Below are 53,978 nucleotides of genomic sequence, written 5' to 3'. Positions count from 1 at the left end.
GACGCACCGACGTTCCGGGCGGGCCGTGACCGCACCGAGCCGCACGCCAGGGCCGCCCGAACAACCATGAGGTACTGCCCGGCCCGCTGCGGGGCGGGTGATCAATCCGAGGAGCACGCCACCGCTGGTCTGCAACCGTGAGGTGCTGCTCGGCCCGCTGGCGACAGCTGATCGAACCGAGCAGCACCTCACTGCGGCCGGCACCTGGGCTCACGCCCCCCCGGTGCGAGCCGCCGGGACGGCGCTGCTCACCCCTCGGGAAGCCGCCCCCCGCCACCCGCCGCCATCGCAGTGGCGACCACGGCCCGGGCCGTGGTCGCGCCGAGCCGCACACCAGGGCCGCCCGGCAGCCGCGAGGTACTGCTCAGCCCGCTCCCGAACGGGTGATCAAGCCGAGCAACACATCGCTGCAGGAGCGCCTCCCGTGAAGTGCGCTCGGGCCGCTCCCCCCGAGTGACCGAACCGGGCAGCACCTCCGCGCGGGCGCGTCGACCGTGACGTGCTGGTCGGGCCACTCGCGATCCCGGACCGGGCCGTGACCGAACCGAGCCGAGCACCAGAGCTGCTGGAACAGCCGAGAGGTACGGCTCGGGCCACTCCCCGGGCGGCCCGGAGGACGAGCAGCACATCATCGCGGCGCGACGACCGTGACGTGCTGCTCGAGCCACCCCTGAGCGGATGATCGAACCCAGCAGCACATCATCGCGGCGCGACGACCGTGACGTGCTGCTCGAGCCGCCCCTGAGCGGATGATCGAACCGAGCAGCACATCCCTGCAGGTGCGACAGCCGTGAGGTACTGCTCGAGCCTCGCGATCCTGGACCGGCTGTGATCGCACCGACCCGCACACCAGGGCCACCCGGACAGCCGAGAGGTACTGCTCGGCCCGCTCCAGGGCCGGGTGATCAAGCCGAGCAGCACACCCCTGCAGCCGCGACGACCGTGACGTGCTGCTCGGCCGTTCCCGGCCGGCTGATCGAACCGAGCAGCACATCACTGCGAGCGCGGCGACCGTGCGGTGCTGCTCACGTGTCGCGCGGGCCCGTCCGTGGCCGGAGGACCGTCGGCCCGCTCGTCTAGGCTCGCGGCATGCCGGACACGCAGTACGAGGACGTGCTCCGCCACGTGCTCGACACGGGTGCCCGCAAGGCGGACCGCACCGGCACGGGCACCCGGTCGATCTTCGGCCACCAGCTGCGGTACCGGCTGTCCGACGGCTTCCCGCTGATCACCACGAAGAAGGTCCACTTCCGCTCGATCGCCTACGAGCTGCTGTGGTTCCTGCGCGGCGACGCGAACGTCTCGTGGCTGCAGGAGCACGGCGTCACGATCTGGGACGAGTGGGCGGGGCCCGACGGTGACCTGGGGCCGGTCTACGGCGTGCAGTGGCGGTCGTGGCCCACGCCGGACGGCGGGCACGTCGACCAGATCAGCGAGGTGCTGCGTGCGCTGCGGGAGAACCCCGACTCGCGGCGGATCGTGGTGTCGGCGTGGAACGTGGCCGACATCCCGCGGATGGCGCTGCCGCCGTGCCACGCGTTCTTCCAGTTCTACGTCGCCGACGGCAGGCTCTCCTGCCAGCTGTACCAGCGCAGCGCGGACCTGTTCCTCGGCGTGCCGTTCAACATCGCCAGCTACGCCCTCCTGACGCACATGATCGCCGCGCAGGTGGGCCTCGGGGTCGGCGACTTCGTCTGGACCGGCGGCGACTGCCACATCTACGACAACCACGAGGAGCAGGTGCGCACCCAGCTGTCGCGGGAGCCGCGGCCGTTCCCCACGCTGGGCCTGGCGCCTGCGCCGAGCCTGTTCGACTACACCTACGAGCACTTCGCGCTGCACGGCTACGACCCGCACCCGGCCATCAAGGCGCCGGTGGCGGTGTGATCGGGCTGGTCTGGGCGCAGTCGGCGGGCGGCGTGATCGGCCGTGACGGCACCCTGCCGTGGCGGCTGCCGGAGGACATGGAGCACTTCCGCACGCTGACGGCGGGGGCGACGGTGCTCATGGGTCGCCGCACGTGGGAGTCGTTGCCGCCCCGCTTCCGGCCGCTGCCGGGCAGGCGCAACATCGTGCTGTCGCACACGCCCCAGGACGGGGTCGAGACGTTCCCCGACCTGCGGCAGGCCCTCGCCGCGGCGTCCGGGGACGTGTGGGTGATCGGCGGCGCGGCGGTGTACGAGGCGGCGCTGCCGTTCGCGGACCGGATCGTGGTCACCGAGATCCGGGAGCGCTTCGACGGCGACACGCACGCGCCGGACGTGGGGCGTGCACCCGACTCCGTCGGTGAGTGGCGGGAGTCCTCCACCGGCCTGCACCACCGGCTCCTGACCTGGACCCGCCCGGCGTAAGGGGGCCCCTTACCCCGCGGGGAGAGCCAGGTCGACGTGATCTTCCGATGTGGCGGAGGGCCCCTCAGGCCGAACCTGGTGGCATGTTCATCGACTACAACCACCTGACCGCAGAGTCCGAGCTCCGCCGCGCCGCGCTGCTCGCCGACGCCGAGAACTACCGGCTCGCCCGGCTCGCCCGCCGGGCCCGCAGCGTCCGCGTGGAGCCGTCACGAGGGGATCCGCCTGCCCGCGCGACGGCCGACAATGACGAGGCAGAACGTCGGTACGCCGTGTCACGATGACCTGTGTGGCGCGGCTGGGGGTCGGGATCGAGCTGGTCGGGCGTCGGTCGGAGGTGGCCGCGCTCACCGGCGCGCTCGACCGTGCCGCGGTCGGCAGGCCCACCGGCCTGCTGATGTCGGGCGACGCCGGGGTGGGCAAGTCCCGGCTGGTCGCCGAGGCCGTCGAGCGGGCGGCGGCCGCGGGGTTCACGGTGCTGGTGGGCCGCTGCATCGACACCGCAGAGTCCGCGCTGCCGTACCTGCCGTTCACCGAGATCGTGGGAGCGCTGGAGGCCACGCGTCCCGAGCTGGTGGCCGAGCACGCCGCGCTGCGCCACCTGCTGCCGGGCGGCTTCGCGCGGGCCGCCGCCACCGGCGAGCGGCGCGAGCTGGGCCAGCTCCAGGTGTTCGACGCGGTGCTGTCGGTGCTCGACCGCCTCACGGTCGCCACGCCCGCGCTGCTGGTGGTGGAGGACATGCACTGGTCCGACCGCTCCAGCCGCGACCTGCTCTTCTTCCTGCTCTCCCGGCTCACCGGCCAGCGGCTGGTGGTGCTCGCCACCTACCGCAGCGACGACCTGCACCGGCGCCACCCGCTGCGGCCGCTGCTCTCGGAGCTGGTGCGGCTGCCCCAGGTGGAGCGGATCGACCTGGGGCCGCTCGACGCGGGCGAGTCCCTCGCGCTGGTGCGCCTGCTCGCCGACGGGCATCTCGCCGAGCCGAAGCTGCGGGGGATCGCCCGGCGCAGCGAGGGCAACGCGTTCTTCGCCGAGGAGCTGGTGTCGGCATCGTCCGACGGCCTGCCGCACGGCCTCGTCGAGGTCCTCGTGGCCCGCGTCGAGGGGCTGTCCGCCACCACGCAGCGCGTGCTGCGGATCGCGTCGGTGGCCGGGCGGAGGGTCAGCCACCGGGGGTTGTGCGCGGTGTCCGGCCTCTCCGACGACGACCTCGAGCAGGCGTTGCGCGAGGCGGTCGCCCACCACGTGCTGGTGGCGGACGACGACGACCCGGGCTCGCTCGGCGCCGACGACGGCTACCAGTTCCGGCACGCCCTGCTGCGCGAGGCGATCTACCACGAGCTGCTGCCCGGCGAGCGGAGCCGGGTGCACGCCCGCTACGCCGAGCTGCTCGCGGTGCCGGATGGCGCCGGCCCACGCGGCGTGGCCGAGCCGGGCCGGGCCGCCGAGCTGGCCCACCACGCGATGGCGGGCCACGACCTGCGGCTCGCGCTGGCCGCGTCGGTGCAGGCGGCGTTGGAGGCCGACGACCGCGAGGCCCCGGCGGAGGTCCTGCTGCACGCAGAGCGGGCCATCGAGCTGTGGCGCGCCGTGCCCGATGCCGAGGCGGTGGCCGGTGTCGACGAGTGCGAGGTCACCCGGTGGGCGGCGTGGGGCGCGAGCAGCACCGGCGATCCCGACCGGGGCATCGCGCTCGGCAGGCGGGCGCTCGAGCTCGCCGAGGAGCGCGGCGATCCGGCGATCACCGCCCGGATCGGGCAGCGGTACGCCATGCGGTTGCTCGACCTCCCCGGTCGGGAGCAGGAGGCCCTCGCGGCGGCCCGCCGCGCGCTGGAGCTGCTGGAGCGCGAGCCGCCGTCGGCCGAGCTCACCTGGATCCACACCACGCTGGCCCGCGTGCTCACCCGGATCGACCGGTTCCCCGAGGCCGTCGCCGAGGCCGAGACCGCGCTCGACGTGGCCCGGCACCTGCCGCCCGACCCCGACGGCGACCTCGACGCCGCCAAGGCCGACGCGCGGGTCTCGCTCGCGGTGTGCGCGGAGTACGGCGGCGATCCGGCGCGCGCCCGCAAGCTCCTCGGGGAGGCCAAGCCGCTGGCGCGGCGGTCCGGCAACCTGGCCGTCGAGCTGCGCGCCACCTACTCGCTGGGGATCTCCCTCCTCGACGAGGGCCGGCTGGCGGAGGCCGGTGCGGAGTTCGCCGCGGGCGAGGAGCGCGCCGCGGCCACCGGCACCACGTGGAGCGCGTACGGGCTGAACCTGCGGGTGGCCCACGTGATCACCCGGTTCATGTGTGGCGATTGGGACGCGGCGGAGGCGGCCGCCGAGATCGCGGGCGAGTCGGTGTCCGCGGTCGTCGCCGTGCGGCTCGCAGCGGCGGGCCTGCTCACCGCGGTGGGGCGAGGCCGGTTCGCGCCCACGGAGCGGCGGCTCGCGGAGCTGCACGACTCCGCCCAGGTCGACGAGCAGGTGATCCTGCTCGGGGGGCAGGCGGGCGCCGAGGCCGCCCTCTGGCAGGGCAGGCCGCAGGAGGCGGCGCGCCGTGCGGCGGAGGCCATCGCCCACCTCGCCACCACGTCCGCCGAGCACGTGCCCCACCTGGGGGGAATCCTGCTCGGGGCCCTCGGGGCGGCTGCCCACGCCGACATGGCGGCGGCGGGACTGCAACCCGTCGCGGAGGCCGCGGTCGCGGCGCGCGAGATGGTGCGCATCGCCGAGCACGCGGCCGAGCACGGCCTGCCCCGCGCGGGCACGCTCGGGCCGGAGGGCGCCGCGTGGTTGCGCCGCGCCCGTGCCGAGCTCACCCGGCTCGGCACGCCCGATCCCGCGGCGTGGCAGGAGGTCGTCGACGCCTTCTCCTACGAGTCGGGAGGCACGGACTGCGGTCCCGCCTCCGTCGGCTACCGCCAGGCGTACGCCCTCCTGCGGCAGGCCGAGGCCGTGCTCGCGAGCGGCGGTGGCCCCTCCCGGGTGGAGCCCGGCCTGCGCGCGGCGCACGCCACGGCCACCGCATTGGGAGCCACACCGCTCGCGGGCGCGGTCGGCGAGCTGGCGAGGCGGGCGGGGGTGCGGCTCGAGGCCGCCGCACCCGCACCCGCGCCCGGGCTCGGGCCCCTCACCCCGCGGGAGCAGTCGGTCCTCGCGCTCGTCGCTCAGGGGCACACCAACCGGCAGGTCGGCGCGGAGCTGTTCATCAGCGAGAAGACCGTGAGCGTGCACCTGTCGCGCGTGATGGCGAAACTCGGCGCGAGCAGCCGCACGGAGGCGGTCAGCGTCGCCTACGCCCGCGGGCTGCTGACCCCGGAACAACCGGCGGCGGCCCGATCGACCCCTTGAGTCCTACCTCCCGGTAACTAGTGTGGATGTGATCCGGTCCACAATCGGGGGGGAGATCGACATGAGCGCCAGCACCGCCACGGGCACCTGGGCCGATCGGCCGGACCTGTCCGACCTCGGGTTCTGGACGGCACCGATCGCCGGGCGCGCCGCCGCGTTCGCCGCCTTGCGGGAGCGCGAGCCGGTGCCGTTCTTCCCGGAGCCCGACATCGGGCTCCCCCGCGGCCCCGGCTTCTGGGCCCTCACCCGGCTGGACGACGTCGCCGAGGCCAGCCGCAACGCGGCGGTGTTCACCTCCGGCAGCGGCGCCACCAACGTCGTGGACCAGCCGCCGGAGTTCCGCGAGTTCTACGGGTCGATGATCAACATGGACGACCCGCGGCACGCCCGGCTGCGCCGCATCGTCTCCCGCGGCTTCACCCCGAGGCGCCTGGCCCAGCTCACCGACGAGGTGGAGCGCACCGCCCGCACCATCGTCGACGACGTGATCGACCAGGGCGAGTGCGACGCGGTCAGCGCGATCTCCGCCCGCCTGCCGCTCAAGATCGTGTGCGACATGATGGGTGTGCCGCCGAGCCAGTACGGGTTCGTGTTCGACCGCACCAACGTCATCCTCGGCCCGAACGACCCCGAGTACGTGGCGTGCACCGAGAACATCGTCACCGCGCTGCTGCAGGCGGGCCACGACCTGGCCGAGCTGATGCGGGAGCTGGGCGCCCACCGCGTCGACAACCCCACGGACGACGTCACGTCGGCCCTGGTCAACGCCGAGGTCGACGGTGAGCGGCTCACCCCCGACGAGCTGGCGAGCTTCTTCATCCTGCTGGTCGTGGCCGGCAACGAGACCACCCGCAACGCGATCAGCTGGGGCCTGCACCTGCTCACCGAGCACCCCGAGCAGCGGGCCGCGTGGCTGGCCGACGTCGACGGCGTCATGCCCACGGCCGTGGAGGAGATCGTCCGGTGGGCGTCGCCGGTGATCTACATGCGGCGCACGCTCGCCACCGACGCCGTGCTGGGCGGGCAGGAGATGCGCGAGGGCGACAAGGTCGCGCTCTTCTACTGGGCGGCCAACCGCGACCCCGCCCACTTCCACGACCCGGACGCGTTCGACGTCCGCCGCTCGCCGAACCCGCACGTCGGCTTCGGCGGCGCCGGGCCGCACTTCTGCCTCGGTGCGCACCTCGCGCGCCGGGAGATGACGGTGATGTTCCGCGAGCTCCTCACGCGTGTGCCCGACATCGCCGCCACGGCGCCGCCCCGGCGGCTGACCTCGATGTTCATCAACGGGATCAAGGAGCTCCCGGTGGCGTTCACGCCCGGCGGGGTCCGCTGATGGACTACCCGGAGGTTGCGGTCGGCGCGATCCTCTCCGGGTCGGCCCGGCGGTTCGGCCCGCAGCCCGCGCTGCACTACTACGGGCGGGAGCTCACGTTCGCGCAGCTGCACGAGCGGGCGGCGGCCTTCGCGCAGGCGCTGCTCGAGGCGGGGATCGGGCGTGGCGCCGTGGTGACGCTGCACCTGCCGAACTGCCCGCAGTACGCGATCGCCTATTACGGCACCCTCATGGCGGGCGCCACCTTCTCCCCGGCCAACCCGCTCCTCCCGCCGGCCGACCTGGCCGCACAGCTCGCCGACTGCGGCGCCGTCGCCGCCGTGACGTGGGCGCGGGCGGCCCCCGCCCTCGTGGCCGCGCTGCCGCACACCCGGATCCGGCTCGTCCTGGCCACCGACCGCGCGCAGGCGATCGACCCCGGCGCCGCGGTCACCGTGCCGGGCGCGGTGGACTTCGAGGCGTTCCACGCCGACGCCCCCGCGGTGCCGCCCGACGTCGAGCTCGACGTGCGCGCCGACCTCGCCCACCTCGCCTACACCGGCGGCACCACCGGGCGTTCGAAGGGTGTGCGGCTCCCGCACCGCAACGTCGTGGTCAACACCCTCCAGTCGGCGTGCTGGGGCAGCGGCTCGGTGCCCGAGCTCGACGGCTCGGGTGGCCTCGTGCTCCGCCAGGTGGAGCCGCCGCAGGAGCGGCCGGTGCGGCTGGGCACCGGGCGGGCCGTCACGGTCACCCCCTGGTTCCACGCCATGGGCACGATCGGCGGGATGAACGTGCCGCTGCTGAGGGGCGACACGCTGGTGCTCCACGACCGGTTCGAGCCGGGCGCCTACCTCGCCGACGCCGAACGGTTCCGCGTCACCACGATGGGCGGCGCCCCGCCGCTCTTCGCCGCGCTGCTGCGTCATCCCGACCTGGCCACGCGCGACCTCTCGTCGGTCCGGACCATCACCTCCGGGGCCGCGCCGATGCCGCTGGGGATGATCGAGGCGTTGCGCGCCCGGTTCGGGCCGGACGTCGTGATCGCGGAGGGCTACGGGCTCACCGAGGTCACGATGGTGGCCACGCAGGCCCCCATGAACCGCTCGGGTGTGCGCAAGCCGGGCACCGTCGGGCCACCCGTCGACGACACCGAGGTGCGCCTCGTCGACCCTGCGGCGACCGACCTCGAGCCGCTGCCGCCGGGCGAACCGGGCGAGGTGTGCATCCGGGGACCCCAGGTGATGGCGGGCTACGCCGACCGGCCGGAGGAGACGGCCGCGGTGCTCGTGGACGGCTGGCTGCGCACCGGCGACATCGGCGCCCTCGACGGCGACGGCTACCTGTCGATCATCGACCGCAAGAAGGACATGCTGCTCTACAAGGGCTACAACGTGTACCCGCGGGAACTGGAGGAGCTGCTGCACGCGCGTCCGGGTGTGGCGGCGGCCGCCGTGGTCGGGCGGCCCGACCCCGTGGCGGGCGAGCTGCCGGTGGCGTTCGTGGTGGCGCCGGGCCTCCACCCGCCCGACGCCACGTCGCTGATGGAGGCGGTCAACGCGCAGGTGCTCCCGTACAAGCGGTTGCGCGAGGTGCACCTGGTGGACGAGATCCCGGTCTCGGCCGCGGGCAAGGTGCTCAAACGTGCGCTCCGCGACCGGTTGACCCCGCCCGGTTAACGACCGGCGATCTCGGCGCGATACCAGGAGCATGGCCGCTCCTGCCGCGTACCCCACCACTCGCGCCACGCGTCGTCGCCGGGCCGCGCGGGTGCGCGCCGGGATCGCGTTCGTGGGCCACGCCGGCAGCTTCGTCACGCTGGCCGCCATGCTCGTGCTGGCCGCCACCGCGGGCGCACTCGCCGACGGCATACCTCCGGGCGACTCGGCCCTCACCGCCACCTACGAGCGGTGACGCGGGACCGGCGCCCGGCTACGCAGCGTCGACTTCGGCCTCAGCCGCCGGCTGCGGGATCGGCGTCTTGAGCACGTGGTCGACCAGCCGCATCACCAGCTGCTCACCACCGAGCCGGTACCCGAACTCCTCCCAGGTGAGCAGCTCGCGGGACACGAGCTCGCCGACCGGGCCGGGGTACAGCCGGGTGGCCCGGAACGCTGCGGCACGCAGGCGCATCTTCTCGTGGTGGTCCATCGGTGCGGGATCCATTCGACTCACCTTCCGCGGGGAGCATGCGGTCCGACGCGCTCGGCGTTGAGTCGCCGCCCGTGGGTGGCTCCATGGTGAACTACCCGTGTCGGGACGCAGGAGATAAGCGTACGGAAGAGTGAGCGACATCTCATTTCCTGGGGCCTCTCGGACCTGTGCACAGGAAGGGGAGTTCCCTGCAATTGCCCAGGCAAACCTCTGGTGCAATTGCCGCGGAGGAGCCGCTTCCCCCGGGCCGCGGGCCGTCGTAGCGTCGCAGGCATGGTGACCCCGGCCAGCTCCACCCTGCACACCCGAGACGTCCTGTGGGCGGACGTCGAGGACATCTACGCCGCGATCCTCGCCCACCCGTTCCTCACCGGGCTGGCGGACGGCACGCTACCGCGGGAGTCGTTCCGGCACTACATCGTTCAGGACGCGCACTACCTGCGCGGGTACGCGCGTGCGCTGGCGATCTGCGCCGCCAAGGCACCCGACGAGAGCGGCACGGTGATGTTCGCCGAACACGCCGCCCAGGCCATCGCCGCCGAACGCGACATGCACGCCGCGCTGATGGCCGAGCTGGGTTCCTCGCCGGAGGAGGCGGCGCTCGAGCCGGTGGCGCCCACCACCCAGGCCTACGTCAGCTACCTGCTGGCCACCGGGTACGGCGGGTCGTTCGCCGAGGCGCTCGGCGCGGTGCTCCCGTGCTACTGGATCTACGCCCGGGTCGGCGACGAGCTGCTGGCCCGCAGCTCACCCGACCCCCTCTACGCCCGCTGGATCGCCACGTACGGCGGCGACGAGTTCCAGGCCGTGGTCGACTCGGTGCTGGAGCTCACCGACCGCGTGGGCGAGACGCTCTCCGACACCGAGAGCGCGCTGATGCGCCAGCACTTCCGCCGGACCTCGACGTACGAGTGGATGTTCTGGGACGCCGGGTACCGCCGCGAGGTGTGGCCCGTCTAGCGCTGGTCGAGGCTGTCGGGGATCAGGACGTGGAGCAGGAAGCCGACCACGGCCACCACGATCGCCCCGAGGAAAGCCGCCCCGAAACCGCCCACCACGAACGGCAGCCCGAGCCCGCTTGCGAGCGCTCCCACGAGCATGAACAGGAGCGCGTTGACGACGAGTCCGATCAAGCCGAGCGTGAGGATGTAGAACGGGCAGCCGACCACTTTGATCAATGGCTTCAGCACCGCATTCACGAGGCCGAAGATCAATGCAACCGCTACCAGCGTGCCGATTCTGCTGGAAGTGGTGCCGGCGGTGTTGTCGATTCCCGGAACGATCAGTGTGGCCACCCAGAGGCTGACCGCCACCACGGCCACCCGGATGACGAGCGCGAGCGCGTTGGACATCGTGATCAGTCCACCAGGGCCTGGTTGACGAGCGCCCGCAGCTGCGAGCGGATCGGGTAGGCACCCGAGGGCAGCAGCTGGGTGAAGAACATCGCGGTGACCTCCGCGGCCGGGTCGACGTAGAACGCGGTGCTGGCGAGCCCGCCCCACGCGTACTCGCCCTCGTGCGTGAGCACCTTCCCCGCGGAGGCGTCGACCACCACCGACACGCCGAGCCCGAACCCGACCCCCTGGTTGTACGACTCGGACGAGATCGGCCGACCGAACTGCTCGAGGTCGGCGCCGCCGGGCAGGTGGTTGCGGGTCATGAACGCCACGGTGTGCGGGCTCAGCAGCCGGACGCCGTCGAGCTCACCGCCGCGGGCGAGCATCTGCGTGAACTGGTGGTAGTCGGCCGCCGTGGAGACCAGGCCGCCGCCGCCGGACAGGAACGTGGGCTCGCGGGTGGCGGCGTCGCCCATCGCGGTGTTGCGCAGCAGTCCGCCCTCCGGATTGCGCATGTAGAGCGCGGCGAGCCGCTCGACCTCGTCCGCGGCGACGTGGAACGCCGTGTCGTCCATGCCGAGCGGCGCGAACACCTCCTCGGCGAAGAACCTGTCCAGCCGCTGCCCGGACACCACCTCGACGATGCGGCCGAGCACGTCGGTGGCCACCGAGTAGTTCCACTCCGTGCCGGGCTCGAACAGCAGCGGGAGGCCCGCCCACGCGTCGCAGGCGGCAGCGAGGTCCATGCCGCGGGGAGCCCCGAACTCGAAGCCCTTCGCGCGGTAGACCTCGTCGACGGCGTGCGCGTGGTGCCAGCCGTACGTGAGCCCGGACGTGTGGGTGAGCAGGTGCCAGATGCGCATCGGCTCCGACGCGGGGGCCGTGCCCGGGTTGGCCGCGGAGCCGCTGCGGTAGACCCGCAGGTCGGCGAAGGCGGGGAGGTAGCGGGACACCGGGTCGGTGAGCTCGAGCAGGCCGCGCTCGTACAGCATCAGCACGGCCACCGAGGTGATCGGCTTGGTCATCGAGTAGATGCGCCAGATCGTGTCGTCACCCACCGGGCGATCGGCCTCGACGTCGGCGAGGCCGTGGTGGGCGTGCAACGCCACCCGGCCGCGCCGGGCCACGGCCACCGTCCACCCGGCGAGCTTGCCGTCGTCGACGTAGCGGCGGAAGTGCGAGACGACCCGCTCCAGCCGCTTCGGGTCGAACCCGACCTCCTCGGGCTCCACGTCCACCTTGAGCTGCGCCACGCAGCCGACCCTACCTCCGGTGATCGCCCGGAGGAGCGAACCCGCGGGCGGCGTCGTCGACCACGAGCACGAAGTCGACGCGCTCCGGGGGCGCGAACTCGATCGACGGCCCGCGCTGCGCCGGCCCCGCGTCGGTGGCCGTGCCGGTGCGCGGGTCGAACCACCAGGCGCGCAGCGCCGGGCCGGACAGCCCGGTGGTGTCCAGGGCGAACGGCTCACCGTCGACCGTGTAGGCCATGAGGTACGAACCGCCGGCGTCGCGCGTGGCGCGCACGTCCCCGGCGGCGACGATCGACTGGTCCGGCACCCGGGTGAGGTACGGGCGCGACTCCACGAGCGCCCGCACGTGGCGCATCTGCTTCCCGGCTGGGAAGTCGAGCGCCGCGGTCCACGTGCCCCGGGCGCCCAACGAGGCTTCCCGGTCCTCGGTGAGGAACTGCCAGACGGCGTGGTGGCCGTAGGTGTGGCCGGCCGCGCCGCCGAACACGCTCCAGTACGCGTTGCGGCGCACGTCCGCCTCGGTGGCGAAGCCGTCCTCGGGCTTCCAGCAGATCGGGTGGTCCTCGTAGATCGACTCGCCGTCGAGGAACGGCTTCGGCGGCGTCTGCGCCCAGTTGCCCTCGATGAGGCCGAGCAGGTTGTCCCAGCGCCGGCAGTGCCCGCCCTGCAGCATGTTGAACGACAGCCACCCGTCGCCGTGGAACCACTCGGCGGACGTCTGGTCGCCGCGGGGGTGGTAGGTCATCAGCAGCCCCGTGTAGTCCTCGCCGCCGTTCACCCCGACCGCCACGCCCTCGGCGAGCCGGCGCCACACGTCCTCCACGCCGTCGGCCCCGTGGTCGCCTCCCATGATCCACACGACGTTCCGGCCGTACCGGGCGCCGAGGAACTCGCCGTACGCCCGCGCGTTCGAGGTGGTGACGAGCTTGCCCACCTGCTTGTCCGCCCAGACCGGCAGCAGCCCGATCCGCAGCCCGCGCTGGGCCGCGGCCGCCACGACGAAGTCGACGTGGTCCCAGTAGTCGTCGTCGGGTCCCGGCGCCACCGCGGGCGTCAGCCCGTCGGCCAGGGGGTCGTGCCCGTAGCGGTTGGGTCCCGGCCCACCGGCCTGCGGGAACACCGCGACGGCCTGGATCACCGTGAAACCCTGCTGCGCTCGCGCATCGAGGTAGCGCTCGACCTCGGCGCGGTCGAGGTTGACGAAGATGCTCCACGCCGTGTCGGCGAGCCAGAAGAACGGCGTGCCGTCCTCGTGGACGAAGTAGCGCCCGTCATCGCTCACCCGCAGCGGCGGGAGCTGCTGGGGCGATGCCTGCCGGGGCGGTTCCTGCTGCGGCTCGGCCGGGCCGCCGAGGACGGCGGCGAGCAACGCGGACACCACGGCCATCCCAGCACCTCGCACCTCCCGATCCTGCGGCCGCCCGGGCCGCGGCGCCGTCCGTTTCGCGAAGATCGACCCGATCGGGGCCGTGACCGGGGCGTGGCCGAGCTCCCGCGGCGCGAGGGATGATCCGGTGTCGTGGGAGTGCCTGCAGGCGACGACGAGGTGATCCGCGCCCTGCTGCAGCGCCGAGCCGCGGGCAGCAGGGCCGACGGCAACCGCATCGCGCTCGCGGTGAGCGGCGGCGGGATGCGCGGCGCGTACGCGGGCGGGATGGTGCACGCGCTGTCCGACGCCGGGCTGGCCCCGTACTTCGACGTGGTCTACGGCAGCTCGGCGGGCGCCTTCGTCGGTGCCGGGCTGCTGCTGGGCAGCGGCCGCGGCTCCGCGGCGATCTTCTACGAGGACATGGCGCGCCGGGAGTTCATCGATCCCCGCCGGTTCCCCCGCAGACCACTGGTGTCGCTGGACCACCTGCTCGACGACGTCCTCGTGCGTTCGAAGCCGCTGGACTGGGACCGGCTGCGCGATTCCCCCGTGCCGCTGCGCGTGGTCGCCACCGCGCTCGACGACCTGTCGGCCCACGTGCTGGAGCCGGCCACCTCCCCGGAGTGGAAGCTCGCGCTGCGGGCCACCGCGTCGATCCCGCTCCTCGCAGGCCCCGCGGTCGAGCTGCACGGGCGGCGGTGGATCGACGGGTCCGTCGGCGAGCCGCTGCCGGTGCTGCGGGCGCTCACCGACGGCGCCACCCACGTGCTCGCGCTGTTCACCCGGGCCGCCTCCGAGCTGCGCCGCACCGAGGGCGGCGGGCCCGCCGGGTGGGCGCGGGCCCTCGACCGGCTCGCTCCGGGGCTGGGCCGGATGGCGCAGGAGAGCCGCAGGCACGCACCCGTGCTCGCCGTGCTCGACGACGCGGCGCACCCGTCCCGCGACGGCGCCCACCTGCTCGCGCTGCTCCCCGAACGCGACGAGGGCGTCCGCGGGCTCACCACCGACGCCGCGCGCGTCGAACGGGCGGCGCGGGCCGGGTACGCGGCGGTCGTCGCGGCGCTCGCCCGGGTGCAGCGCGCTGCATAGGGTGATCGGATGGACGCCGACGTCATCGTCGTGGGAGCCGGTCTCGCCGGGCTGGTGGCCACCGCCGAGCTCGCCGGCGCGGGCAAGAAGGTGCTGCTGCTCGACCAGGAACCGGAGGCGAGCCTCGGCGGCCAGGCGTTCTGGTCGTTCGGTGGCCTGTTCCTCGTCGACAGCCCCGAGCAGCGGCGGATGGGCGTGCGCGACTCCGTCGACCTCGCGCTGCAGGACTGGCTCGGCACCGCGGGCTTCGACCGGGACGTCGACGCCCCCGCGGGCGAGGACTTCTGGGCCCGCCAGTGGGCCACCGCCTACGTCGACTTCGCCCACTCCGAGAAGCGCGCGTGGCTGCACGGGCTGGGCGTGCGCTGGTTCCCGGTGGTCGGCTGGGCCGAACGCGGCGGGGGCCTCGCCCACGGCCACGGCAACTCGGTGCCGCGGTTCCACATCGTCTGGGGCACCGGGCCGGGGCTGCTGGCGCCTTTCGTCCGCCAGGTGCGCGACGCAGCGGAGCGCGGGCTCGTGGACCTGCGGTTACGGCACCGCGTCGACGGCCTCAGGGTCACCGACGGCGCGGTCGACGGCGTGCGCGGGGTGGTGCTCGAGCCCAGCTCCGCGGCGCGCGGCACGGCGAGCTCACGCACCGAGGTCGGCGAGTTCGACCTGCGCGCACAAGCCGTGATCGTGACGTCCGGCGGGATCGGCGGCGACCACGACCTCGTCCGCGCGCACTGGCCGTCGCGGCTCGGCCCGGCGCCCCGCGAGATGATCTCCGGCGTGCCCGAGCACGTGGACGGGCGGATGCTCGGCATCACCGAGCAGGCAGGCGCCCGCGTCGTCAACCGCGACCGCATGTGGCACTACACCGAGGGCATCCGCAACTGGGACCCGATCTGGGCCCGGCACGGCATCCGGATCCTGGCCGGCCCGTCGTCGCTGTGGTTCGACGCGCGGGGCCGCCGGTTGCCCGCGCCGTGCTTCCCCGGGTTCGACACCCTCTCCACGCTCGCCGCGATCACCGCGAGCGGGCACGACCACTCCTGGTTCGTGCTCACCCAACGGATCATCGAGAAGGAGTTCGCCCTCTCGGGCTCCGAGCAGAACCCCGACCTCACGGGCAAGGACCTGCGCAAGGTGCTCTCCCGCGTCCGGCCGGGCGCACCGGCCCCCGTCGAGGCCTTCAAGGAGCACGGCGCCGACTTCGTCGTGGCCGACACCCTGCCCGAGCTCGTGGCGGGGATGAACGCGCTCACCGACGAACCGCTGATCGACCTCGCCGTGCTCGAGGGGCAGATCGCCGCCCGCGACCGCGAGATCGACAACCCCTTCACCAAGGACGCCCAGGTCACCGCCCTGCACGGGGCCAGGCGCTACCGCGGCGACCGGCTGATCCGCACCGCCTCCCCGCACAAGATCCTCGACCCGGCGGCCGGGCCGTTGATCGCCGTGCAGCTGCACGTGCTCACCCGCAAGACCCTCGGCGGCCTGCAGACCGACCTGTCCGGACGCGTCCTGCGCCCCGACACCACCCCCTTCCCCGGCCTCTACGCCGCGGGCGAGGTGGCCGGGTTCGGCGGCGGTGGCGTGCACGGCTACGCGTCGCTGGAGGGCACGTTCCTGGGCGGCTGCCTGTTCTCGGGCCGGCAGGCGGGCCGAGCGGTCGCGCTCGGTCTCTGAGGCGGGCTGCCCAGGCTCCGGAAGTTCAGGAAAGCCACATTCAGGGCCGCTCCGGCCTTGAATGTGGCTTTCCTGAACCACGGGGGGAGGCGAGCTCACCCAGGTGGGCCTCGATCCGGGACAGGACGCCCGCGAGCACGTCGAGCGTGCCCTTCAGGTCGCCGGGGCGCTCGAGGGAGTGGTCGGCACCCGGCACCTCGTGCACCGCGGCACCGGTGGCGGCGGCCGCGGCGCCGTCCCAGTACGGGTCGGCGGTGCCCCCCCGATCAGCAGCGTGGCCCCGGGTGCGCGGGCCGCGGCGCGGCGCACCGCCTCCACCCCGAGGAGGGGGGTGAGCCAGATGCCCGGCAGGCCGCGCTCGGCGGCCGCGGGCAGCGCGAGCGAGCCGAGCGACTTGCCGACGACGAGGTCGCGCGCCGGGTCGGCGCCGTCGAGCAGTTCCTCCGCGACGGCGGCCACCGCCACCGGGTCGGCCGGGTCGAGACCGGGGACGCGCTCCCAGTGCACGGTGCGCACCGTCCAGCCGCGCCCCTGCAGCAGCATGCGCGTGTAGTAGAGCAGCGGGGCTTGCGGGCCGTAGCCGCGTCCCGGCAGCAGCGTGGCCACGGGCGCACCCGGCGCGGCCCGCTCCGTCTCGACGCCTGCCATGTGCCGAGAGTGGCACAGCTGCGGCACGCCGGCCGCTACAACGCCAGCTTCATCCCCTCGTGCGACGCGACGAACCCGAGGCGCTCGTAGAACCGGTGCGCGTCGGCGCGCTGCTTGTCGGTGGTGAGCTGGACGAGCGCGCAGCCCCGCCGCCGGGCCTCGTCGACCGCCCACCGCATCATCTGCGCGCCGATGCCGCGGCTGCGGACGTCCGCGTGCACCCGGACGCCCTCGATCTGCGCCCGCCACGCCCCGCGGCGCGCGAGGCCGGGGATGAAGCTCAGCTGCATCGTGCCGATCACCCGGCCGTCGTCCACGGCCACGACGAGCAGGTGTGCCGGGTCGGCCGCGATCGCGTCGAACGCCGCGCGGTAGGGCTCGGGGTCGTCCACGGCCTCGCGGTGCACCCCCAGCTGGTCGGCGGCGAGCAGCGCCACGACGGCGGGCAGGTCGGCGGGCACCGCCTCCCGCAACACGATGCCGCCGGCGAGCGGGGCGAGATCCTCCATGCACCGATCTTCTCCCGGGGTCACGTCAGGGCGCGACTGCATACCATTGCAGGACACACGTCGGAGAGGACGGGAGCCGATGAGCCTCCGCCAGTTCGAGTACGCCCTGGCCGTCGCCGCCGAGGGCTCGGTCACGGCGGCGGCGGAGCGGCTGCACGTGGCCCAGCCGTCCATGTCCCAGCAGATCCGCAACCTGGAGCGGGACCTCGGCGTGGAGCTGTTCGCGCGCACGCCCACCGGGCTGGTGCCCACCGTGGCCGGGCGGGCGTTCCTGCGGGAGGCGGAGGTCGCGGTGCGCGCGGCGCGCCGGGCCCGGGCCACGGCTCGCGCCGGCGCCGACGACCTGGTGGGCGAGCTGGTGCTGGCCGCGCAGATGGGTTTCGGCACGCGGCAGCTGCCGGGCGCGCTCGAGGCGTTGCGCCGCCGTTACCCGCGCGTGGAGGTCACCGTCTTCGAGGAGCCGGGTTCCGAAGAGATGGACCGGCTGTGCCGGCGGGGTGTGGTGGACCTCGCCCTGATGGCGAAGTGCGACCGGACCCCGGCCGACGCCCACCGCCTCGGCGACGAGGAGTTCGTCGTGGTGCTGGGTGCGGGCCACCCGCAGCTGGCCGCGGACCGGGTCGACCTGGGCGCGCTGGCGGGCGAGGCGTGGGTCCGGTTCGACCGCGGGAGCGGGCTGGACGCCGTGCTGCTGAACGCGCTGCGCGACGTCGAGCCGGTCCCCACCACGGCCGCCCGCGTCTCCCAGACCGCGACGGCCGTGCGCTGGGCCGCCGACGGGCTGGGCGTGACGCTCGTGCCGGCCTCGTCGGTGCCCCGCGGCTACGAGCACCTCGCGCGGCCGGTCGGCCCGGCCGTGTCCCAGCCGGTCATCGCCGTGGTGCGCCAGCACGCGGGCCCGGCGGAGACGGCCCTGCTCGAGCTCCTGCGCCGGGAGAGCTGGTACCACGCCACGGCCCCGATCTCCCTGGTCTCCTGACCAACCTCCGCTACCGGTCGGCGAGCCGCACCACGACGTTGCCGCGGTGCACGCCGGCCAGGAGCTCGTCCTGAGCGGTGACGGCGCGCTCGAGGGTGCCGTCGAGCAGCGTGTGCGCGAACGTGATCCGGCCTTCGGCGTACCACTCGGCGTAGTGGGTGTTCCAGGCCTGCACCTGCTCCGGGGTGTGCCTGGTGCTGAAGGGCCGGATCTGCACCTCGTGGACGAGCGCGGTCATGATGTCGAGGCGCGGGTGCCCGCCGTCGCCGCCGCCGACCTGGCCGGCGAGGACGCCGCACAGCGCGAAGCGGGCGCCGTGCGCCGTGTGCCGCAGCGCCGCCTCGAACTGGGAGCCGCCGACGGTGTCGAAGAAGGCGGTGATCCCGTCGGGGGCGAGCTCGGTGAGCCGGTCGTCGAGATCCTCGCCTCGGTGGTCGATGGCGGCGTCGAGCCCGAGCTCCTCCACGAGGTAGCGGGTCTTCTCTGGTCCGCCCGCGATGCCGATCACGCGCGCGGCGCCCCGCGCCTTGGCGATCTGGGCCGCCATCGACCCGACACCGCCTGCGGCGCCGCTGACGAGGACGACGTCGCCCTCGCCCACCTCGGCGACGTCCACGATGCCGTGGTAGGCGGGGACACCCTGATTGAGCAGGTACTCGGGACCGGGGAAGACGCCCTCGGGCACCGGGAACGCATCGCCCGGCGCCAGGATGCTCTCCTCCCGCCAGCCGGACATGTGCAGCACGACGGTGCCCACCGGCAGATCGGTGGCCCGGGACTCGACGACCCTGCCGACGGCCGGCCCGTAGATCGGCTCGCCGGGGCGGAAGACGGGCACCGGGATCTGGCTGGTGGCGAACATGAGGTCCCCGCCGGCGGCGATGACCTGCTGGAACAGGTTGCGCACCCGGACCTGGCCGGGACCCGGCTCCTCCGGGGGAAGCGTGACCACCTCGAGCACCGCGCTCGGCGGCTGCGCCACGTCCGTGCGGTGAGCGCGCAGGACGACGGCTTCGGGCCCCCGGACTGTCATGGCGAACCTCTCAGAGCTGGGTGCGGCCGCCGTCGAGGGCGAATTCCGAACCGGTGGTGTACGTGGCGTCGAAGGCGAGGAATGCGGCCGAACGCGCGAACTCGTCGACGGTGCCGAACCGCTGCATGGGGTTGTCCGCCACCACCTGAGCCTTGAACTGCGCGGCGGCCTCCTCCGGCATCGTCTTCTCCAGGATCCCGGTGTCGATGGGGCCCGGGCTGATCGCGTTGACCCGGATGCCGCGCGGAAGGAGTTCGCGGGAGAAGCTGCGGGCCATCGAGCGCAGCGCCGCCTTGCCTGCCGCGTACACACTGGTGTCCATCATCCCGAGGACGTTCGCGGCCGAGGTGGTGAGCACGACTCCCGCACCCGCGCTGAGCAGCGGGGCGAGCTTCTGCACGGTGAAGAAGGCGCCCTTGACGTTGATCGCGAACATCTCGTCGAACACCTGCTCGGTGGTCGACTCGAAGGGCGTGGTGCCCGCGATGCCCGCGTTCACGAACAGGGCCTCGACCGTGCCGAGTTCGCCCTTCACCCGGTCGGCCAGCGCCTCCAGGTCCGACGCCGACGAGACGTCGCCCAGCACGGCCAGCGCGTTGTCGCCGAGCTGCCGCGCGGCGACGAGCGTGGCCTCGGACCTCCCGGTGATCACCACCCTGGCCCCGCCGTCCACCAGCAGCTTCGCCAGCGCGAAACCCATGCCCGCGCCGCCGCCGGTGATCACCGCGTTCTTGCCGCTGTAGGTACCCGGCTCACCCACGGGGGAACTCACCGCCATCGACGCCGAGGCACTGCCCGGTGATCCAGCTCGCGCGGTCGGACACGAGGAACGCCACCGCGTCCGCGATGTCCTCCGGCCTGCCCTCGCGGCCCAGCGGAGGGGTGGCGACCGCCTCGATCCCCCCGGTCAGGTTCAGGCTCGCCCAGTGCTCGCGGGTGGCCTCGCCGCCCGGGGTGGCGGTGCGCCCGGGAGCCACGACGTTGACCCGCACCCCGAACGGCGCCAACTCGGCGGCCAGCCCGTGGCTGTAGGCCTCCAGCGCCACCTTCGCCGCCTGGTAGTGCAGGAACGGCGGCGACGGCGGGAACAGCGCGGCCGTGGAGACGTGCACGATCGCCCCCGCGCCGCGGTCGCGCATCCCCGGCGCCAGCAGCGCGTTCAGCCGCACCGCCGCCAGGAAGTTCAGGTCCAGCGTGTGCTGCCAGACCTCGTCGGGGATCGCGAGGCCGGACTTGTACCCCTGCGCGCCACCCGCGTTGTGGACCAGCACGTCCACCCCGCCGAGCTCCTCCTGCACCGCGGCGGCGACCGCCTCCGCCCCGGCCGACGTCTGCACGTCGGCCGCCACGAACGCGGCTCCCTCCGGCGCCGGGCTCGACGCCGACCGGGCGGTGGTGAGCACCTGGGCGCCCGCGTCCAGCAACCGGCGCACGACGCCCGCCCCGATTCCCCGGGTGCCACCCGTGACGAGAGCCCGCCTCCCGGCGAGTTCCCGCAATTCCGATCTGTTTTCGACCGTGGTCATGCCACAAGTCCTTTCGATTGCGAATTTCAGCGCGTCGAACGGATTCAGGCTACGACCGGAAAAGAACGGGAAGCAAAGACCAAATGTCAGCAGGGGGTATAGGTACCTCCTATGCCCCCTGCGACCTCGGCGAACCGCCCGGGCTCAGCCCTCCCGACGGGCCACGACGACCACGCCGGGCCCGACCGGGCCCTCGGCGGGGAGCCGGAGCTCTGCAGTGGGCCGCAGCCCGGCCTTCTCGATCAGCTCCACGAGCTGCTCCGACTGCCACCGGTAGGTGGTCCACCGGACCGGGACCCCTCCGTAGGCCTCGGTGCGCGCCAGGTCACCCTCGCCGACGTGTGTGGCCACTATGAGCTGCCCGTCCGGCACCAGCGCCCGCGTGAACGAGGACAGCACGTGCGGCAGGACGTCGCGGGGCAGGTTGAACAGCGACCACCAGCCCAGCACGCCACCCAGGGACGCCTCGGCCAGGTCGAGCTCGGTGGAAGAGCCGACCTCGAACCTGCAGTGCGGGTACAGCCGGCGGGCGTGCTCGATCATGCGGGGCGACAGGTCGACCCCCGACACGTCGAGGCCGCACCCGGCCAGGTAGGCCGTGACCGTGCCGGGCCCGCAGCCGACGTCGAGCACGGGGCCCAGGCCGTGCACCGCGTCGGCGAACACGTCGAGCGCGGCCCGGTGCCACGGGTGGGTGCGGACGTCCCCGATACCCGTGGTCTGCACCATGTCGACGTAGCTGTCGGCCACCCGGTCGTAGGACTCGCGGACGACGTCGAGATCGGCTGGCCGGGGCACGGGGAGCAGGCTCATGACCCGGACCGTAGGACTGCCCTCCGACAATTCGTGATCACGCGGGTTGAGCTGCCGGCTCCCCGGGTAGAGGGACACGTGGAGTTGCGGCACAGCCTGGGGGAGGCGGATGCGTAGCCGTTCCCTCCAGCCCGTTCCGGGCTCGGCCCGCAGCGCCCGGGAGTTCGTGCGCGAGGCGTGCCACGACTGGACCGTGGAGGACGAGATGTGCGAGGACGCGATGCTCGTCGCCACCGAACTCGTCGCGAACGTCGTCGATCACGCCGGCACGTCGTGCGTCGTCACGATCGACGGCGCCGACTCGTGGCTGCGGATCGAGGTGGAGGACGGTTACCCGTGCTCGCTCCCGACCTCGCCCCGGATCGACGTGTCCGCGGCCCGGGGCCGGGGCCTCCTGGTGGTGGCCGGCGTGTCCAGGGCGTGGGGGGTGCGCGAGCTGCCACACGGCAAGTCCGTGTGGGCCCTGCTGGGCGCCGGCTGAACACGACCGGTCGGCTGCTCACGACCCGCGACGACCGTGAACAGGTCGACCGCCTGGGCGAGGTGGACGAGCCGCACGACCTGCGGGGAGCAGCCGACGAGACCGAGCGGGCGCCCGCTCTCGCTCGCGCGCCGGCCCGCGGCCAGCAGGGCGTTCAGCCCGGCCACGTCGATGAAGTCGGTCTGCGTGAGGTCCACGACGACGCCCGCGCCGTCGGCGGAGCCGAGCAGCCGGCGCAGGCACGCGGTCAGGACGGGTGCGGTGCAGCGGTCCAACTCGCCGGTGACGCCGACGACCACGGTGTCACCCGTGGGCGAATCGGCCGCGGTGACCGTGAGGCTGAAGGTGCTGGGGTGGTGAGCGGAGAAGTCGCTCATGGTGTAGCTCCAAGACGACCCTGCCACACGGGTCCTTGGCTGTCGGGGAAGCCACAACACCGAGTCGGAGGTCGACTGACGAGCTAGCGCTGAGGGCTGAGGCGAAACACACGAGCTCATCCGACGAACCCGTGGCCTCCCCGCTGCCCCTGACCGTACGCGCATCCCTCCCGTCCGGCAGCCCGAGCGGCCGGGAGTTCGTGGGGTCGGTCAGGCTGCGCTCGGGTCCGTCTCCCAGACCGACACGTGTCTGGTGCTGCCGGCCGTGAGTCCCGAGCGGTCCCAGTCGGCCCAGCGGAACTTCAGGCTCATCCCGGCGATGCGCGCCATGAGGTCCATCTCGGCCGGCCAGGCATACCGGAAGGGGATCCGACGGAACTGCCCGGTCCCGTCCGGTGACACGGTGACGTGGTTCGACGTGAACTGCTGCGTGACGACGTCGTACTGGTCGAACCCGACATAACCGCCGCCGTGGGCGCCGGGCGCCACCGTGAACGGGACGGTGTCCTGCCCGGGCGGTAGGCGACGCAGGTCCGGCAGGCCCACCTCCACCAGGAACAGCCCGCCCGGCCGCAGGTGCGCGGCTGCGTTGCGGAAGACGTCGACCTGCCCGTCCTGCGTGGTGACGTTGCTGATCGTGTTGAACACCAGATACACCAGCGAGAACTCACCGGGCACCCGCGTCGTCGTCATGTCGCCGATCGTGACCTCGACCGCGGCGCCCCCCGGTTTGCCCGCGATCCGCGCCGCCATCGCCCGGCTCAGCTCGATGCCGCTCACGCGCACGCCGCGGGCGGCCAGCGGCGCGGCGATCCGCCCCGTCCCGACGGCGAACTCGAGCACCGGGCCATCGGCCAGGTCGTCGAGGACGTCCACCACGGGCGTCACCACCGCGGGCTCGTTGGCACCACCCGGGGCGTCGTAGCCCGCAGCCACGCTCTCGGGGAACCAGCCGTCCGCCGGGTCGTCTCCCGCGTTCGTGATCACGGTCGCCGACGCTACGCCCGCGACCGTGCGCTCCACGCCCGATTTCGACGCCCGGCAGGGCCGCGACACCCACCCGGACCGGCCGGATACCACCGGACGTACGAGAACGGCCCCCGACCAAGGTTCCCCTGGTCGGGGGCCGAACACCCGGGTGTGGCGGGTGAAGGATTCGAACCTTCGTAGGCTGAGCCGACGGATTTACAGAGCGATCCACACTTCGGGGGCTCACAGCGCGTGAGGATCCGAGACGCGCGCCCCGCAGGTCACGAGCCGTCTACCGTCTCACGAGACGCTGTGTTGCGAGGTGTCACGGGGATTCCGTGCCCCACATCTGCCCCACTTCGGGAGTCCACAGTGGACGACCGACCTGGGTCACGCTCGGCCCACGCGCGGGCCCGCTCGACGAGCCGCCTCGCCGCGCTGCCGACCGCCAGCGGCTCCAGCGGCACCACCGGCGCCCCCTCCTCGGCGACCCGGCGCCGAGCCTCCATCCGGCGCGCGAGCTCCACCCGATCCCGCTCGAGCATCGGCCGGGCCCCGACCAGCGCACCGTGGTGCTCCTCGCAGGCGAAGGCAAGCCACACCCGGGGCCGCGGGTGCTCGAAGTAGACGAGCCCGGCGTGCGTCGGTGCGCGCTGACAGGCGGCAGGCTTCCCCAGCGGGCCGCGGCCGAAGACCACGCAGCCGGCGCGGCTGATCTCGGAGTACACAGCTTCCCCTCTCGACACGACCTCATGGAGGTCCCGCGGGGGAAGCGCGGTCAGGCCGGGATTCTACGGTCAGCCGGCCTGGATCGTGAGCCGCGCAGGCGGCGGAGCCGGCAGGTCCGGGTCGCTCACCCGCTCGCCGTCGACGGACACGGCCGACGCCTCCAGGTACGCCAGCGCGCGGGCGCGGTCGATGCCCGCCGCGATCAGGCGGTCGAGCACGGTCGGCGGCTGCGCGGCTTCGTGGGAGGTCTCGTCAGGCACGGCCGCATCGTGCTCCGCTCCTCTGACATTGTGGCTGATCCACGCCGCTGAGTAGCCGCTACAGCCGGTCCGCCGCAGGTCAGCGCGCTGTGATGTGCGTACCGTCGGGCGGTGAACGGGTCGGCCACGCTGCTCCAGCCGCCGATCCGACCCATGGCCGCTCGCCCAGCGTCGGCGCTGCCGCCGGAGGAGCGGGCCGAGCTCTACTCGTTCGAGCCGAAGTGGGACGGGTTCCGCTGCCTCGCGTTCCGCACCCCGGAGCGGGCGCTCCTGCAGTCCCGGCAGCTGCGCCCGCTCACCCGCTACTTCCCCGAGGTCGCCGCCGGGCTCGTCGAGCAGCTCCCGCCCGGCACCGTCGTCGACGGCGAGCTCTGCATCTATCGCGGCGGGCGGCTCGACTTCACCGCGCTGCAGCGCCGCATCCACCCCTCCGCCGCGCACGCTGCCCGTCGAGGCGAGCTCACCCCCGCCACGCTGGTCGCGTTCGACGTCCTCGTCTCCGGCGGGGTCGACCTTCGAGGCCGGCCGTACTGGGCGCGCCGCGAGCACCTCGAGCTGCTCCTCCGCGACGCCCGGCCGCCGCTCGCGCTGACCCCGGCCACGCGGGACCTCGCGGCCGCGCAGGCGTGGCTCGCCGAGCACGCCGCCGCGGGGATCGAGGGCGTCGTCGTGAAGGACGTGCGCCGCGGGTACCGGCCGTCGCGGACGTCGTGGGAGAAGGTGCGCACCCGGGCGACGGTCGACGCGGTCGTGGGTGGCGTGCTCGGCCCGCTCGACGAGCCGCATGCCCTCGTCCTCGGCCGGCCCGATGGGGGCGGGCGCCTGCGCGTGGCCGGGCGCACCAGGCCGCTGCCCCAGGCCGCGCGGGTCGAGCTCGGCGCGCTGCTCGCGCCGCCGCGCGGCGGTCACCCGTGGCCGGCGCGGATCTCGTCGTCGCGGTTCGGGCAGCTCCCGCCGGAGCCGGTCGCCTACACGCAGGTGGAGCCGCTGCTCGTCGTCGAGGTCGACGCGGACGTGTGCTGGGAGCAGGGGCGGTGGCGGCACCCGACGGTGTACCGGCGCCTGCGCGTCGACCTGGTCGCCGGCGACCTCGACACCAGCGGCGGGATGTAGGCGCCCCCTTCCACCCGTGTAGCACATGTGTGTATAGTTCAGGTCATGACGACGACCGAGGCCCCCGCCCCCGCCTTCCGCTACATCGGCACGACGGACGAGACCAACGTCTGCGAGGACTGCGGCCGCTCGGACCTGCAGCGGGCCGTCGTCCTCGCCCTCCTCGACGCCGACGGCAACGTCGAGGACCGCGTCCGCTACGGCTCCGACTGCGCCGCCCGCGCCCTCTCGATCCGGGGTGGCGGCCGGGCGGTCGCGAAGGCCGCCGAGAACGCTCGGATCGCGACCCTCAAGGCTGCGGCCGAGGCCTACGAGCGGGCCGAGCGACTGCTGTTCGACCCGGCCACCGGCGAGCCCACCCACGAGCGCGGCTTCGCCCGGACCGTCGGCACGATGATCCGGTTCAACGGCGGCCCGGGCCGCTGGACCGACCGCGGCGAGGCCGAGCAGTTCACCCGCCAGCTCATCGAGCGCTCCGTTCAGGCTGTGCAGGACGCGCGCCTGCTCGGCATCGCCGACCCGGCCCGGGAGCTGCGCCGTCTCGGCTACGCGTGACGCCCTGACCGGCAGGGCCCCGCCGAGGTGGCGGGGCCTCCTGCGCTCCACCTCGAGCCCGTGACACGCCCGTGTATGGTCGGGCGCCGACCCCGCCGCGACACCCCAGGAGGGCCCGTGCCACGACCAACCCCCGCGCACGGCACCGACGGCGGCTACCAGCGGCACCGGCGGCTCCGCGAAGATCCATGCGAGCGGTGCAAGGCTGCGCACGCCGAGACCATCAAGGAGCTACGGGTGCGCAAGGGGTCGACCCCGCGCGCGCCCGGCCCGGAGCACGGCACCCGCGCTGCCTACGCCCGCGAGCTGCGTCGCTGGCGCGCCGGGAAGGGACCAGAGCCCTGCGAGACGTGCAAGGCCGCGAACGCCGCCGCCCGCAAGGCAGCCCGCAGCGGCACGACGTCATCGCGCGAGCAGAGCTAGGTCTCGCCGGAGCCGTCCGCGTGCACGACCTCGCCGGTCACCCGATCCGTCGCCCGGGCCTCGTGGAAGTCGTTGACGATGTGGGCGACGATCCGGTCCTGCTCGGCCTCGTCGTCGGTGACGAGCGCGTCGAGGAAGTGCTCGCCGTCATCATCGCGTGGCCACCCGACACGGCTGCCGCCCGAACCCTTCCATGTGTGGCACACGTGTGTATAGTTAGGCCATGCCTTCCGCCACCACCGCCCCCGCCGGCTACATCACCTCCGTCGTCAACCTCGACGGGCCCCTCACCGACCTCGGCCGCGCGGTCCTCGACCTGTCCGTGCACACCTACGGCGGCCAGGCCACCTACAACACCGACAGCCAGCTCGTCGTCAAGATGACCGCCCAGCAGGTCACCCGCCGCCTGGTCGACGAGCTCTACGGCTGAACCAGGCCACCCAGGGCCCGGCTCCTCATGGAGCCGGGCCTTCGCCATTCAGAGCAGCGCGCGGATCAGCTCGACGGCCTCGTCCCCGCGGGCAGCAGCAGCGAGCGCCGCATCGAACGCGGCCACGTACGCCGCCACCTCGTCCGGGTCGTCGAGGCGCTGCTCTCCCGTCAACGTCTCCACCCACACGACCGACGAGTCGTTGATCGCCCAGCCATGCAGCGGCAGCACCGGCGCCGGCACGTCGAACCGCAGCACCCCGATCTCCACGTTCGCGAGCCCCGCGAGCGCGACGAGCCGGTCGAGCTGCCCAACGAGGGTGGCCCGCTCCCCGAACCGGGTTCGCAGCGCCGCCTCACCCATCACCAGCTGGATCGTCTTCCCCGGGGCGTAGAGCACCTCCTGCCGGCGCACCTGCGCCGCGATGCGCTCCTCGATCTGGTCCTCCCGGGCGCCCAGCACCACCGGGCCCCCCGCCACGGACAGCACCTCCCGCGCATAGCCGGGCGTCTGCACGAGGCCCGGCACCATCGCCGGCTGGTACTCGGCGATCCGGGTGGCCTGCGCGTCGAGCGCGGCGATGTCGTCCTGGGTGGCGGCGATCCCGCCCGGGGTGCGCCAGGCGTCACCCCAGGCGCGGTAGTCGAGGCGGGCGCGCGCGAGCAGGTCGGTCAGCTCGGCGAGGTCCTCGTCGCTGCCGCCGGTCGCGGACACCCACACCTGCAGTTCCTCGGGTCCGCGAGGCAGCTGCGCGCCGCGCTCAAGCCGCGACACCTTCGTCTGCTGCCAGTCGATCGCCCGCGCGAACTCCGACCCGGACCGGAACCGGCGCAGGCGCAGCTCCCGAAGGCGCGCGGCGAGCCGAGCACGCCGCGGCGACAGCTCCTGCTCAGCCACGGATGCCTGCCGGGATCCGGGCCGCCAACTCTGGCCACTCGGCGATGTAGTCGCGCCACGGCATCGCGAGCTGCAGCGCGGTGTCCCGCCAGCGGCGCGCGGTGGCGACGCGGGCCGGGTCGTCGACCGGCTCGACGCCGAGCCACGTCCCGTCGGGGGCGTAATGCGCGACGAACAGCTCGGCGTCGTCGAACAGCCAGAAGTCGAGCCGCGGCAACCCGGCCGGCCAGTCGGCCCCGCGCACGGGGACGATCCGGATGTCCTCGCCAGCTGCGGCGTTCGGGGCGTAGGCCCACGTCAGCTCGAACTGCATGTAGTCGGTGACGGGCTCGGTGACGACGTGGACTCGGCGCATCACCCGGCCGGCGCGGACGTGCGCCCGGATCATCGCCTCCCAGTCGTCCTGCACCGGGTCCGCCGGTGGGGCCGCGAGTCCGGCGGTGAACGCCGCGATGGCGTCGTCCTCCCCGGACCCGCGGTAGACCTGCAGCGTCTCCAGCCGGAACACGCTGGACCGGAACTGCTCGAACTTCGCGTCGAACTCCTCGCCCCGGAGGAGCCGCGTCACCTTGCCTGGTAGGCCGCGACGGCGGCGGCCAGGACTTGCGGGGAGATCCGGACGCCGGTCTCGCCGGGCAGCAGGTTCACGAGGCTCGACATGGTGTCGGCCTCGACCTGCGGGCCCTGGACGACGGCCCAGCCGTTCTCGTCGATGTAGACGCTCGGGCAGCCAGTGCGTCCCGAGCTCTCGTCCTTCGCCAGCATCTCCAGCCGCACGGTGACCTCCTGATAGCCGTGTGTCAGCTCCGAGCATCATCCCGCACCAGCCTCCGCTAGTCGACCTAGGCACATTCTAGTCACAAACTAGGCGAAAACTAGGCTACACTGGGGCAGTCGGTCGCCCGTGGCTGCGACCTCCTGAGCCCCGCGGGCGACCGACACGCCAGCCCTTACCTCGGAGGAACGGCATGTCGACACCCATCAGCCCAGCCACGTCGCACCCCGCCTGGTGCGACCCGAGAATCTGCTCGACCACCGGCGCGGACGTGCGCCACTCCAGCGAGCCGCTCGCCCTGCACCCCGTCCTCGACGACGTCGAGGTGACGGTCGCTGTCGTCCGCGACGACGAGCACACCCGCGACGGCCGGCACCTGCCCGGCCCCGGCGGCATCACCCTCGACGTCCGCCACACCAGCGGCTCCACGTGGCCCGACGGCGGCCCGATCCGCGCCGACGTGCTCCTCACCCCCGCCGAGGCGATCGAGCTGGCCTCCCGCCTGCTCGGGTGCGCCGCCCTCGCCGACCGGGCGGGCGCGTCATGAGCGCCGCCATCGGCCTCGTCCGCCACGTCCTCCGTTTCATGTGCTCCTGCGACTGCATGAGCTGCGTGCACGGCCAGCACCGCGGCCTGTGCCGCGCCGACAACCGGTTCCACCGAGCCACCGGAGGTGCGTCGTGACCGCCCCCGAACTGGTGTCCGCCCAGGCGGCACCCGACCAGCAGCCGTCCGGCGACGAGGTCATCACGGTCGACCAGCGCAGCACCGCCGTCGACGTGATCGATGTCTGCCCCGACTGCCTGCGCACCATGACCCAGCACGGCCGGTTCACCTGCCAGGAGCTCGACGACATCGCGGCGCGTGTCGCCTACGGCCAGCTCTCCCGGCGGGAACGCCGTCGCACCCCCACCCCCGCCGGGTGGCCCCGATGACCACGACCGGCTGCGGGCTCCCCGGCTTCCGCTGCGAGGCGTGCGGCGCCAACCGGCCCGGCCTGCGCGTCCACCTCGTCCGGTTCGGCGCGCTCGGCGTGGCCTGCATGACCTTGTGCCCGCCGTGCGCGACCTCCGGCATCACCCCACAGGTCGCCGAGACCACCGCAGCCCGGCTCGTGAAGCAGCACCGCCGCCACCTCGCCGCCGTCGCGGAACGGAAGCCATGACCATCACCGACCTGCCCGACACGAAGCTCGCGCGGCGGCGCGCGCTCGCCGAGCTGCGCCGCGAAGAGCGAGCCGCCGCCCTCACCGAAGCCCAGGCCGCCCGGGCCGCGCGCGAGGACGAGGCCCGCCGCCGCCGAGCAGCCCGCGCCGAGCAGCGCCGCCTCGCCCGCCGGGAGCGCGCCGAACGTCGGGCCGAGCGCGCGGCCGCGATCGCGAACCTCGGCCGCCGCCTGCGACCGGTCGCGCCGCTCGCCGTCGTCACCGGGTTCGCCATGTACGGGCAGATCGGCTACGGCCTCGACCACTACAGCGACCCCACCACCCCGTTCCTCCTGCGACTACTCGTCGCCGTCGGTGCCGCCGTCGCGGTCGAGTCGATCGCGCTGTACGTCGCCTGGCACGCCCACGACGCCCTCCTGCTCAAGGCGACTGGCACCGCCGCGCGCCTGCGCCGGGCCTCCTACGCCATCGCGCTCGCCGTCGCCGCCGTGAACTACGCGCACTTCTCCGGGCCGAACCTCGCACCGACCGCGGGCGCCGTGGTGTTCGCGCTGTTCTCCGCGTCCGGGCCGTGGCTGTGGGGCCTGCACACGCGCCGCGCGCAACGGCTGCAACTGCTCCGCGAAGGCAGAGTCGACAGCAGCGGAGCCGTGTTCTCCGCCGAGCGGTGGCGGACGTTCCCGCTCCGCACCTGGCTTGCTCGCCGCTACTCCATCGACCACGGGATCACCGACCCGCGCATCGCCTGGGAGGCGTACCGGCTCGAACGGCAGCGCCGCGACGACAACCTGCCCGCCACCTGGCAGCAGCTCGCGACCAGCCTGCTGCGACTCGACGCGCAGCAGCACCAGGCCGCGGCCGCCGCGAACATGGTGTCCCCGATCGACGTGCCCGACCCTGAGCAGGTCGACGACCACGGCGTCGCCCAGCTGCGGAAGACCGCGCCGCCCGCGACCGTCCGCGAGGTCGAGGTGTCGACGACCGTCGACGAGCCCGCAGACGCGAAGCCCCGCCGCCAGCCGCGACGCCGCACCACCAGCCGGCGCGTGAACACACCGGCCCCCACCCCCAAGGCGCTGCAGCTCATCGCCGCAGGCGGTATCGGCCGCCGTGAGCTCGCCCGCCAGTGCGGCGTCTCCGAGGACACCGCCCGCAAGTGGATCGACGCCCACCGCACCACCTCCGAGGTGACCCGATGACCGTGCTCGCCCTGATCGTCGTCCTCGTCGCGCTCGCCGCCGGCGCGGTTATCGCGTGGCACCGCCGCGCCCGCACCGTCGCCGCGTGCCTCGCACTCGCCGCCGCCGCAGGCACCGCTGTCGCACTCGCCAACGCCCCCTTCTACGCCCAGGCCGTCACCGTCGCCGCCGCGATCGCGGCTGCGTGGGTGTGGCTGCTGCGCCGGGGCCGCACCTCCGCGGTCGTCACCCGCTGGGGCAACCGCACCCGCCGCACCGCCGGCGTCGCCACCACCCTCGACGTCGTCCGCATCGGCTCCGCGTGGGCGATGCGCCGCACCCTCCCAGTACTCCGCCCGTCTATGGCCGGGCTCAGCCTCCGCGACCGCCGCCGCGTCAAGATGGCCGAGGTCGCGGTCCGGCTCGCCACGGTGGGCGGCATCCGGCTCTACGCGTCGTTCCGGGACGTCGTCACGGTCTTCGGTGGCACGGGCACCGGCAAGACCGGATGGATCGCCGGAGCCATCATCGACCACCCCGGCGCCGCGCTCATCACCTCCACCCGGCTCGACCTGCTCAACCACACCCGCACCCACCGCGAGCAGCTCGGCCCCGTCTACGTCTTCAACCCCGCTGGACTCGGCGACCTCAAGTCCACGCTGCGGTTCGACCCGCTCACCGGGTGCACCGACCCCACGACACCGACCTACCGCGCCGCGGACATGATCCCCGAGGCGGAGGGCAGCGGCGACCGTGCCTACTGGCAGGGGCAGGCCCGCCGGGTCCTCGCCGCGCTCCTGCACGCCGCCGCGCTCGGCGGTCTGCACCCGAGCGTTCTCCTCTCCTGGGTCGCCGACCCCAAGAAGTCACAGCGGCAGATCACGTCGCTCCTGCGGAAGTCCGCGTCACCCGCCTACGTGCAGGACATCACCCAGTTCTGCGAGACCAACGACAAGACCCGCAGCTCGATCACCAGCTCGATCATGCCCGCGCTGCAGTGGCTCACCTCGCCCACAGCCGTCCAGGCCGCCACCGGCGACGGGGAACCGTTCGACGTCGAGAAGCTCCTGCGCGAGCGTGGCACCGTCTACATGTTGGGGCGGAACGAGGCCCACACCGCCCCCCTCCTCGCAGCGTTCACCGGCTACGTCGCCCGGGAGGCACGCCGCATCGCGGCACTGCAGCCGGGAGGCCGACTCGACCCGCCGCTCGCGCTGTTCCTCGACGAGGCCGCCCGCACCGTGCCCGTGCCGCTGGCTGACTGGACCGGCGACTTCGGGGGCTCGGGAATCATCATCTGCCCCGCGCTCCAGTCCCGCGCTGACCTCCTCGACCGCTACGGCCCCACCGGCGCCGCGAAGATCCTCAACAACAGCCCCGCCCTGATGTACCTCGGCGGCAACAAGGACGCGGCGAGCAACGGGGACCTGGAATTCTGGTCGAAGCTCGCCGGCGACCGCGACGAGGTCGTCAAGACCTACGGAAGGGACGGGAAGGTCACCTCCCGCTCCGTCCGCAAGGCACCGGTGCTGTCGGTGGCGCAGCTGGCGAATCTCCCGCGGGGCCACGCGGTGGTGTTCCGCAGCGGGATGCCTCCCGCGGTCGGCCGGGTGCAGATGGTGTGGGAGCGGCGGGACGTCCGGCGGCCGTGGTGGTGGCGGGTGCTGGATCGCGCCCGCTCCCGGGTGGCGACTCCCGCTCCCGCTCCCGCGGGCGGGTGGGAGAAGACGCCCACTCCCACTCCCGCACCCACTCCCACTCCCGCACCCGCCGCGCACCCGCTCCCGGCTGCACCCGCTCCCGCGGGTGGGAGCAACACCGCACCCGCTCCCGCTCCCGCACCCGTCGGTGTGGCCGCACCTGCACCCGCACCCGCGCCCACCCGGGAGCCGGTAGGCGCCTCCCGCCCGTGACACCCGCCCGCGCCCACCACCCACGAGGAGACACCCGCGCATGAGCGACGACGACGGGCTCGACATCCCCCGCACCCTCGACCGCCTCGAACGCGCCATCGAGGCGCTCGCCACCCAGGTGGGAGCAGTGGGAGAGAAGGCGGGACATCACGACGCCCTGATCAACCAGCTCGCCACCTCCCTCACCAAGCTCGCCGGCACGGTGAGCGGGAGCGGGAGCGACGACGACGCACCCACCCACTCGCGGGCGTGGCTGCAGATCGCCGACGCGGGAGCGGCGCGGGAGCTGCTCGCCGACCTCGTCGAGTGGGTGGAGGCCGTGTACCTCCGCTACGAGGGCGTGCAGCTCCCGTCCTGCTGGCTGTGGCACCCGCCGGTCATCGAAGAACTGTGGGCGCTGCGGAACCTCCACCGGGAGGCCTACACCGGGCGCACCGCCACCTGGACCCGGGCGGCGGACTGGCACGACCGCTACCGCCCGGGCGTGGTGAAGCGGGCGCGGGAGGCGATCGGGGACTGCGAGCTCTCCCGCCACACCCGCGGGAGCGACCGGGCGCCGCGCCCGGTGGCGGCCCCACTCGCGATTCACGCCGAGTACGTCGCCGACGCGTGTGTGATCGCCGGGCTCCCGCCCGAGCCCACACCCCAGCAAGTGAGCCAGGCGGACCAGTACGAAGCCGAGCAGCAGCACCGGGGGGCGTACGCGTGACCGGCAGGACTACCCGCACCCGTCGGCGCCGGTTCCCGCGCGCCGGGGACCCCAGCTACGACGCCGCGCTGCGGCGGGTGCGGGCGGCGCGCGGGCCGGCGCGGGCGCACACCTGCGGGTGCGGGGCGGCGGCGGTGGCATGGGGCTATCCGGGCGGGGACGCGCGCGAGCTGACTGACCGGGCTACCGGGCGCCGATACAGCGCTGACGTGCAGCGATACGAGCCGATATGCGCGGCGGACCACCGGCGGGCGGCATGGGCGTCGCGCCGGCGCGACCGGGCGCCGCTCGACCCCGCCGAGGTCACACGGCTCTACGCGGACGGCTGCTCCGCGGCCGGGATCGGCCGCACGCACGGCTACACGGCCTCCGAGGTCCTCCAGGTCCTCCGCGCAGCAGGGGTCCAGATCCGTCGAGGACGGACACGTCAGGCACCGACAGGCACCTCTGACGTCGAGGAACGCACCACCCAGTGATCACTAGCTAGCCCGTTCAAGATCCATCTCAGCACAAGATCCACTCACTTCAAGATCCACATCTCTAGATCATCCACAAGCACAACCGCCCGATCACACCGTGGCATCACGATCCCAAGGTGATCAACAACTCCGAAGAGAGGAACCCGCCATGGCACTCCGCGACTGGCTCGCGAACCCGTTCCACAACTGGCGCGAGCGCCTGCAGGCCTCCGAGCTGCCTCGGCAGAACAACGCCAGCCGGGCATCGTCCGACGACCAGACCGCGGTGCGCGGCACGGTCATCCAGGACCACCACGAGCTGATGGCCGGCCATTCCGACCCCAACGTCCGCGACTACCACCTCGCCGAGCTCGACGGCCTCTTCGACGACGACGCCATGCAGGGCCCCGGCCTGACCGAGCCCCCGGCCGATCACTACGGCCCCAACGGCGAGTACCTCGGTCCCCCATCCCCCGCGCAGGCCAAGGCTCAGGAGCTGCAGGCCGAGTACTTCCGCCAGATGACGCTCGAGAACACGCCTCTTGGGTTCTACGACGACCGGTACGGCATGGACGACTTCCCCGAGGGGGTCTACCCCGCGCCGAGCGACGCTGCGGAGCGGGCGCTGCTGCAGCACCTCCGCGAGCACCCCGAGCTGCGCGAGAACCCCGAGTGGACGGACTGGTACGAGGGCGTCGACAAGACCGCGGGCGCTGACCTTGACCAGGCAGCGGACTGGCCGTATCACGCCCACGCCGCCGCTGACGTCGCGGCCACATACCGGACCGACCCCAACGACTCCGACAACCACAAGACGGCGGAGCAGCTGTGGCGAGCGCTCTGCGCCACCGAGTACCGAAGCTACGTCGTCGCGTACGGCAACGACGGCAACCCACGGAACGACCTGCCCGATCGGTGGGCTGCGCGCGCAGCCGATCTGGCCGAACGGCTCTCAGGAGAGGTCGAGGTTCCGCCGGACACGCTGCGCAGCCGCGCGCGTGATGCCGCATACGCGTACGGCCAAGATCCAGGCACCGACGACGACCCGGACCGTTTCGAGCCGCCCGCCTGGGCCAATCTGCCCCGGCACGACGGGGGAGCCGCCGCGCAGGAAGACCCCGACGAAACCGCCGCCGCTGTGCACGCGGCATGCGCTGCTGTCGAACAGGTCGACGACGCCGCGGCGCCGCCGCCGCCGCACAACAGCGAGTCCCGCGAGAGCGCCGCCGACAGCGCCTCTGTCGACGACTGAACCCCAGCCCCTACCAGTGATCGGAGTACGCGAGTCGTGACCACTGTCTCGCAAGACGCAAGCCAGCTCGGGCGAGCGATCGAACTCGTCGTCGCGGACTACCGCGAGGAGGGATACCCGGAGGCCACCGTCGAGGAGGCGCTCTCGTCGACGCTCGCCGAGCTCGACCTCGACGACATCGCGAACCTGAGCTCCGGGGCCGACCCGGTGCTGAGCCCCGAGGTTGCGAAGGCCTACCGGGAGGTCCTCACCGCCGATCGCGCGGACATCACCCGCGAGACCGGCATCGCGCTGACCGGTGCGGCGGCCGCCAGGGGCGGTGAGACCGACAGCCCCGGAGGGGAGCCGCCGTACACGTGGCTCGGCGCTCCGGCGTGCCCGCCGTCCAGCGGTACAGCAGCTGTCCGCAACCACCTCACCCCAACGAGGGGGCACAGCGCCGGCTACGACGGCGCCTACGCGCGCCGCTACGGCAGGGAGCTGCCGGCCGCGGCTGTGAGCAACGGCCGCGCGGTCGTGGAGGTCGAGCACCCCGACGCTGCGACTGCCGTTGCGGCCGCGGCGGCTGCCGTGGCCCAGGCCAACGGCCTCGCCCAGGACGAGCCGGTGATCGTCGTCGTCAGCGAGGACGTGCCGGACTGGGTCGCCGAGGACCCGGGGTTCTGACGTGGCCGCGAAGACGAAGTCCCGCCGCGAGCGCGGGTTCTGGGAGGAGTTGCTCGAGCCGGAGGACGGGCACCTCACGCCGCTGGCCGCGGCCGTGGGGGCCATGTTCGGCGTCCTCGCATTCGTCGTCGGTCGCTACGTCGACTCGACGCTCGAGGACCGGGAAGCCCTCCTCGCGCGGCACCGGTGGGAGATGCAGCACCGGCAGCCGCGCAGCCAGCTGACGCAGGACCAGGTCCGCGACGACGAGCGCAGCGACGACGACGAGCGGGGCGACGACGAGCGGGGCGTCGACGAAGGCTCCGCTGACGAGGGCAGCGCTGACGAGGGCAGCGCTGACGAGCACGTGCCCACCTACGACCAATGCGAGAGCTGGGTCAACCGCGACCACCTGCGCGACCCGCGCGACGACGACCACGCGGCAGCGGCCGAGGTCGTCGACGGCGAGGTCGTCGTGGCAGACCAGACGCACCCAGGCGTAGCCCGCTCCGAGGTCGCACCGGTGAGCACGACCGAGGTCGAGAAGAACGCGGACAGCGCCGGCGACCGGGCCCATCCCGTGCGCCGCCGCGCCGACGAGCTTCCCGAGACCGCGATGGAGCGGGGCGACGCCATCGTCGAGGTCGAACACCCCGACGCCGCCACCGCCGTCGCGGCCGCAGCAACAGCGGTTGCCCAGGCCAACCACCTCGCCCCGGAGCAACCCGTCGTCGTCGTGGTGGCCGAGGACGTCCCCGACTGGGTCGACGAAGACCCGGGGTTCTGACCGTGCCCACGACCGCCCGCACCCGCACCAGACCCCCGATCACCCAGGAGACAGCAGCGTGACCACGACCTACGACGGCCCGCCGATGACGGCGCAGGAAGTGGCCGAGGCGGTAGCAGAGGACCTGGGCGTCAGCCGGGGCGCCGCGGCCGAGATGGTGCGCGGCTACCTGGACGAGACCTCCGAGCGTGTCGGTGTGTCCGTGCACAACTGGACGCTCGACGAGTCCGACGTCGAGGCGATCACTTCGTCGGCGCAGGCGACGACGGCGACGGCCGCCGCGGTCGCTGAGGCCACAGCTGCGGTCGCCGCCGCGACCGCCCAGCTCGACGAACCTGCGGCCGCAGCCGCCGACGACGAGGCGGACAGCGACGCACACGTCGACGTAGAGGCGGCGAGCTGATGCTGAGCCTCGCCCGCGGATACGACGTCGGCTACCTCCTCGGCCCAGTCCAGTCGGGCCGGGAGGGCTACTACACGGGCGCGGTCGCCGCTGGCGAGCCGCCGGGCCGCTGGTACGGCTCCGGCGCCGCTGAGCTCGGCCTCGACGGGGAGGTCGACGCCGACCTGATGGAGGCGATCTACAAGCGCCTCCTGGACCCCCGCGCGCCGGAGACCCACTCTCGCGCGTCCTGGGATGAGGCACCGGCGCTCGCGCCCGAGCACCGCGCGTACCGGTCCGCCGACGAGATCTACGCCGAGCTCGTCGCAGCGGAGGAGGGGGCCGGGCCGGAGCGGCGTGCGGAGCTGCGCGCGCGGGCCGAGCGTTCGGCACGGCAGGCGGTGGCGTTCATCGACGCCACGTTCAGCGCCCCGAAGTCGGTGACGGTGGTCGCGACCGCGTTCGAGCGGATGGCGAACGACGCCCGGAAGCGCGGCGACCAGCAGGCTGCAGCGGAGTGGGCGGCGTGGCAGAAGAAGGTCGAGGACGCCGTCATGGCCGGCGCCCGCGCCACCGTCGACTACCTCCAGGACGTCGCCGGCTACTCGAGGGTCGGGCACCACGGCGGCGGCGCCGGGCGGTGGATTGACGCCCACAGCTGGACGGTCGCGCAGTTCCTGCAGCACGACAGCCGCGACAAGGACCCGCAGCTGCACGTGCACCAGGCCGTGCTCAACCGGGTCAGGTGCGCGGACGGGAAGTGGCGCACCCTCGACTCCCGCGCGATCACCATGCACCGCATGTCGGCCGGGGCGGTCGGGGAGCGGGTCATGGAGGCCGAGCTGCAGCGCACCCTCGGGCTGCGTCTCGAGACCCGCGCCGACGGTGTCGCCCGGGAGGTCGTCGGCGTCCCGCAGCGGATCATCGACCTGTTCTCGTCGCGGCGGCGCGCGATCAGCGAGAAGACGCAGGAGCTGCTCAACGCCTACGAGGAGCGGCAGGGGCGCCCGGCGACGGTGCTGGAGCGCAAGCACATCGCGCAGGAGGCGACGCTCGCGACGCGGAAGGGCAAGTCGCACCGCGGGGAGACCGAGGCCCAGAGGCTCGACCGGTGGGCGCGGGAGGCCCGCGATGCCGTGGCTGGCGGCCTCGCCTCGGTCGCGACGGCGGTGCTCACCCTGGGAAAAGCGAGCGTCCCGCGGAGGCCCGGTGGTCTCCGCGGGACGTGATCGACCGCGCCCTCGACGCAGTCGGAGAGCACCAGCAGACCTGGACCCGCTCAGACCTGATGTGGGCGATCAGCAACGCCCTACCGGCGGACCTCGGCGTCGACGCCGGGGAGGAGCGGCAGCTGCTCGACCAGCTCACTGACCGGGCGCTCGCCGAGGCCATCCCGACGAAACCGGAGGAGGACACGGCTGATCTGCCCGACGAGTTCCGGCTCGCGAACGGGAAGTCGTCCTATCAGGCGCCCGGGTCGGCGAAGTACACGGCGCCGGGGCAGGTGACGGCCGAGCGGATCATGCGGGAGTCCGCGGTGCGCACCGGCGCGGCAACGATCACGCTCGGGCAGGCGAACGCCGTGATCGCCCGGTACGCGGAGAACGGGGTCGAGCTCGGCGCCGATCAGAAGGCCGCCGTACACGGGGTGTGCACCTCGGGCGCATTCGTCGAGGTCCTCGCCGCCGCCGCTGGCACGGGCAAGAGCGTCACGGTCGGGGCGATCGCGGAGGCGTGGGCTGCGGACGGGCGCCGCACGGTCGGGCTCGCCCCGTCCCAGGTCGCCGCCGACGTGCTCGCCGAGGAGCGCGTCACCACGTGGAACCTCGCGCGGTGGCGGGGCGCGCAGCAGCGCCTCGACGAGGGCCGCGCCCAGGACGACGACGAGCAGCTGCGGCTACGCGCCGGGGACCTGGTCGTCGTTGACGAGGCCGGCATGGCAGCCACCGAGGACCTCGCCGAGGTCGCGCGGCGCTGCGAGAAGGCCGGCGCGAAGATGCTGCTCGTCGGCGACCAGCGGCAGCTCGCCGCCGTCGGCCCCGGTGGGGCGATGGCCGACCTCGGTGCCCGCGCCGCGAGCTACGAGCTCACCGAGGTCCGCCGCTTCCGGGTGCCGTGGGAGGGGGAGGCGTCGCTGCGGCTCCGCGACGGCGACCGGGTCGCGATCGAGCAGTACGACAAGCACGGCCGCCTCCACGAGGCCGGAACCCCGGAGGAGGCCGAGCAGGCCGCGGAGCGGGCGTGGCTGGCCGACACGATCGCCGGCCGCACGGCACTGCTGCTGGTCGGGTCGAACGAGCAGGCCGCCCGCGCCTCGGCGCGGCTGCGCGCCGAGCTGGTGCGCCTCGGCCGCGTGTCCGAGCAGGGTGTCGCCCTGGGCCGGGACGGCACCACCGCCGGCGTCGGGGACCTGGTGCAGGCCCGCCGCAACGCGTGGGGGCTGCGCGGCTGGGAGGGCAACGAGCGGGTGCCGATCAACCGTGAGACCTACCGGGTTGTCGGGGTCCGCGACGACGGCGGCCTGCAGGTCGCGAAGGTGATCGGCCGCACCGACACCGGCGGCGACGAGCTCGCCGCGCCGATCGCGCTGCCCCGCGACTACGTCGACCAGCACCTGTCCCTCGCCTACGCGAGCACGGTGCACGCGGCGCAGGGCCGCACCGTCGATACCTCCCACACCGTCGTCGCCCCATCGTCGGACGCCGCGTCCGTGTACGTGGGTCTCACCCGCGGCCGCGAGGGCAACGACGCCTGGATCGTCACGCGCCCGTTGCCGTCCGACGCCCCGGTCGGCGCAGCGCAGGAGGTCGAGCCGCGCCCGGGCCGGGCGGTACTGGAGGAGGTGCTCGAGCGGGCCGAGGACCAGCGCGGGGCGCTCGCCGAGCAGGAGCAGGCCGCCGAGGACGCGGCGTCGGTCCGCACGAACATCGACCGGCTCGTCGACGGGATCAGCACGCTCACCGCGGGCCGCTGGTCCGGGCTGTTCGACCGGCTCGCCGCCGCGGGCACGATCACCGAGGAGCAGCGCCGCGAGCTGGCCGCGGACCGGGCGATGGGGTCGGTGGAGCGGCTGCTGCGGCTCGCCGAGGTCGCCGGGCACGACCCTGGCGACGCGCTGCGTCAGGTGCTCGAAGGGAAGACGTTGGCCGGGGCGAACTCCCCCGCGCAGGTGCTGCACAAGCGCCTGCGTGACAGCCTCGGCGAACTCGGCGCGAAGATCAGCTCGTTTCGGGACCTGATCCCCGCCGCGGTGCCGGAGAAGGCGCGCGGCTACCTGGAGCGGCTCGCCGACAGCGGCGACGACCGGCGCCGGGAACTCGGCGCCCGCGTGGCAGCGGAGGCGCCGCGGTGGGCGGTCGAGACCCTCGGAGCGGTCCCCGAGGATCCGGTCGCGCGGGCGGAGTGGGAGCACCGTGCTGGCTGGGCGGCGGCGGACCGCGAGCTCGACGACTACGACAGCGACGTCTACCCGCTCGGCCCGGCTCCGCCGCCCGGGCTGCCGGAGAAGCGCGCAGTCTGGTGGACCGCGCACGACGAGCTCGGCCTGCCGGACGTCGGCCCGGAGGAGGAGTCCCTCTCCGACGGGCGGCTCCGTACGCGGGTCGCGGCGTACATGCGGGAGCGGATTTGGGCGCCCCGCTACGTCGCCGACGAGCTGGCCGCGACGAACGATGCGGCCGCGGCGCGCCGTGCCGATGCCGAGCTGTGGGCCGCGCACGCCGACACCCTCACCGACCCCGGGGAGGCGCAGCGGCTCCGCGACGACGCCGCCGCCGCGCGCGCGGAGGCCGAGCAGCTCGTCGAGCGGGCCGCGCAGCTCGAGGAGGCCGACAAGGCGCGGGCCCGCTGGTACGCGCACACCGCCGTCACCCGGGAGCGGGCCCTGCGCGCGAAGGCGACGCTCGAGCGGCGCGGCATCGACGTCGAGCGCCCGGCGGACGAGACGACCGCCCGGGAGTGGCTGGCCGCGGAACGCGCAGCCCGGGAGCGCGAGGACGCGCACCGCCCCATCCATGACACCGACCTCGCCGCCGAGGAGACCGTCGACGCCGCCCCGGCCCCGGGGGACGGCCCGGTGGTGGAGACCGCGGTGCTGGACATCCGCGACGTCGCCGTCCCGGACGAGACGGAGTTCGCCGACGCCGACCCGCGGCGCCGGGTCCCGGAGCAGCACGAGACCACGGTCGCGGTCGCTCGGGCGCAGGAGGCCGTCGCCGAGATCGACGCCCGGCACGACGCCGACCGCACCGGCGAGGCCGACATCGAGGCCGAGCAGATCGCCTGGTGGGCCACCGCCGGCGAGCACGACCCGGACAGCGACGACGCCGACGAGCACGTGATGAGCGGAGGCTGACGATGCCCGCGATGCACGACGACGTGTGGGACGACGAGACCGGCGACTGGAAGCCGGACGAGTGGGACCGGAAGGTGCACGCCGTACTGGCGTGGCGGGACCGCGTCGCCGACTCCGTCGACGGGCCGCTACCGGAGGTCGGGTCCCCGGAGTGGGCCGCGGCGGACGAGCGCACGCAGGCCGCCTCGCACGCCCGGCACGAACGCGCCGCCGGTCTGGCGCGGGGCCGCGCCGTCTCGGACCGGATGGCAGCCGAGGCAGCTCGGCGGGCAGCGGACCGCGCGGATCAGCAGGCGATCGCGGCCGAGTGGGCGCGGCGCGGCTACGGGCGCGACCCGCTCGCCACGTCGGTGCGCGCGCAGCGCGAAGCCGCGCACGCCCGCCGGACCGAGGCGCCGAAGCCGTGGGATGACGACTACACCACCTCGTTCCCGGCCGACCCCGCGGTGCCGGCGCAGAGGACCGCCTCCGACACCCGGGGGTGTGTTCAACGCGCCGCCACGGCGGTGGCCTGCGCCGCGGCTGGGCGGGCGGTGCGCGCCGCGGTGACCGAGCTGCCGCGTGCTCGTGGGCGTGTCGACGACGAGGTCGACGGCCACGCCGACGTGCACTCCTAGTGGACGCTCGCGACCACCGCGGCGAGCCGCTGGTACAGGGCGGCGTCCTGCACGGCGCGCCGCCGGGCCTCGGCGCGGGCCTCCGGCTCCCCGAACGTGCGCGCCACGTACTCCGCGGCGAGCTGCTCGGCGGTCGGGGTCGAGCCATCCGGGAGGCGGCGAGGCAGCCGCACCGGTGGCCGGGTGTGCACGCCGAGGAGCCACCCGAGCGACGCGGCCACACCGGCCGCCCAGCCGACGTGCCCGGTGACCGGGCGCGCCGGGGGAACGTCGAGCGCAGCCCACACCGCGTCCGGCAGCTCAATCTCGCCGGCGGCGACGGCGTCGCCGAGCATCATCTCCCCGCGCACCGCCGCGGTCGTGGGCTCGCCGTCGCGGTGGGTCATCGGGCCCGGCTGCAGGCCGACGACCCAGGAGATCGCCGCGCACGCGCCGGCATGCCGGTGCGCCCGGTCGTCGCCCTGCAGCTCGCCGACGAGGGCGTGGGTGAGGGCGTGGGCGTCCGCGACCGACCCGGGCGGCGGTACCACCCAGGCGGGAACGGTCGCAGTCGGCACGCCAACAGTATGGGGGCCCGCACCGACATGGAGCCAGGAGCAGAGCACCGCGGGGTTGGGGGCCGTGGGGGCGCTATCGGACCGACCTTGCGGCAGGCCATACTTCGCTCCGCACTGCGAGGCGGCAGCGGATCCACTAGACCGTCGGGGCGGGTCCTCGGGAGCCCCGAGGTTGGGTCGGGGCTCCCGAGGGCCCAGTACCCGGCGCCGGTTGTGAGCCTTGGTGCAGCCGGGACGATCGTTGCCCCACGGCTGACGTCGCTTTCCGCCGGGGACAGCGTTACAGGTGGCGTACCGGATTCCCCCATCGGTGGTTGTCCACGTTGCGCCTCATGCCCGATCGGTAACGGGGAGGGCACGTACGGCGACGTGTGATCGCCAACCGCGATCATCGCGGGCTGATCAACGTCGAGGGGAAGTTCATGGCTCGTCTGCGCCCCACCCGGAAGGTCGTGCTCTGGGGGCTCGCCGGGATCGTCGGGATCTCCATCGTCGGGAACGCGACCGGCGGCGCGGATGAACCACCGGAGGTGGCTGGCACTCTGTCCGCGGCGCAGACCGGCCTGCCCTCAACGTCGGCGGCTCCGCTGGCCGCCGGAGCGCCGCTCACCGGGGCGCAACCAGCGGCAGGAGCAGCAGCCGCCGCGCCCAACACAGGCGCGGCCTCCACGGCAGCAGTCCGCGTGACCAGCGTGACCGACGGGGACACCTTCGACATCGCCAGCGGTGAAACCGTGCGCGTCCTCGGGATCGACTCGTGCGAGGCAGGCACGGACGCCGGACCGGAGGCGACCTCCGACGCCCGCGCCGTGCTCGCCGGGGCGCAGGTGACTCTGCGGGCCGAGCCTGGTGTGGACCGCGACCGGTACGGGCGCCTCCTGCGCTACGTCGACGTGCCGGGCACCGGCGACTTCGGCGAGCACATGGTCACCCGGAAGCACACCGGCGTGTACCAGGGCCGCAACGACGCCGCACAGGAGTACGTCACCCGGCTGCGGTCGCTCGACCAGGACGGCCGCACCTGCGACCAGCCGAAGCCCGCTCCCGCGCCCGCGGTTGCCGATGTCGACGCCCGGCGCGACGCGCCTCCCGCGGCCTCGTCCCGCGACGACGATGATTCCTCGGGCGGCGGTTCGGCGTACTACCCGAACTGCAAGGCGGCGAAGGCCGCCGGCGCCGCGCCGCTCTACCGGGGGGAGCCCGGCTACAGGAGCAAGATGGACGGCGACGACGACGGCGTCGCCTGCGAGTAGCAGCGGCGTCCTCCAGACGGGATGACGAAACGCCCCGCCCTGCGTACCTCGGTGAGGTGGCAGGCGCGGGGCGTTCGCCCGGGCCTCGGCGCTGCAGGTTGTGAGCCTTGGAGCAGCGCCGAGGTGCTGTTGGGGTACCCGGTCTGCCCGGGTTGGGCTACTTGGCGCCGGGGAGCAGCGCCGAGGAGCCCTTGTCGCCCGCGGGCGCGGAGACGATCGAGGTGAGCAGCGACAGTGCCGCAGCGCCAGCTCCGACGCCGAGCGCCGGAACGACGTCGATCTCCAGGATGTTGAAGACCTCGTCGCTGCCCCACAGCAGGAGAAGCGCCTGGGCGAAGCTCTTCACGGAACGGTCGGCGGCGCCGAGCCAGAAGGCCTTGGTGAGCATCGGGGGGATCCCTTCGTTGTCTGCCGGGTCGTCGGCCCGGGAGTGCCGGCCCATCAGGACAGGTCTGCGGGCGGGTGTGCGGCGAGCCGATCAGGCATCGTCCGTACCTCCGTTGGTGCTTGGTGTTGATGTGCTGGTCAGAGGTTGAGCAGGGCTCGGGTTCGCGGGCCGACGACGCCGTCGACGACGAGGCCGGCGCGCTGCTGGGCGAGCTTCACCGCGTCCTCGGTGGCCTCGCCGAACACGTCGTCGACCTGGAGGGCGACGTCGTGCGGGTACCAGGCGTTGAGCACCCGCTGCAGCTCGCCGACCTCGGGGCCGCGGGAGCCGCGGCGCAGCACGCCCACGATCCGCGAGGGCGCCGAGGTGAGGCCGGGCAGCAGCCACGGGATCCGGGACAGCGCACGGGCGTCCGGCACGACGGACAGGTGCAGGTGCCTGGTGTGCGGGTTGGGGCCGTTGTAGTCGCGCCACTGCCACGGCGCCGGGCCGCCCGCACCCGCCATGATCCGCTCGTTCCAGATCACGTACTTGACCCGCTGGTCACGCCCGGCGCGCAGCGCGTCGGCGAGCTCGTGGCAGTCGAGGCCGCCACCCGGGTCGTGGGTGAAGTCCCTCGCCGTGACGTAGTGCTGCCCCGCAAGAGACCACCAAGGGTTGTGGTCTGAGCTGCGGTTCTGGTGGTCCTCGTCGCCGATCCCGCCGTCGCTCGCCGTGGACCGGTCGGGCGCGTGCTCGTTCAGCTGTGCGCGCAGCTGATCCAGGCTGTCGGCCACCTTCCAGCTCACCGGGCAGCTCCGGCATCGATGTGGCAGAGCCGGGTGACCGTGTCCCGGGCGGCGTAGAGGTCGGCCTTGGTCTGGTCGGCCTGCGCCTGCGCCGCGGCGGCGCGGGCCTGCTGCTCGGGGCTGCCGTGCCGGGCGCCCTGCCGGAGCGCGGTGTCCAGGTCCTCGAGCGCGTCCTGATGGGCGGAGTTCGCCGAGTCCACGGCGCGCATCGCTGCCGCGCAGTCCAGGATCTCGGGGTCCGTGGCGATCCGGACGGCTGCGAGCGCGATGAGGGTCGCCGCGGCGGTAGCGGCGCCGGCGAGGACGACGGCGATCCTCACGCGGCCTCGACCATCAGCCCGTAGACCACGACCTCGCCGGTGGCGTGGGGGTCCTCGCCCCACTTCTCGACGTTGGTCTGCAGGTAGGCGCCGACCTTGTCGTACCAGCCGGAGCCACGGGCTTCGATCTTCGCGGCGACGCGGCCGTTGTAGTGCACCTCGATGAGGTCGGTGTCGTACTCGTCGGGATCCCGGGGCACGGTGACGAACCAGCAGGTGAAGCGGTGCCCGTCCTGGTAGTCCCGGTCGACGATCGCCCACTCGTCGCCGTCCTTGTAGGAGACGCCGAGCCCTTCCTCGGCGTCGTGGATCAGCTGGATGACGTCGTCGCCGCCGTCGTGGATCTGCATCCCGGAGATCCGGCGCCGCTTCGTCAGGCCGCGGGTGTCGATCGCCAGGTCGACCTTGAGGGCGTGCGGCTCCGCTGACGAACGGGACTCCTTCTCCCACCTCTTGCCGCGCACCATCTGCCGGGCCTCGGACCGCGGGTAGTGGCTGTTCTCGGTGGTCGTGCCGCCCGCGTTCGCGCAGAACACGACGCCGTCGTCGCGCACATAGAAGTAGGGCCGCAGCGACTTCCCGACCATGTAGTCGTTCTGCGGGCTGTCCGTGGTGCCCGGCTTGGGGATCGGGAGCGTGATCGTCCAGTGCTCGAGCTCCGGCAGGATGTCGGTCGGGTGCGGGCCGCCGGGCTGCGGCTCCTCGCCGCCGTCGTCGTCCTCACCGTCGTCCTCGTCGGGCTCGTCGTTCTCGTCGGGCTCGTCGGGCTCGTCGTCGCCCTTGCGTGGGACGTCGATCGTGATCGGCTCGGTGAACGCCGACACCTCGCCGTCAGGCCCGACGGAGCGCAGCCTGTACGCGTACGGGTGGCCACCCTCCAGCTCGCTGGACTCCCGCTCCCCCACTCCGGCAGGCACGGTTGCCTTGAGGGTTCCGTCCGGGTCGGTGAGGTCCTCGTGGACCTCCGTGGCGACCGCGCCCGGTGCGTCGACCCAGTGGGCCGTGGCGCGGCGGGTGCGCTTGTCCCACTTCACCTTGAAGCTCGTCGGGGGCTGCAGCACGCCCGGCTCGCCAGGCTCGTCCGGGTCGCTGCCGCCGACGATGTCGAGGATCTCCTCCGCGAGGTCCTCAATGCGCTCGAGCTCATCTGGGGTGGGCATTCACGGGCTCCGAGGGATCAGGCGACGGACGACGAGGGATGCGGCGAGGGAACGCAGCCGCTGGGCGCGCCGGCGCAGCCCCCGCGGCGCGGCCGGCCGATACACGGGGCAGGTCGCCGCCCCGCAGGCACCGCAGTCGCTGCCCGGCCGGTAGTGCTCGTGCGCCCCGGCCTCGTGCCCGCACTGGCACGGCGGACGGGGCTCCGAGCGGGTCACGCCCGGACCCTGATGCCTCCCTGTACGGGTGTGGAGGCAGTCGCGTGTCAGGCGACGACCTCGGGCGGTCCGGCGTGCAAGCGGGTGCTGCCCCACTCCGGTCGGCCAGCGCGGAGCGGCCCCTCGTAGGTGGGCGGCGGAGTGGTCACGAGCACTGCTGTCGGCAGCGGCAGCACCGCTGCGAGCTCGCCGGTCAGGGTGAGGTGCCCGACGAGCGCCGCGGTGGGCATCGGGATGACGGCGGCGAACGTCGACTCGGGGTCCTCGATGTCGCCGACGAACGCCACCTCCGGAAGCGGGAGGGTCGCGGCGAGCTGGCCGGCCGCGGTCACCGACCCGGCGAGGCCGGCCTCCGGGACGGGCAGCGCAGCGTCGAGCCGGCCGCCGGTTGAGGTGGCTGCACGCAGGTCGGCGGCTGGCAGCGGCAGCGTCGCGGCGAGCGTTCCACCTCCGGCGGTGACGGTGCCCTCGAGCGTCGCCTTGGGCGTGGGCAGCGCGCCGGCGAGCGTCCCGGCCGCGGTGACAGTGCCGCTGACGGTCGCGGCCGGGAGCGGCGCAGTGGCGTGGAGCGTGCCGCGTGCTGCGCCGTCGCCGCCGAGCTCGGCGATCGGCAGCGGCAGCGTCCCGGCCAGCACGCCGGTCGCGGTGGCGCCACCGGTGAGGTCGGCGACTGGGACGGGCAGCGTGCCCGCGAGCTGCCCGGCCGTCGCGGTCGTCCCGGCCAGGGCTGCGGTCGGGGCCGGGACGGTCCCGGCGAGCAGCCCGGCGGCCGTGACGTCGCCGTCAAGGCGGGCAGCAGGGAGCGGCGCGGACGCGGCGAGCTGCCCTGCGACCCCGGCGGCGCCAGCCAGGTCGGCGGCCGGGAGCGGCGCTGCGGCGGTGAGGAGCCCGCGCGCTGCGGTGACGCCGACGAGGCTGGCGGTGGGTGCCGGGAGCTGCGCGGCGAGCACCCCGGCGGTCCTGACCGTGCCGTCCAGGTCGGCGCCTGGCAGCGGGACGACCCCCGCGAGGGTGCCGGTGCTGGTGGCCGTGGCGGTGACGCTGGCGGTCGGGAGCGGCAGCGTGGCGGCGACCGTGCCCGTGTCCGCGATGGCGCCCTGCAGCGCGGCGGTCGGCGCGGGGAGGGTGGCGTCGAGGGTGCCGGTGACGGCGGTCTGCTCGGTGACGGTGACGTCGAGCATCGCGGGCGAGGACCAGCCCTGCGCGTTGCGGGCGCCCTTGATGATGACGTAGTCGCCCTCGACGGTCGGGGTCCAGTCGAGCGTCTCAGCGTTGCCGATGACGGTGCCGGCGCTGGTGGGGCCGTCGAGGATGGCCCACTTGTGCTCGAGGATGCCGTCGCCGGTGGCGGTGCCGGTGCGCACGAACGGCACCCCGACCGGGGTCTCCGCGGCCGGCCCCGGGTCAGTCTCGGGGATGCCGAAGTAGTTCGTCGGCGGATGCCAGCCGGTGTGGAAGTGCTGGACGTGCTGCACGTTCACGGTGCCCCGCGTGTCGGCGGGGACGTGGGTCTCGTTGAACTGCAGGTAGGCGCCGGTCTTCTCGAAGTAGGTGTCGACGTCCTCGGTGACCGGGAAGTCGGCGACCGGCTGCCGGTAGTGCCAGACGGTGAAGTCGTCGCCGAAGATGTAGTACCAGTCGCGGTGGATCATCGACAGCAGGTCGAGCGGGTCCCCGCGGGTGTAGCTCGTCCGGAACGGTGGCCGGCCGACCTCGGTGGTGTCGCCGGAGTCGGGGTCGTAGGTGCGCAGCGCGATGTAGACCTGGTCGTCGTCGAGCTCGGTGCGGACCTGCACGATGTCGCCGTCGCCGGAGTGCAGCTGCATCGCGACGATGTCCGGCCGCTCGGCCGGGTACTCCATCCACGCGACGCGGGTGCGCATCCAGTGCGTCTGCCCGTCGTGCGGGTCGAACCCGAACTCGTCGTCGGTGCCCGGGAAGTAGGGGCGCTGCTCCGAGCGCGGGTACTGCGTGCCGGAGGTCCTCGGGCCATCGGCGCGGACGGAGTGCTGCACCCATTCGCCGTCGTCGGCGACGGTGAACTCGGGGTCGATGTCGAGGCCAGCGGCGATCGTCGACGGCGGGTAGAGCACCCGCTCGGGGGCTCCCTCCTCGGCGACGTCGACGCCCATGTGCACCTGTCCGGGCGCGGTGCCGATGTTCAGCACCTGACCGGGCGTGAGGCCCGGCTGCACAGCGCCGACCGGGAACGCCACGTTGAACGCGATCCACTGCTCGGTGGTGTTGTACCCGATCGTGCCGGGCGCGATCAGCGTCGTGTTCTCGACGAGCCCGACCGACTCAAGGGCGTAGGTGGACACCGCGTTCGTGCCGGCGGCGGCCTCGGCCTCGGCGAGCAGCTGCCACCCGGCTGGCAGCGTGACGAGCTGCTCGGTGGCAGGGTTGGCGTCGAGCGCGAGGAACAGCAGCGACAGGTAGTCACCTTCCGGGACCGGTAGCGGCGGCACGTCGGCGACGCTGGCGTTCCCCCCGTTCGCGCCGGCGGCGAACGGGTCCCCGACGTCGATCACCGACGCCGCGATGTAGGCCGGCTCCCCCGCCAGCGGGGTCGACACGACCAGCGCGTCGGCACCGTTGGCGCGCTTCCAGAACAGCGACGCGGAGTGGTTCGTCGTGTCGCCCTGGTCCTGGGTGTTGAGGCGCACCCAGCCGGGATCCGAGCTCGGGTCGATGTCGGGGAAGTTCTCGGCGTTGTCGACGGCGAAGGCCACGAGCAGCGCGTCCCCGACCTCGACCTCGGCGGGGAGGGTGACGGGGTGGGTCTGCGCGTTCGGCCCGGTGCCGGTCGAGGTCGACCGGACGGCGGGCTCGTCGACGGGCGGGGCCGGGTCGGTGAACGTGAGGCCCGCGCTGACGGGCATGAGCAGGTACGCGGGGCGCTCGGTGAGGACCTCGCCGGTGTCGCCGGCCTGCAGCTCGGCGGTGCCCGTGCCGCCGTGGACGACGTAACCGGTGCGGATCTCGCCAGTGCTGTTCCTCGCCCGGTAGCCGACCTCGAACACGACCTTGTCATCGGCGAAGACGTCCACCGTGGTCGTGGGGCGCGCGGTCACGGTGATCGAGAACGCGACCGCGTCGAGCGCGATGGTCGAGGCTGGCCACGGGTTGCTGAACGTGACCTCGAACAGCTGCGTGCGGCGGGTGCCGTCCGGGGCCATCACCCATGCCGCGGTGGCCCAGGCGAGGTCGGCGTCCCCTTCCTGGGCGCGGCACGGCATGACCAACGTCCAGTCCTGCCCGGCGGGGATCTGGCCGTCCTGCGCCGCCCCGCCGGTGACGAACTGCAGGATCATCGCGTCGAACGAGGTCGACGTGCTCGTCTCGCCGATCCCGAGGGTGGCCGCCGGGCCGCCGGGCGAGTTGCCGAGCAGCTTGACGGGGGCAGAGGCCGAGAAGCCGTCCCACATCGACGACGGCTCGTCGACCGGTCGGTCGGTGTCGACGTTCGTGAAGTACAGCCGCAGGGTGTCGGGCTCCGGCTCGCTGCCGACGCCGTCGAGCACGACGACGAAGAAGCCGCACTCGTCCGCGGTCTCTGTGGTCCAGGTGCCGCCGACCGAACCTGGCGTGGCGGCCTCGCGGGTGCCGACGCCCACGGAGACGATCTCGACCGCGTTGTCGCCGGTCTCGTTGACGCGCTCGGTGAAGTCGCCGAACGACGTGAACGACTGCGTCACCCCGACGGCGTCGAACTGGTCGCTGCCGCCGAAACCGATCACGAGGGAGTCGGGCGCGACCGTGCTGATCGTTGGGAGCGTGTGCGTGGTGCCGCCGTTGCCGTCGTCGTCGGTCTCGGCCAGCGTCGCGACCGGAAGCGTCCGGCCGGCCGAGCCCGGCGGCAGGCTGGCGCACACACGCGCGGCCGTCCATACCCGGGCGGAGGTCAGCGAGCACGTCAGCGGCGCCTGCCGCTGCCCCTCCGTCGCAGCCGGGTCGATCTCCAGGTAGATGAACGTCGACGACCCGGAACCCGAGTCGGGCGAGGCCGGGAAGATCGAGACGACGTGTACCCACCCGGTGCCGTCCAGCGAGGCGGGGTCGATGTCCGAGCTCGACGACGCCGTCATGATGACGGCGCCCTGCCAGTCCGTTGCGGACGGCAGCGCCCCAGTCCCGTCCTCTACGGGGACGGGGATCTCGACCGTCGCGTTGCCCTGGCTGGCGGACTCGACGCTGCTGGACTTGTACGCCGGGAAGGCCACAGCGGTCGGGCCTTACTCCCCGGAGGGCATCGTGACGGTGCCGCCGGTGATGTCGACCGTCAGCCCCGCCGTGATCGCCGTGGTGGCGAGCTGCAGGTCGCCGCCGTCGCCGGTGGCGGAAACGGAGCCGTCCATGACGGTCGCGCCGGCGCCGTCGAGTGCCCGGAACCAGGTCGCCGTGCCGGCCGCAACGCCGGTGACCGCGGGCGGGTCGGTCAGCGTCGCAGTGCCGTCGGCCGAGTCCCCGAACGCCGGGGTCGCCAGCTCGACGGTTGCGAGGACGGTGCCGGTGGCGGCGTCGTTGGCCGAGGGGGGCCGGGTGCCGGACCGGATCTCGAGGCTGCCGGCGCCGGAGGCGTCGACGCGGTCGACGAGGGTGTTGCACATCGCGTCGCGGGTGTCGGTGGGCAGCGTCAGGGCCATGACGGGTGGTTCTCCTATCGGGTGTGCTGCGCGCGAAGACCGAAGGGGCCTTCGGCGATCCGGTGCGTCTCGCCGCCGTTCGCGGCAGGCTCGGTGAGCTCGATGTCCCAGCTGCACGTGTAGTCCGGCCAGGTCGCCTGCCAGCCGGTCGTCTCCTCGTCGGTGGCGAGGAGCCGCACCTTCCCCGGAGTGCCGGGCACGATCACCGCGTTCGGGGTGTCACCGTCGGTGCTCCACTCGTGCAGCACCGTGGAGGCGAGGGCGTTGCGCCGAACCTGCGCCCGGGCGCTCCAGCTGCCCTCGCTGCCGATCGGGATGGCGACGGGCTCGTCGTGGCAGTCGAGGATCGGCACGAGCAGGTCGATCGACTCGCCTGCGTTGACCTCCACATCGAGCCTGGTGGTGCAGGGCCGGATCTTGTAGTCGTCGCTCACCGGCCACCCCAGCGGGGGCGGCGCGTGCGGGCGGCGCGGGAGGTCACGGCCCGCATCCCACCCGCGGCGCCGTGGTGGCGGCGGCCAGTCGCGTGTCAGCCGCCGGACAGCATGTTGGTGAGCACAGAGCCGACGACCCCGCCGCCACCGGCAGCGAGCCCCGCGATGAGCCCGGTGACCTGCCATCGGACCCGCTGAACCTCGCCGAGCTCCTTCTTCTGCTCGACGAGCTCACCCTTCAGTTCGACGATCTCGGTGGCCTGCTGCTGGAGCACAATGGCGTGCTCGCGGTGCGGCTCCGCTCGCTGCTCGACAACCCGGAGCCGGGCCTCGTGGTCGTCGCCCCGGGCGAGAAGCTGGTCGAGCTTGACGTCGATCCGCGCGAGCCGGTCGATCACGTCCGAGTCGTTCATGGGGTGTCCGATCTACGTGCCAGGGGCGGCGCGGGCCGATGCCGCGCCTCCCTCCCGTTCGTGGGCAGTCGACGCGATCACGGCCTTGCGCTCTTGATCAGTCGCGTGTTAGAGCTCACCCGGTGACTGCGGGGCCCCCACCGTTCCCGGCGCCTTCTGCCGCTCGAGCTCGTCGATCCGGACTGTCAGGAGCTGGATCTGCTCGGCCTGCTGGCGGAGCTGCTCGGCCTGCTGGCGGGCGATGACCCTGAGCTGGGCGCGCTCGAACAGCGCCTTGCTCAGCGGGTCGCTCTCCAGCTCCGCGTGCACCTCGGCGATGTCGAGCTGCGGGCCGTGGGCCGCGGTCACGGGACGACCAGATCACTGATGCTGAACGCGCGGCCACGCTCGTCGCACTCGAAGAATCGGCTCATTTCTGTCGGGCCGATGCCGAGCTTGCGCTTCTGCAGATTGCGCGACCAGAACGATTCGGCGGAGCCGACAACGACCTCATCAGGCCCGACGTAATCGGTGCCGTAGTCCCAGAACTCCCACCGGACGGTCGGTTCGACCCCGGAGCGGTCAACGGCCAGGGACCGGTAGACCAGCGACACGTCATCCCACGACTTGTCCAGCTCTTCGATGGCGAGGTCGAGGAACGCCTGGTCCTCAGCGGGGTCGTTCACCCAGTGGAACGCCTTCGTGAATGGCGCGGTGCCCTCGCACAGCGAGTTGACGTAGGTCAGGGGCATGGCTCAGTCCTCCGGTGGGATGTAGGGCGGGGTGTAGAGCCCGAGGCCGATGACCGTCGCGCTCACGCGGGTGTTGTCGTTGGACGGGTTAGTCGGGAAGGCCGACCCGCTGATGTTCTTGAAGACGACCGTGCAGCCGATCTCGGTGACCGAGCCGGTCTTGATCCACGCGGTGACCCGCCCGGCCCAAACGAACGAGCTGTGAATCTGCACGAAGCCGCCGGTGGGAGGCGCGGGCGGTGTGGACTCCCAGGTCACCGCGACTTCGACGGTAGCGTCTGCCGGGAAGATGTTCGGCGGGAAGAACCCAGCGGCGTCGAGGACGGCGACCGCGCTTGTCGACACGATCTCCTGGTCAAGCACCTGCCCGAAGGCGCCCCACAGCACACCCACCTGCGACCCGAGGTCGACCGCAAGGGTCCGCTCGCCCGCGTCATTACGGTACGGCCGCTGCAGCTCCTCGGGAAGCTCCTCGGCGATTACGCCGACATTCGGAGGCGCGTCCGGCTGCTGGCTGGTGTAGCGGAACTTCCGGGCCCTGGCGTTCTTGATCGTTTCGAGTGGATCGAGGACGGCGCGGACATCTTCGATGTCCTCCTTCACCGCCTCAGAGGACGAGACCTCCCATCCCCGAGCCAGACCAACACCTTGGTCGCCCGACAGATTGCCCGCGGTCACCACGAAGCGCCCGTCGTCATTGTCGGGCCCACCGACGGCGGCCAGCTTCCATCCGGTGTCGTTGCCGTAGAAGCCGCCCCAGCCGTTTCCGTCGACGCCGTACGAGATGCCCGACCGTGTGATGAAGTCGCCGTCCTCGTCGAGCATGGAGAACTGCAGCCGGTTGTTGCCCGTGGGACTGTCGAACTTCTGGGTCACCTCGAGTGCGACGAGTGGCGCGGTGATGCGCGAACGCCGGTCGAACAGCACGATCTCCGAGGTGATGGAGTCGAGCAGGTTCCCCTCGTTCGAGTAGTTCAGGCCGACACCGAGCGTGTTGACGTTGAGCCGGCCTGACTTGCCGCTGGTCAGCGGGCCGCGCCACACGATGTCGTTGCCCTCGTTCACGATCCGCGAGGGGTTCGCCCCTGCGGTGGCGAAGAAGCTCATCGTCCCGTCAGGGTCGATGTGGATGCGCTGCCCGGAGAGCCCGGACCGGTAGGTGCCGGTGATCAGGAGAGACCCGTCGGTGGCGTCCCAGTTGCCGACCACGTTGCCG

59 protein-coding genes and 1 pseudogene (1 of these 60 only partly in view) are annotated in these 53,978 nt (G+C 73.4%); 30 read left to right on the top strand and 30 right to left on the bottom strand.

Annotated features, from left to right (window positions below):
- The first annotated feature begins 1,089 nt into the window (after positions 1-1,089).
- From ACFPL3_RS01515 to ACFPL3_RS01485, 7 genes are all read left to right on the top strand, one after another.
- Entirely contained in the window at positions 1,090-1,887 is a 798-nt protein-coding gene (locus ACFPL3_RS01515; RefSeq protein ID WP_343941418.1) for a thymidylate synthase, read from the top strand.
- Positions 1,884-2,351 (top strand): dihydrofolate reductase, encoded by a 468-nt coding sequence (locus tag ACFPL3_RS01510; RefSeq protein WP_343941419.1) that lies wholly within the window; start codon positions 1,884-1,886, stop codon positions 2,349-2,351. The genes ACFPL3_RS01515 and ACFPL3_RS01510 overlap by 4 nt, the downstream gene beginning before the upstream one ends.
- 83 nt (positions 2,352-2,434) lie before the next feature.
- Positions 2,435-2,635, top strand: coding sequence for a hypothetical protein (locus ACFPL3_RS01505; protein ID WP_343941420.1), 201 nt, complete (start codon positions 2,435-2,437; stop codon positions 2,633-2,635).
- Between the two features lie 5 nt (positions 2,636-2,640).
- Positions 2,641-5,688 (top strand): helix-turn-helix transcriptional regulator, encoded by a 3,048-nt coding sequence (locus ACFPL3_RS01500; protein WP_343941421.1) that lies wholly within the window; start codon positions 2,641-2,643, stop codon positions 5,686-5,688.
- 61 nt (positions 5,689-5,749) lie between these two features.
- Complete coding sequence (locus ACFPL3_RS01495; RefSeq protein ID WP_343941422.1) at positions 5,750-7,024, top strand: cytochrome P450; 1,275 nt, start codon at positions 5,750-5,752, stop codon at positions 7,022-7,024.
- Positions 7,024-8,682, top strand: coding sequence for a class I adenylate-forming enzyme family protein (locus tag ACFPL3_RS01490; RefSeq protein ID WP_343941423.1), 1,659 nt, complete (start codon positions 7,024-7,026; stop codon positions 8,680-8,682). Before ACFPL3_RS01495 ends, ACFPL3_RS01490 begins: the two co-directional genes overlap by 1 nt.
- 31 nt (positions 8,683-8,713) lie before the next feature.
- On the top strand, positions 8,714-8,917 hold the full coding sequence (locus tag ACFPL3_RS01485) for a hypothetical protein (protein ID WP_343941424.1): 204 nt from the start codon (positions 8,714-8,716) through the stop codon (positions 8,915-8,917).
- A gap of 18 nt (positions 8,918-8,935) precedes the next feature.
- Here ACFPL3_RS01485 and ACFPL3_RS01480 read toward each other — a convergent pair whose 3' ends face one another.
- Positions 8,936-9,169: a hypothetical protein gene (locus ACFPL3_RS01480; RefSeq protein WP_343941425.1), complete on the bottom strand. Its 234-nt coding sequence runs from the start codon at positions 9,167-9,169 to the stop codon at positions 8,936-8,938.
- Positions 9,170-9,430: 261 nt separating this feature from the next.
- Between ACFPL3_RS01480 and tenA the strand changes: the two genes are divergently transcribed.
- A complete protein-coding gene (tenA, locus tag ACFPL3_RS01475; protein WP_343941426.1) occupies positions 9,431-10,117 on the top strand; it encodes a thiaminase II in 687 nt (228 codons plus the stop codon).
- Here tenA and ACFPL3_RS01470 read toward each other — a convergent pair.
- The 3 genes from ACFPL3_RS01470 to ACFPL3_RS01460 are packed head-to-tail and all read right to left on the bottom strand — an operon-like array spanning position 10,114 to position 13,134.
- Entirely contained in the window at positions 10,114-10,509 is a 396-nt protein-coding gene (locus ACFPL3_RS01470) for a phage holin family protein (RefSeq protein ID WP_343941427.1), read from the bottom strand. The genes tenA and ACFPL3_RS01470 overlap by 4 nt on opposite strands.
- 5 nt (positions 10,510-10,514) lie before the next feature.
- Positions 10,515-11,747, bottom strand: coding sequence for a serine hydrolase domain-containing protein (locus ACFPL3_RS01465; RefSeq protein WP_343941428.1), 1,233 nt, complete (start codon positions 11,745-11,747; stop codon positions 10,515-10,517).
- A gap of 10 nt (positions 11,748-11,757) precedes the next feature.
- Complete coding sequence (locus ACFPL3_RS01460; RefSeq protein WP_343941429.1) at positions 11,758-13,134, bottom strand: glycoside hydrolase family 140 protein; 1,377 nt, start codon at positions 13,132-13,134, stop codon at positions 11,758-11,760.
- A 132-nt stretch (positions 13,135-13,266) separates the two neighbouring features.
- Between ACFPL3_RS01460 and ACFPL3_RS01455 the strand changes: the two genes are divergently transcribed.
- Together ACFPL3_RS01455 and ACFPL3_RS01450 are read left to right on the top strand one after the other, a co-directional pair.
- On the top strand, positions 13,267-14,205 hold the full coding sequence (locus ACFPL3_RS01455; RefSeq protein ID WP_343941430.1) for a patatin-like phospholipase family protein: 939 nt from the start codon (positions 13,267-13,269) through the stop codon (positions 14,203-14,205).
- Positions 14,206-14,214: 9 nt separating this feature from the next.
- Positions 14,215-15,879 carry an FAD-binding dehydrogenase gene (locus tag ACFPL3_RS01450; protein WP_343941431.1) on the top strand — a complete coding sequence of 555 codons (1,665 nt, stop codon included), beginning with the start codon at positions 14,215-14,217 and terminating at the stop codon, positions 15,877-15,879.
- A 40-nt stretch (positions 15,880-15,919) separates the two neighbouring features.
- Here ACFPL3_RS01450 and ACFPL3_RS01445 read toward each other — a convergent pair whose 3' ends face one another.
- From ACFPL3_RS01445 to ACFPL3_RS01435, 3 genes are read right to left on the bottom strand one after another with little or no spacing between them, the layout of a single operon-like run.
- Entirely contained in the window at positions 15,920-16,075 is a 156-nt protein-coding gene (locus tag ACFPL3_RS01445) for a hypothetical protein (RefSeq protein ID WP_343941432.1), read from the bottom strand.
- On the bottom strand, positions 16,033-16,527 hold the full coding sequence (locus tag ACFPL3_RS01440; RefSeq protein WP_343941433.1) for a hypothetical protein: 495 nt from the start codon (positions 16,525-16,527) through the stop codon (positions 16,033-16,035). Before ACFPL3_RS01440 ends, ACFPL3_RS01445 begins: the two co-directional genes overlap by 43 nt.
- Before the next feature lie 35 nt (positions 16,528-16,562).
- Positions 16,563-17,036, bottom strand: a complete 474-nt coding sequence (locus ACFPL3_RS01435) for a GNAT family N-acetyltransferase (protein ID WP_343941434.1) — start codon at positions 17,034-17,036, stop codon at positions 16,563-16,565.
- A gap of 79 nt (positions 17,037-17,115) precedes the next feature.
- Between ACFPL3_RS01435 and ACFPL3_RS01430 the strand changes: the two genes are divergently transcribed.
- A complete protein-coding gene (locus ACFPL3_RS01430) occupies positions 17,116-18,015 on the top strand; it encodes a LysR family transcriptional regulator (protein ID WP_343941435.1) in 900 nt (299 codons plus the stop codon).
- A 10-nt stretch (positions 18,016-18,025) separates the two neighbouring features.
- Here ACFPL3_RS01430 and ACFPL3_RS01425 read toward each other — a convergent pair whose 3' ends face one another.
- The 4 genes from ACFPL3_RS01425 to ACFPL3_RS01410 all read right to left on the bottom strand — a co-directional run bounded on the left by ACFPL3_RS01425 (position 18,026) and on the right by ACFPL3_RS01410 (position 21,387).
- The gene (locus tag ACFPL3_RS01425; protein ID WP_343941436.1) at positions 18,026-19,048 is read right to left on the bottom strand and encodes an NADP-dependent oxidoreductase; all 1,023 of its coding nucleotides are present in this window, start codon (positions 19,046-19,048) and stop codon (positions 18,026-18,028) included.
- Between the two features lie 10 nt (positions 19,049-19,058).
- Positions 19,059-19,808, bottom strand: coding sequence for an SDR family oxidoreductase (locus ACFPL3_RS01420; protein WP_343941437.1), 750 nt, complete (start codon positions 19,806-19,808; stop codon positions 19,059-19,061).
- Positions 19,801-20,574: an oxidoreductase gene (locus ACFPL3_RS01415; protein ID WP_343941438.1), complete on the bottom strand. Its 774-nt coding sequence runs from the start codon at positions 20,572-20,574 to the stop codon at positions 19,801-19,803. The genes ACFPL3_RS01420 and ACFPL3_RS01415 overlap by 8 nt, the downstream gene beginning before the upstream one ends.
- A gap of 144 nt (positions 20,575-20,718) precedes the next feature.
- Complete coding sequence (locus ACFPL3_RS01410) at positions 20,719-21,387, bottom strand: class I SAM-dependent methyltransferase (RefSeq protein ID WP_343941439.1); 669 nt, start codon at positions 21,385-21,387, stop codon at positions 20,719-20,721.
- A 109-nt stretch (positions 21,388-21,496) separates the two neighbouring features.
- Between ACFPL3_RS01410 and ACFPL3_RS01405 the strand changes: the two genes are divergently transcribed.
- Complete coding sequence (locus ACFPL3_RS01405; RefSeq protein ID WP_343941440.1) at positions 21,497-21,868, top strand: ATP-binding protein; 372 nt, start codon at positions 21,497-21,499, stop codon at positions 21,866-21,868.
- 44 nt (positions 21,869-21,912) lie between these two features.
- Here the strand turns inward: ACFPL3_RS01405 and ACFPL3_RS01400 are convergent.
- The 3 genes and pseudogenes from ACFPL3_RS01400 to ACFPL3_RS01390 all read right to left on the bottom strand — a co-directional run.
- Positions 21,913-22,245, bottom strand: a pseudogene (locus ACFPL3_RS01400) (STAS domain-containing protein); the annotation flags it as partial.
- A 210-nt stretch (positions 22,246-22,455) separates the two neighbouring features.
- A complete protein-coding gene (locus ACFPL3_RS01395; RefSeq protein ID WP_343941441.1) occupies positions 22,456-23,232 on the bottom strand; it encodes a class I SAM-dependent DNA methyltransferase in 777 nt (258 codons plus the stop codon).
- Positions 23,233-24,011: 779 nt separating this feature from the next.
- Complete coding sequence (locus ACFPL3_RS01390; RefSeq protein ID WP_343941442.1) at positions 24,012-24,203, bottom strand: hypothetical protein; 192 nt, start codon at positions 24,201-24,203, stop codon at positions 24,012-24,014.
- Positions 24,204-24,356: 153 nt separating this feature from the next.
- Between ACFPL3_RS01390 and ACFPL3_RS01385 the strand changes: the two genes are divergently transcribed.
- From ACFPL3_RS01385 to ACFPL3_RS01375, 3 genes are all read left to right on the top strand, one after another.
- Entirely contained in the window at positions 24,357-25,316 is a 960-nt protein-coding gene (locus ACFPL3_RS01385; RefSeq protein WP_343941443.1) for an ATP-dependent DNA ligase, read from the top strand.
- Between the two features lie 45 nt (positions 25,317-25,361).
- Complete coding sequence (locus ACFPL3_RS01380; protein WP_343941444.1) at positions 25,362-25,871, top strand: hypothetical protein; 510 nt, start codon at positions 25,362-25,364, stop codon at positions 25,869-25,871.
- 117 nt (positions 25,872-25,988) lie between these two features.
- Positions 25,989-26,294 (top strand): hypothetical protein, encoded by a 306-nt coding sequence (locus tag ACFPL3_RS01375; RefSeq protein WP_343941445.1) that lies wholly within the window; start codon positions 25,989-25,991, stop codon positions 26,292-26,294.
- Here the strand turns inward: ACFPL3_RS01375 and ACFPL3_RS01370 are convergent.
- A complete protein-coding gene (locus ACFPL3_RS01370) occupies positions 26,291-26,500 on the bottom strand; it encodes a hypothetical protein (protein WP_343941446.1) in 210 nt (69 codons plus the stop codon). The genes ACFPL3_RS01375 and ACFPL3_RS01370 overlap by 4 nt on opposite strands.
- A gap of 17 nt (positions 26,501-26,517) precedes the next feature.
- Between ACFPL3_RS01370 and ACFPL3_RS01365 the strand changes: the two genes are divergently transcribed.
- On the top strand, positions 26,518-26,724 hold the full coding sequence (locus ACFPL3_RS01365; protein ID WP_343941447.1) for a hypothetical protein: 207 nt from the start codon (positions 26,518-26,520) through the stop codon (positions 26,722-26,724).
- 48 nt (positions 26,725-26,772) lie between these two features.
- On the opposite strand, the gene ACFPL3_RS01360 is transcribed toward ACFPL3_RS01365, so the two are convergent.
- Genes ACFPL3_RS01360 through ACFPL3_RS01350 form a run of 3 tightly spaced genes read right to left on the bottom strand, consistent with a single transcriptional unit; the run spans position 26,773 to position 28,398 of the window.
- Positions 26,773-27,621 carry a DUF5753 domain-containing protein gene (locus ACFPL3_RS01360; RefSeq protein WP_343941448.1) on the bottom strand — a complete coding sequence of 283 codons (849 nt, stop codon included), beginning with the start codon at positions 27,619-27,621 and terminating at the stop codon, positions 26,773-26,775.
- Positions 27,614-28,189 carry a DUF6879 family protein gene (locus tag ACFPL3_RS01355; RefSeq protein WP_343941449.1) on the bottom strand — a complete coding sequence of 192 codons (576 nt, stop codon included), beginning with the start codon at positions 28,187-28,189 and terminating at the stop codon, positions 27,614-27,616. Before ACFPL3_RS01355 ends, ACFPL3_RS01360 begins: the two co-directional genes overlap by 8 nt.
- On the bottom strand, positions 28,186-28,398 hold the full coding sequence (locus ACFPL3_RS01350) for a hypothetical protein (RefSeq protein WP_343941450.1): 213 nt from the start codon (positions 28,396-28,398) through the stop codon (positions 28,186-28,188). Before ACFPL3_RS01350 ends, ACFPL3_RS01355 begins: the two co-directional genes overlap by 4 nt.
- Before the next feature lie 191 nt (positions 28,399-28,589).
- Between ACFPL3_RS01350 and ACFPL3_RS01345 the strand changes: the two genes are divergently transcribed.
- From ACFPL3_RS01345 to ACFPL3_RS01285, 13 genes are all read left to right on the top strand, one after another.
- A complete protein-coding gene (locus ACFPL3_RS01345; RefSeq protein ID WP_343941451.1) occupies positions 28,590-28,943 on the top strand; it encodes a hypothetical protein in 354 nt (117 codons plus the stop codon).
- Between the two features lie 133 nt (positions 28,944-29,076).
- Complete coding sequence (locus tag ACFPL3_RS01340) at positions 29,077-29,331, top strand: hypothetical protein (protein ID WP_343941452.1); 255 nt, start codon at positions 29,077-29,079, stop codon at positions 29,329-29,331.
- Positions 29,328-29,561, top strand: a complete 234-nt coding sequence (locus tag ACFPL3_RS01335; protein ID WP_343941453.1) for a hypothetical protein — start codon at positions 29,328-29,330, stop codon at positions 29,559-29,561. The genes ACFPL3_RS01340 and ACFPL3_RS01335 overlap by 4 nt, the downstream gene beginning before the upstream one ends.
- Positions 29,558-30,760, top strand: a complete 1,203-nt coding sequence (locus ACFPL3_RS01330) for a hypothetical protein (RefSeq protein WP_379588345.1) — start codon at positions 29,558-29,560, stop codon at positions 30,758-30,760. Before ACFPL3_RS01335 ends, ACFPL3_RS01330 begins: the two co-directional genes overlap by 4 nt.
- Positions 30,757-32,652 carry a type IV secretory system conjugative DNA transfer family protein gene (locus tag ACFPL3_RS01325; protein WP_343944864.1) on the top strand — a complete coding sequence of 632 codons (1,896 nt, stop codon included), beginning with the start codon at positions 30,757-30,759 and terminating at the stop codon, positions 32,650-32,652. Before ACFPL3_RS01330 ends, ACFPL3_RS01325 begins: the two co-directional genes overlap by 4 nt.
- Positions 32,653-32,692: 40 nt before the next feature.
- On the top strand, positions 32,693-33,361 hold the full coding sequence (locus tag ACFPL3_RS01320; RefSeq protein ID WP_343944866.1) for a hypothetical protein: 669 nt from the start codon (positions 32,693-32,695) through the stop codon (positions 33,359-33,361).
- A gap of 627 nt (positions 33,362-33,988) precedes the next feature.
- Complete coding sequence (locus ACFPL3_RS01315; RefSeq protein WP_343944868.1) at positions 33,989-35,071, top strand: hypothetical protein; 1,083 nt, start codon at positions 33,989-33,991, stop codon at positions 35,069-35,071.
- Positions 35,072-35,107: 36 nt separating this feature from the next.
- Positions 35,108-35,737, top strand: coding sequence for a hypothetical protein (locus ACFPL3_RS01310; RefSeq protein WP_343944870.1), 630 nt, complete (start codon positions 35,108-35,110; stop codon positions 35,735-35,737).
- Position 35,738: 1 nt separating this feature from the next.
- The gene (locus tag ACFPL3_RS01305) at positions 35,739-36,503 is read left to right on the top strand and encodes a hypothetical protein (protein ID WP_343944872.1); all 765 of its coding nucleotides are present in this window, start codon (positions 35,739-35,741) and stop codon (positions 36,501-36,503) included.
- A gap of 58 nt (positions 36,504-36,561) precedes the next feature.
- Complete coding sequence (locus tag ACFPL3_RS01300; RefSeq protein ID WP_343944874.1) at positions 36,562-36,906, top strand: hypothetical protein; 345 nt, start codon at positions 36,562-36,564, stop codon at positions 36,904-36,906.
- Positions 36,906-38,114, top strand: coding sequence for a MobF family relaxase (gene mobF, locus ACFPL3_RS01295; protein WP_343944876.1), 1,209 nt, complete (start codon positions 36,906-36,908; stop codon positions 38,112-38,114). Before ACFPL3_RS01300 ends, mobF begins: the two co-directional genes overlap by 1 nt.
- Positions 38,111-41,239 carry an ATP-dependent DNA helicase gene (locus ACFPL3_RS01290; protein ID WP_343944878.1) on the top strand — a complete coding sequence of 1,043 codons (3,129 nt, stop codon included), beginning with the start codon at positions 38,111-38,113 and terminating at the stop codon, positions 41,237-41,239. Before mobF ends, ACFPL3_RS01290 begins: the two co-directional genes overlap by 4 nt.
- 2 nt (positions 41,240-41,241) lie before the next feature.
- Positions 41,242-41,856, top strand: a complete 615-nt coding sequence (locus tag ACFPL3_RS01285) for a hypothetical protein (protein ID WP_343944880.1) — start codon at positions 41,242-41,244, stop codon at positions 41,854-41,856.
- Here ACFPL3_RS01285 and ACFPL3_RS01280 read toward each other — a convergent pair.
- Positions 41,853-42,413 (bottom strand): hypothetical protein, encoded by a 561-nt coding sequence (locus ACFPL3_RS01280; protein WP_343944882.1) that lies wholly within the window; start codon positions 42,411-42,413, stop codon positions 41,853-41,855. The two genes, ACFPL3_RS01285 and ACFPL3_RS01280, sit on opposite strands and share 4 nt — an antisense overlap.
- A gap of 683 nt (positions 42,414-43,096) precedes the next feature.
- On the opposite strand from ACFPL3_RS01280, the gene ACFPL3_RS01275 reads away from it, so the two are divergent.
- A complete protein-coding gene (locus ACFPL3_RS01275; RefSeq protein ID WP_343944884.1) occupies positions 43,097-43,666 on the top strand; it encodes an excalibur calcium-binding domain-containing protein in 570 nt (189 codons plus the stop codon).
- A gap of 157 nt (positions 43,667-43,823) precedes the next feature.
- On the opposite strand, the gene ACFPL3_RS01270 is transcribed toward ACFPL3_RS01275, so the two are convergent.
- The 11 genes from ACFPL3_RS01270 to ACFPL3_RS01220 all read right to left on the bottom strand — a co-directional run.
- Complete coding sequence (locus ACFPL3_RS01270; RefSeq protein WP_343944885.1) at positions 43,824-44,054, bottom strand: holin; 231 nt, start codon at positions 44,052-44,054, stop codon at positions 43,824-43,826.
- A gap of 137 nt (positions 44,055-44,191) precedes the next feature.
- On the bottom strand, positions 44,192-44,842 hold the full coding sequence (locus tag ACFPL3_RS01265; RefSeq protein WP_343944887.1) for a peptidoglycan-binding domain-containing protein: 651 nt from the start codon (positions 44,840-44,842) through the stop codon (positions 44,192-44,194).
- A complete protein-coding gene (locus ACFPL3_RS01260) occupies positions 44,839-45,162 on the bottom strand; it encodes a hypothetical protein (protein ID WP_343944889.1) in 324 nt (107 codons plus the stop codon). The genes ACFPL3_RS01265 and ACFPL3_RS01260 overlap by 4 nt, the downstream gene beginning before the upstream one ends.
- Positions 45,159-46,322: a polysaccharide lyase family 7 protein gene (locus ACFPL3_RS01255; protein WP_343944891.1), complete on the bottom strand. Its 1,164-nt coding sequence runs from the start codon at positions 46,320-46,322 to the stop codon at positions 45,159-45,161. The genes ACFPL3_RS01260 and ACFPL3_RS01255 overlap by 4 nt, the downstream gene beginning before the upstream one ends.
- A gap of 263 nt (positions 46,323-46,585) precedes the next feature.
- A complete protein-coding gene (locus ACFPL3_RS01250; protein WP_379588344.1) occupies positions 46,586-50,761 on the bottom strand; it encodes a hypothetical protein in 4,176 nt (1,391 codons plus the stop codon).
- A gap of 12 nt (positions 50,762-50,773) precedes the next feature.
- Positions 50,774-51,184 carry a hypothetical protein gene (locus ACFPL3_RS01245; protein ID WP_343944896.1) on the bottom strand — a complete coding sequence of 137 codons (411 nt, stop codon included), beginning with the start codon at positions 51,182-51,184 and terminating at the stop codon, positions 50,774-50,776.
- 14 nt (positions 51,185-51,198) lie between these two features.
- Positions 51,199-51,618 (bottom strand): hypothetical protein, encoded by a 420-nt coding sequence (locus ACFPL3_RS01240; RefSeq protein ID WP_343944897.1) that lies wholly within the window; start codon positions 51,616-51,618, stop codon positions 51,199-51,201.
- A 95-nt stretch (positions 51,619-51,713) separates the two neighbouring features.
- Positions 51,714-52,031 carry a hypothetical protein gene (locus ACFPL3_RS01235; protein WP_343944898.1) on the bottom strand — a complete coding sequence of 106 codons (318 nt, stop codon included), beginning with the start codon at positions 52,029-52,031 and terminating at the stop codon, positions 51,714-51,716.
- A 108-nt stretch (positions 52,032-52,139) separates the two neighbouring features.
- On the bottom strand, positions 52,140-52,379 hold the full coding sequence (locus ACFPL3_RS01230; RefSeq protein WP_343944899.1) for a hypothetical protein: 240 nt from the start codon (positions 52,377-52,379) through the stop codon (positions 52,140-52,142).
- Entirely contained in the window at positions 52,376-52,762 is a 387-nt protein-coding gene (locus ACFPL3_RS01225) for a hypothetical protein (RefSeq protein ID WP_343944900.1), read from the bottom strand. Before ACFPL3_RS01225 ends, ACFPL3_RS01230 begins: the two co-directional genes overlap by 4 nt.
- Positions 52,763-52,765: 3 nt before the next feature.
- Positions 52,766-53,978: the 3' portion of a hypothetical protein gene (locus ACFPL3_RS01220; protein ID WP_343944901.1), read on the bottom strand. The gene runs 3,182 nt beyond the window's last position; the window shows 1,213 of its 4,395 coding nt (coding positions 3,183-4,395); its start codon lies off the right edge, out of view; it ends in the stop codon at positions 52,766-52,768.

Source organism: Pseudonocardia zijingensis (assembly GCF_042657305.1).
Lineage (GTDB): Bacteria > Actinomycetota > Actinomycetes > Mycobacteriales > Pseudonocardiaceae > Pseudonocardia > Pseudonocardia zijingensis.
The sequence above is the reverse complement of the archived record's forward strand: the minus strand, read 5'-3'. Positions and strand labels throughout refer to the sequence as shown.

Coding starts and splice junctions, on each gene's coding strand:
- mobF (WP_343944876.1), top strand. CDS start 36,906: ATGCTGAGCCTCGCCCGCGGATACGACGTCGGCTACCTCCTCGGCCCA.
- ACFPL3_RS01330 (WP_379588345.1), top strand. CDS start 29,558: ATGACCATCACCGACCTGCCCGACACGAAGCTCGCGCGGCGGCGCGCG.
- tenA (WP_343941426.1), top strand. CDS start 9,431: ATGGTGACCCCGGCCAGCTCCACCCTGCACACCCGAGACGTCCTGTGG.
- ACFPL3_RS01365 (WP_343941447.1), top strand. CDS start 26,518: ATGCCTTCCGCCACCACCGCCCCCGCCGGCTACATCACCTCCGTCGTC.
- ACFPL3_RS01430 (WP_343941435.1), top strand. CDS start 17,116: ATGAGCCTCCGCCAGTTCGAGTACGCCCTGGCCGTCGCCGCCGAGGGC.
- ACFPL3_RS01450 (WP_343941431.1), top strand. CDS start 14,215: ATGGACGCCGACGTCATCGTCGTGGGAGCCGGTCTCGCCGGGCTGGTG.
- ACFPL3_RS01505 (WP_343941420.1), top strand. CDS start 2,435: ATGTTCATCGACTACAACCACCTGACCGCAGAGTCCGAGCTCCGCCGC.
- ACFPL3_RS01480 (WP_343941425.1), bottom strand. CDS start 9,169: ATGGATCCCGCACCGATGGACCACCACGAGAAGATGCGCCTGCGTGCC.
- ACFPL3_RS01440 (WP_343941433.1), bottom strand. CDS start 16,527: ATGGCAGGCGTCGAGACGGAGCGGGCCGCGCCGGGTGCGCCCGTGGCC.
- ACFPL3_RS01225 (WP_343944900.1), bottom strand. CDS start 52,762: ATGCCCCTGACCTACGTCAACTCGCTGTGCGAGGGCACCGCGCCATTC.
- ACFPL3_RS01415 (WP_343941438.1), bottom strand. CDS start 20,574: ATGACCACGGTCGAAAACAGATCGGAATTGCGGGAACTCGCCGGGAGG.
- ACFPL3_RS01470 (WP_343941427.1), bottom strand. CDS start 10,509: ATGTCCAACGCGCTCGCGCTCGTCATCCGGGTGGCCGTGGTGGCGGTC.
- ACFPL3_RS01380 (WP_343941444.1), top strand. CDS start 25,362: ATGACGACGACCGAGGCCCCCGCCCCCGCCTTCCGCTACATCGGCACG.
- ACFPL3_RS01435 (WP_343941434.1), bottom strand. CDS start 17,036: ATGGAGGATCTCGCCCCGCTCGCCGGCGGCATCGTGTTGCGGGAGGCG.
- ACFPL3_RS01485 (WP_343941424.1), top strand. CDS start 8,714: ATGGCCGCTCCTGCCGCGTACCCCACCACTCGCGCCACGCGTCGTCGC.
- ACFPL3_RS01335 (WP_343941453.1), top strand. CDS start 29,328: ATGACCACGACCGGCTGCGGGCTCCCCGGCTTCCGCTGCGAGGCGTGC.
- ACFPL3_RS01460 (WP_343941429.1), bottom strand. CDS start 13,134: ATGGCCGTGGTGTCCGCGTTGCTCGCCGCCGTCCTCGGCGGCCCGGCC.
- ACFPL3_RS01495 (WP_343941422.1), top strand. CDS start 5,750: ATGAGCGCCAGCACCGCCACGGGCACCTGGGCCGATCGGCCGGACCTG.
- ACFPL3_RS01285 (WP_343944880.1), top strand. CDS start 41,242: ATGCCCGCGATGCACGACGACGTGTGGGACGACGAGACCGGCGACTGG.
- ACFPL3_RS01405 (WP_343941440.1), top strand. CDS start 21,497: ATGCGTAGCCGTTCCCTCCAGCCCGTTCCGGGCTCGGCCCGCAGCGCC.
- ACFPL3_RS01255 (WP_343944891.1), bottom strand. CDS start 46,322: ATGCCCACCCCAGATGAGCTCGAGCGCATTGAGGACCTCGCGGAGGAG.
- ACFPL3_RS01245 (WP_343944896.1), bottom strand. CDS start 51,184: ATGGCCCTGACGCTGCCCACCGACACCCGCGACGCGATGTGCAACACC.
- ACFPL3_RS01515 (WP_343941418.1), top strand. CDS start 1,090: ATGCCGGACACGCAGTACGAGGACGTGCTCCGCCACGTGCTCGACACG.
- ACFPL3_RS01270 (WP_343944885.1), bottom strand. CDS start 44,054: ATGCTCACCAAGGCCTTCTGGCTCGGCGCCGCCGACCGTTCCGTGAAG.
- ACFPL3_RS01490 (WP_343941423.1), top strand. CDS start 7,024: ATGGACTACCCGGAGGTTGCGGTCGGCGCGATCCTCTCCGGGTCGGCC.
- ACFPL3_RS01385 (WP_343941443.1), top strand. CDS start 24,357: ATGGCCGCTCGCCCAGCGTCGGCGCTGCCGCCGGAGGAGCGGGCCGAG.
- ACFPL3_RS01425 (WP_343941436.1), bottom strand. CDS start 19,048: ATGACAGTCCGGGGGCCCGAAGCCGTCGTCCTGCGCGCTCACCGCACG.
- ACFPL3_RS01345 (WP_343941451.1), top strand. CDS start 28,590: ATGTCGACACCCATCAGCCCAGCCACGTCGCACCCCGCCTGGTGCGAC.
- ACFPL3_RS01410 (WP_343941439.1), bottom strand. CDS start 21,387: ATGAGCCTGCTCCCCGTGCCCCGGCCAGCCGATCTCGACGTCGTCCGC.
- ACFPL3_RS01325 (WP_343944864.1), top strand. CDS start 30,757: ATGACCGTGCTCGCCCTGATCGTCGTCCTCGTCGCGCTCGCCGCCGGC.
- ACFPL3_RS01235 (WP_343944898.1), bottom strand. CDS start 52,031: ATGAACGACTCGGACGTGATCGACCGGCTCGCGCGGATCGACGTCAAG.
- ACFPL3_RS01315 (WP_343944868.1), top strand. CDS start 33,989: ATGGCACTCCGCGACTGGCTCGCGAACCCGTTCCACAACTGGCGCGAG.
- ACFPL3_RS01320 (WP_343944866.1), top strand. CDS start 32,693: ATGAGCGACGACGACGGGCTCGACATCCCCCGCACCCTCGACCGCCTC.